Here is a 57,671-nt window from a genome sequence, read left to right as displayed (position 1 = left end):
GAAGCAGAATCAGATGGCTCCTTAATTTTGTTGAATGATTTTTTTATGGTATATAAGAAGCATTTTTCTTGGGATTACATTGTATAAATACAAAATCATTTTAACGAAGAGGAGCTGTTTTCATGTATATAAATAAGAAAGCAGTTCAATTTCTATACTGGGTTATTACAGGTATTTTTGTATTTCTGTTTATTTTTTTACTTGTAAAACTTTTCCCGTTTTATGGAGCTGTCTTCTCCTTTCTTTGGTATTTACTTGCACCTTTTCTCATTGCTTGTCTAATCGCCTATTTATTACATCCAATTGTTTGTAAATTACATGAACTTGGTATGCCTAAAAGTATTGCTATTTTACTAATATATCTAATATTCTTTGGTGGTGGGACATATCTTGTTTACCAGTTCTATCCTACCTTTTTATTGCAGTTACGTGATTTAAATGAACATTTACCTGATTTAGTCAATATGTATGAAACAATCATTTATCAAGTATATGAATCCACATCACTGTTACCTGAAACCGTTCATGAAAAAATAGATCAAGTAATCACCAAAGTTGAAACAGATATTGAGCAATTTATCGGTAAGATTATTGGAGCGATTACGAAGATATTTGATATTATCATCTGGATTACAGTTATTCCTGTTTTAGTTTTTTACTTTTTAAAAGACTATGATCACATAAAGGAATATATGAAACGCTTTATTCCCAACCAGTATTTACCAGAAGGAAGTAAATTAGTACATGCGGTAAATGAAAGTTTAGGTGGATACATTCGTGGTCAACTAATTGTATCCTTTTTCGTTGGATTAGTGACCTATGCAGTGTTTCAAATTCTTGAACTTAAATATGCACTCCTTCTCGGGATTATTATGGGATTAACGAATATCATTCCATATTTTGGTCCGATTATAGGGGCAATTCCTGTAATTGCAATTGCTATTACGGTCTCTGGGAAAATGGTTATTTATGCCTTAATCGCCATTTTTGCTATCCAACTCATTGAAGGGAATTTTTTAGCACCATATATTGTCGGAAAAACAACGGAATTACACCCGGTTGTAATAATTTTTATATTGCTACTTGGAGGTCAATTGGGTGGTGTTATCGGAATGATTTTGGCAGTACCTTTCGTAACCATCATGAAGGTAATTATAAAACATGTTTCAATCATGCGTAGCCATTGACATTTATCTTCATTTTGATTATAATATCACATAATTATAAAATATATTAAATGAAATCGATGACAGTTATGAGTACATAGAATTCAAGTAACAGAGAGGGATTCTCGGTGGCTGGAAAGAATCCTAGCTAATGAGCTATGGAAGCTAAACTAGAGTGCGATTAAATCTCGTCGGTACACACCGTTATCGTGTTCAAGTGATGAATACTGTGAAAGCTGTATTCATAATTAGGGTGGTACCGCGAATAATTCTCGTCCCTGCGTTCTGCAGAGAGGGGATTTTTTTATTATATAGAAAAACCTTAAATGGAGGAAGAAAATGAAAAAATTAACTTCTGCACAAGTGAGACAAATGTTTTTAGATTTTTTTAAAGAAAAAGGGCACCGTATTGAGCCAAGTGTATCTTTAGTTCCTAAAGATGATCCATCCCTATTATGGATCAATAGTGGTGTTGCAACACTAAAGAAATATTTCGATGGACGAGTGATTCCAGAGAATCCTCGAATTGTGAATGCTCAAAAAGCGATCCGAACAAATGATATCGAAAATGTTGGATTTACTGCTAGACACCACACTTTTTTTGAAATGCTTGGAAATTTTTCGATTGGAGATTATTTCAAGAAAGAAGCTATTTTCTGGGCTTGGGAATTTTTAACGAGTCCTGAATGGATTGGCTTTGACCCTGATTTATTATCTGTAACTGTTCATCCAGAAGATGATGAGGCGTATGATATATGGCTACATGATATAAAACTACCAAAAGAGAGAATTATTCGTTTAGAGGAAAACTTCTGGGATATCGGTGAAGGGCCAAGTGGGCCGAATACAGAAATATTCTATGATCGTGGAGAAAGCTATGGCAATAATCCAAATGATCCTGAGCTTTATCCTGGTGGCGAAAACGAACGCTATTTAGAAATATGGAATTTGGTTTTTTCTCAATTTAATCATAACCCTGATCATACATACACTCCATTACCAAAGAAAAATATTGATACAGGAATGGGCTTAGAGAGAATGGTATCCATTATCCAAGATGCACCAAATAACTTTGAAACTGATTTATTTATGCCGATAATTAAGAAGACGGAGCAATTATCCGATGTTAAATATGGGGAAAGTGAAGAAGGGGATACAGCGTTTAAAGTAATTGCTGACCATATTCGTACTGTAGCATTTGCAATTGGTGATGGTGCACTACCTTCTAATGAAGGAAGAGGATATGTACTAAGAAGATTATTAAGAAGGGCTGTTCGTTTTGCAAAAGAAATCGGTATCGAAAAGCCTTTTATGTATCAATTGGTCGCCAATGTCGGTGAAATTATGGAAAAACATTACCCACAAGTTAAAAAACAACAAGATTTTATTGGAAATGTCGTTAAAACAGAAGAAGAACGTTTTCATGAGACATTACATGATGGGCTTGAAATCCTTACAGATATTATAAAAAGAGAAAAGGAAAAAGGTAGCACAGTTTTTCCAGGTACAGAAGTATTTCGCTTGTATGATACATATGGATTTCCAAAAGAATTAACCGAAGAATATGTTGCTGAACATCAATTTACAATTGATGAAGAAGGATTCCAAGTAGAAATGGAAAAACAACGCGAGCGTGCTAGAAGTGCTAGACAAAAAGTAGATTCCATGCACGTGCAAGACGATGTATTAGCAGATGCAAAAGTTGACAGTACATTTATTGGTTATGATACGTATGAAGTAGAAACTGAAATTCAATTGATTTTGAAAGATGCAGAAATGGTGAAGAAAGCAGCAGCAGGTGACCATATATCCGTAATATTAAAAGAGACGCCGTTCTACGCAGAAAGTGGTGGACAAATTGCAGATGAGGGTTCACTCCAGGCAAAAGACGGACTTGGTCTTGTTCAACAAGTGAAAAAATCACCGAATGGCCAACATATCCATGAAGTGGAAGTGAAAAAAGGTAATCTTGAGGTAGGGCAAATAGTTAAAGCAACCATTCAAAGAGACAAACGAAAAGCAATTATTAAAAACCATACTGCCACACATTTACTACATCAAGCACTAAAAGATGTTTTAGGTACACATGTGAATCAGGCAGGTTCATTAGTGGAACCAGAACGCTTACGGTTTGACTTTACGCATTTTGGTGCAGTTAAAGAAAAAGAATTAGAAGAAATTGAACAGATTGTCAATAATAAAGTTTGGGAGTCTTTCCCACTTATAGTTGATTACAAAAAGCTTTCCGAAGCAAAAGAAATGGGAGCAATGGCTTTATTTGGTGAAAAATATGGAGACATTGTTCGCGTTGTTCAAATAGATAATTATAGTATCGAACTTTGCGGTGGTTGTCACGTACAAAACACTTCTGAGATAGGTCTATTTAAAATTGTTTCTGAATCAGGTATTGGTGCAGGTACAAGAAGAATTGAAGCAGTAACAAGTAAAAAGGCTTATGAATATATGAATGAGCAATTACAATTGTTACAAGATACTGCAAGAGCATTAAAAACAAATGTAGAAAAAATACCAAAACGACTTGAAAATCTCTTTTCTGAAATGAAAACCCTGGAAAAAGAAAATGAATCATTACATGCGAAATTAGCAAATTCAGAAGCAACATCTCTTTTAGAAAAAGTAGAACAAATAAACGATGTACACGTATTAGCGGAAAAAGTAAATGTGAAAGATATGAATCAACTACGCCACATGATTGATGATTTAAAACAACAAGTAAATTCAGGAATTATCTTACTAGGAGCGGAACAAAACGGGAAAGTTCAATTAGCTGCAGGTATTTCCAAAGATTTAGTCGATAAAGGCTTTCATGCTGGTAACTTAATTAAAGAAGCAGCTAAAATTTGCGGTGGTGGTGGAGGTGGACGACCTGATATGGCCCAAGCAGGTGGAAAAAACCCACAAAAACTACCAGAGGCATTAAGCTTTGTAAAACAATATGTACAAGAACATGTTCAAGCCTAATATTTGTAAACAAGTATAATTGATATATTCTAAGAGAAAAACATGTTACAATAAAGTATAAGAGTAAAATTGGAATGGGGTGTCATAATGAGTTCGATTGATAAAACAATGCGATTTAATTTTCAAGAAGAACCATTTGATAAAGATATTACAGAGATTTTACTAACTGTCCATGAAGCATTAAAAGAAAAAGGCTATAATCCAACAAATCAAATTGTCGGTTATTTATTATCTGGAGATCCTGCTTATATCCCAAGATATAATGATGCACGTAATCTAATACGTAAAGTAGAACGTGATGAAGTCATTGAAGAACTTGTTAAATTCTATGTAGAACAAAAAAGGCTAAATAAATGAAAATAATGGGACTAGATGTGGGATCAAAAACCATTGGTGTTGCAATAAGTGATGCATTGGGTTGGACAGCCCAAGGATTAAAAACTATTTACTGGGAAGAAAATGACATCCATTCAGCGGATGAAGAATTAAGAGAGATAATAAAAAAGCACGAGATAGGGAAGGTTATTATCGGCCTTCCTAAAAATATGAACGGTACTATCGGAGAACGTGGTGAAGCCTCTGAAAGGTTTGCTGAACATATAAAAGAGACTCACCAATTACCAATCGTTTTATGGGATGAACGGCTAACAACCATGGCAGCTGAAAGGGTATTATTAGCTGCCGATATGAGTCGAAAGAAAAGAAAAAAAGTGATTGACAAGATGGCAGCAACTTTGATCTTGCAAGGCTATCTTGACCAAAAGAATTAGGGGTGAAAATATGGCTCTCGAAGAAAAAGAACGAATCATTATACCAGATGAAAAAGGTGAAGAACATCTATTCGAAGTTCTGTTTACATTTGATGTAGATGATACAAAACAATCCTATATCGCAGTTGTACCAGTAGAGCAAAAAGATGATGAAGAAGTAGAAGTATATGCTTTTCGGTATGAAGAAAAAGGAGAAGAAGATAATGATTTAGCATTATTTCCAATCGAATCAGATCAAGAATGGGAAATAGTTGAAGAAATGTTAAATACATTAGCAAATGAACAAGAATTAAATGAATAGATTTAAGATACAGCTGATACCGATAAAAACGGCATCAGCTGTTTATTACATATGGATAGATATGTCAACCATTTAAAGGAATATATGTAACAGATTTGATAAGTAAACCTCATAATAGGTATAGCATTATATTTTTATTTTTAGTATAATATACCGGATGAGGGGTGTGAATGATGAAAAAGAAAAATAAATCCACTTATCGTGACAATTTAACTGCTCGTGGAAATGAAGCAAAAACGGTTCGCAAGATTGTCTCGATTATTCTAGTGATGATTACTCTAATCCTTTTTATTGGTGGAATATCTGGCTATATATATATCAAATCAGCACTTCAGCCTGTTGACCCAGATAATAAAAAAGACATACATGTGGAGATACCAATGGGTGCATCATCATCAACGATTGGAAAAATATTAGAGGAAAATAATATTATTAAAGATAGTCGCATTTTTAGAATTTATACGAAAGTAAAAAATCAATCCGATTTTCAAGCTGGTGAATATGATTTTACACAAGCAATGACATTTGATGAGATTATTGAATCCTTAAAAGAAGGACGTATTATGAAAAAGGCAATACATCGTGTCACAATCCCAGAAGGAAAATCAATTAACGAAATTGCCAAGATTTATGAAGAAAAATTAGGCATTAAACAAAAGAAATTTTTGGATATTGTAAATGACCCGAAATATATTCAAACTCTTATTGAAAAATACCCTAATCTTCTTTCAGATGAAATTACGAATCCAGATATACGTAGCCCATTAGAAGGATACTTATTTGCAGCAACTTACGATTTCTATGAGGAAGATGTAAAGGTAGAAGCTATTATTGAACAAATGTTGGATAAATCAAAAAAGGTTATTTCTAAATACTTAGATGAAATAAGTGCAAAAGATATGACAGTACACGAAATGTTAACAATGGCTTCTATTGTAGAAAAGGAAGCAAAAAATGCGAAACAACGCAAAAGAATTTCAAGTGTATTTTATAATAGATTAGAAGCTGATATGAAATTACAGACAGACCCAACCGTGTTATATGCAATTGGAAAACATAAGAAAAAGGTACTATATAAAGATTTAGAGATTGAATCACCTTATAACACATATCAAAATAAAGGAATTCCTGTCGGTCCGATTTCTAACTTCTCAGAAAATTCATTGCAAGCAGCAATTGATCCTGAAAAAACGGATTACTTATATTTTTTACATGATGAAGACGGAAATATACATTATGCAGAAACACATGATGAACATATTAAATTGAAGCAAGAGTATATTAAATAGAAATTTTCAATAGGGTAGAGAGGATTTCGTATGGAAGAACAATATTTACAAAGTTTATTAAAAGAAGATGTTCAATGGGTGACAGATATAGAAGAACAAGCAAAACAAATGAAAGTGCCGATTATGGAACCACTTGGGATGCATTTTCTTATGCAACTTATTCGCTTGCATAAACCAAAAAAAATTCTAGAAATAGGATCTGGTATAGCATATTCCACATTACGGATGGTACAAGCCTATCCTACCACAACGGTAACCAGTATTGAACGTGATTTAGATCGATTTAATATAGCAAGAGAAAATGTTGCAAACAATCTCGAGTATAGAAATCACGTAGAACTGATTCATGGAGATGCAACAGATATTTTATTAACTTTACAAGAACAAAAAAAGATGTTTGATATGGTATTTATTGATGCAGCTAAAGGACAATATCAAAGGTTTTTTGAGATGGTAAACCCCCTTGTACCAAAAGCAGGGGTGATTGTATCAGATAATGTATTATTCCGAGGCTATGTTGCAGATGAAACCTTTGATCATCCAAGATATAGAAATATGGTGAAGAAACTCAGGAAATATAACGAGTATATTCACAAACATCCACAATTCACCTCAACAATTACCCCAATAGGGGACGGGGTAGCTATTAGCTATAAAGTGGAATAGACAATGTTTGTAAATGAGGGAAAGGATTTGAAAGAAATGCAATCGAAGCCAGTAGTGATTGGAGTTGCTGGAGGAAGTGGGAGTGGAAAGACATCTGTTACCCGCTCTATTTGCAAGCGTTTCTCAGATAAAACAATCCTGGTTATGGAACAAGACTATTATTATAAAAATCAAAGTCATTTACCATTTGAGAAGCGATTAGAAACAAATTATGATCATCCATTTGCATTTGACAATGATTTATTGATTGAACATATTGAAGCTCTATTATCAGGACAACAAATTGAAAAACCAATCTATGATTACGCGATGCACACTCGTTCCAATCAAGTGATCCCTGTAGAACCAAAAGAAGTTATCATTTTAGAAGGTATTTTAATTTTAGAAGATCCTCGTTTAGTTGATTTAATGGATATTAAAGTTTTTGTTGACACGGATGCAGATCTGCGTATTATCCGACGTATTTTACGTGATATTAATGAGCGTGGACGATCTGTTCAATCTGTGATTGATCAATATATAAATAGTGTTCGACCAATGCATTTACAATTTGTTGAACCAACGAAACGATATGCAGATATCATCATACCAGAAGGAGGCAGAAATCAAGTTGCAATCGATTTACTAGCAACGAAAATTGCTACTATATTAGCAAAAAAAGGATAAAAGTTAGAAAACGGTTGCAAGTTAAGTGAAAATCTGCCATAGTATGTACATGCATAATTTCATAATGAGAAAATTCGAGCGCACTTAAACGTGCTGCTCGTTTTTATACTGTTATGTATACGATTTTTTTAAGTATACATTATAAAGCTTTTCAATATATTGTTGTAAAGATATAAAAAGGAGTGTTGGGAATGTCAACAGATAAAAGCTATTACATGACTGAAGAGGGGAAAGAAAAATTAGAGAAGGAATTACTTCATCTTAAAACGGAGAAAAGACAAGAAGTAGTGGAGCGAATTAAAGTAGCTCGTGATTTTGGAGACCTTTCAGAGAACTCTGAGTATGACGCTGCTAAAGAAGAACAAGCCTTTGTTGAATCACGTATTTCTCAAATTGAGAAAATGATTCGTAATGCTGTTATTATAGAAAATGATAATAATAATTCAAATACAGTATCTCTTGGTAAATCCGTAACATTTATGGAATTACCAGATGGAGATGAAGAAACATATCGTATTGTAGGAAGTGCAGAAGCTGATCCACTAGAAGGAAAAATATCAAATGATTCCCCAATCGCAAAAAGCATTCTTGGAAAAGAAGTTGGGTCAGAAGTAGCTGTAGCAACGCCAGGTGGGGAATTTGAAGTAAAAATTTTAAAAGTTGAATAATGAACATATAAAAAGAGTGGACATGGCTTCACTCTTTTTTGACTTTTGCATGGTTTTGTCAGCGTAAGAGTATAAGATTGAAATAAAAAACTCCATTTGAAAAATAGTAGTTTAGACTACATTAGAAAAGTGATACAATATGAATGTAAGAGTGGAGGGATTGACTTTGAGTGATTTACCTGAAAATAGTAGAGTGGAAAAATATAATAAACGAAGAAAAAATATAAGATTAATTATTATTCTTTCTGTTATTGGTGTTGTTCTGCTTTTTGTATTACTTGGAATTTGGGCTTTTGGGGAAGTATCAAATGAAGACCCATCTAACGCTTCTTCAGAGACATTTGCCAATCAAACGCAAAACACAGAAGAGAAAGATATGAATAAAGATAAGGAAAATGAAAGAAGTTCAAACGAAGAAAAAGATGATGAAACAATGGAATTAGATGAAACAGACGAAAGCAGCATAAAGAAAGAAGCAGTAGAATCCACTGATGAAAATGTCGTGGAAGCATATACTGCAGATTGGAAACCCATTGGCACAAAGCAAGAAGGCCCACATACAATGCAATTTGATAAATCATCCATTGATTGGCAAGAAATGGTCCAAGCAATGGAGTTGGCGACTGGATTACCTGAAGCAGATATGACTATTCACTGGCTTGGTCGTGGTGGGGATCAACAAGCTATTGGCACTATTTCGAATCAAGACAATACTGAAATATACCGTGTATACTTATCATGGATTGATGATCAAGGCTGGAAACCGACAAGAGTAGAAGTACTAAATGAAATAATTATCAATCAATAGTGTAACAGGAGGACAAATTATGACTATCGGAATTATCGGGGCAATGGATGAAGAAGTAGAATTATTGAAGGAACAAATAACAGGTAAGCAGGAAGAAACCATTGCAAACTGTGATTTTATTTACGGAGACCTTAAAGGGAAGACTGTAGTCCTATTAAAATCCGGAATAGGAAAAGTAAATGCTGCAATGGCAACAACGATTATGCATGAACGTTATGCTCCAACATATGTTATTAACACGGGTTCAGCAGGAGGATTTGCAAAACAGCTAGACATTGGAGATATTGTAATCTCAACAGAAGTTGTTCATCACGATGTAGACGTGACAGCATTTGATTATACATATGGGCAAGTTCCAAATATGCCAGCAACTTTCACAGCAGATTCAAAGCTTATTCAAATTACAAAAGAAGTAGCAAAAGAATTAGATGTAGCAGCAGTAGATGGATTAATTGCAACTGGCGACTCCTTCATGGATGATCCAGAACGTGTCGCCTTTGTTCGAGAAAAATTCCCCACGATGATCGCTGCAGAGATGGAAGCAGCAGCAATTGCTCAAGTCTGTTATCAATATGATAAACCATTTGTGGTAATCCGAGCATTATCTGATATTGCTGGGAAAGAATCATCCACATCCTTTGATACCTTTCTAAAAAAGGCTGCAACAAATGCTGCAACATTAATCATGAAGATCGTAAAAGAGTTATAATATAAGGAGCCAAGCAGCCTTACAGGAGCTTGGCTTTTTATATCAATCACATCCATTTAAAAACCTTCATTAAAACCATAAAAAACCATAAGAAATTTACTTTGATCCTACATGACCACTTCCCACTCATCTGTAATAATTTCAGAGAAAAATTTTACAATTAAAAGAATACCATGAAGATAATTCTATATAAGTTAAGAGAAACATTTAAATCGCACGAGTAGAATGGACATCTTGATCATCTAAATATTACAGCAAAAGGTTATGGAGAAACAAACCCAATTGCTTCAAATGATGAAGAGGAAGGAAGAACACATAATCGTAGAGTAGAATTCATTTTTAAAGAAGAATGATAGATATGCAATATGTACAGGTAGAGTTTTTGTGTCTTTGAAAACTGGAATAAGAAATTCACTCAATAATGATAACCCCTTTTATTAAAAAGTTAATAAAAGGGGTTTTAAAAGATGGGACCTAAAAGGGATGTGTTAAAAATTATTTGCTGTTTTGTAGATAATTTTTAAAATGAGAATTATATTTCTCGCTTTTTTCGTTCTTTCCGATAATATTCATGAAACACTTTCATTAATGCCCTTTTCTCTATTCGAGATACATAACTACGGGAAATATTCAAACGTTTGGCAATTTCTTTCTGTGTTAACTCTTTGTTATTGTTTAACCCGTAACGATAAATGATGACTTCTTTCTCTCGCTTATCCAGAATAGAAAAGTACTTAGCCATTTTAGAAAGCTCCATATTTAACTGGATATACTCAATAATATTCTCGTTTTCTGCTTCAAGGATATCAATTAAACTAATTTCATTTCCTTCCTTATCTTGGCCAATCGGATCATGTAATGAAATATCTTTACGGACCTTTTTTAGTGTCCGTAAATGCATTAAGATTTCATTTTCCACACAACGAGCTGCATATGTGGCTAATTTTGTACCTTTTCCTACTGCATAACTTTCGATTCCCTTGATTAAACCAATTGTGCCGATGGAGATGAGATCTTCTGTATCTTCTCCGGTATTGTCAAACTTTTTTACGATATGTGCGACAAGTCGTAAATTATGTTCGATTAATTTGTTTCTAGCTTCATGGCTACCGTCTTGCATTTCTTTTAAATACTTTGCTTCTTCTTCAGGGGATAAGGGCTGAGGGAATGCCTGATTTTTCACATAGGACACAAAAAAGAGCGCTTCTTTAATTAGTAAAGCAAGTGCACTTAAAATAGATGACAACGAGTGACACCTCCGATTACGTATTGGGCTTTTGCCTATATACTTTATCTGTATGTAAGGAGGAGTTGTACCGTGTCTGTCCAATAATAAAAGCGACAAATCAATGTCGCTTTTTAATTAAGCTTTCTGTTTTTTTATTGCTTCTTCCAATTCATCTTTTCTTTCTTTTAGTAATGGTTTGACACCCGCCCGATGTGCAGCTCTTGAAATCATATGACCTGAAACAGGGTTGGTTAGTAAGATAAATACAATGGCAAGGAGTAATTTTCCACTTACTAAAGAATGTTGAATATAGAGAAATATAAATAGACCAATTAATATTCCAGCTAAGCCTAATGTAGATGCTTTTGTTGCTGCGTGGAGTCTTGTGTATATATCAGGAAAACGAACAATTCCAATCGAAGCAGAAACAATAAAGAACGTTCCTACCATTAGGAAGACAATAATAGAAATATTAAATATGATGTTAATCCATGTCTCGGTCAATGATAACACCCTTTTCTAGATATTTTGCGATAGCAACTGTTCCTAAAAATGATAGAATAGCAATTAATAAAATCGCATCATTTAGTTTCGTTGTGACTAATATGACAGAAACAAAAGCAGCAACTGCAACTAGGTTAATACCAATTGCATCAAGGGCTACAGCCCGATCTGCATTCGTTGGACCACTTAGAACACGATATACCAATAGAATTAATGAAATGGAAATTCCAACCAAACATAGGATGGTGACAGAGTCTAAGATATTTTCGGTTAAGATTAAAATATCATTTGTCATCTTGTCACCTCCATAATTGCTTTTTCAAATGTCATTTTTATGGATTGTATCGACTCATCAATATCATCTATGTCCATCGCATGGATGTAGATGATTGAATTATCATTTGAAATCGCAACAGATAACGTACCTGGTGTTAATGTAATTAGATTGGCTAATAAAGTTAATTCCCAATCTGTTTCTAATTCTGTTTGATATGCGAATATTCCAGGTTCAATTTCTGGTTTCGGTGTATATACCAGTTTCACGATGTCGATATTTGATTTAATTAGTTCTTTAATGAACAATAAAATTAATTGAATTACTTTTAATAAACGATCTAAATAAAACCTGCCAGGGATATACCGGTTTAAAAGAAGTAATAGCACGATTCCTAAAATGTAACCAGATATAAAGCTTGTTAATGTATACGTTTCACTTAAAAACATCCACATGACAGCAATGATTAAATTGATAACAATTTGAAAGGCCATATTCAATTACTCCTTTAGAACAGAATCAATATAATTTTGTGGGTTTAATAAATCACTTGAAATCGATTCAATTGTTGGAACGAACCACTCTGCGCCGATTCCCAATATGGTGGAACATGCCAATAGAAAAATAACAGGTGTCACCATGCCAAAGATTGGTTTTTTCTCTAATTTATTATTTGTTTGGCGCTCTCCCCAAAAACCACGAATAAATATTTTCATAACAGAATAAAGAATGAGAAGACTTGTACCTAAAGCAATAATTGCAATGACTACTTCTCCATTTTCAAAGGCTCCTTTTAATAGCTGTATTTTTCCAATAAACCCACTGAATGGTGGAATACCAGCTAATACGAATGCTGCAATAAAAAGAAGCCACCCTAGTAAAGGATAATCGTGAATAAGTCCTTTCATTTTACGTAAATCAGATGTTCCTGCTACATAAGCGATAATACCAACTAGCATAAATAGAGCAGTTTTAATAATCATATCGTGAATCAGATAGTAGATAGAACCACTCATCCCAGATTCATTAAAAAAGCCTATCCCCATCATAATAAATCCAATAGCAGGGATAATATTGTACGCAATAATTAATTTAATATTATTTGTAGCAAGTGCACCAATTACTCCGAATATCATGGAGAGTCCTGCTATCCAAATAAATGCCTCGTGTGTAAGGTCTGGTCTATGGATAAAGATTAGTGAAAACACGCGTATAATGGAATAAATCCCTACTTTTGTTAATAATGCTGCAAATAAAGCAGAGACAACAGGGTTTGGTACAATATAGGATTTCGGCAGCCAATAATAGAGCGGGAATAGGGCTGCTTTTGTTGCAAATACAAAGAATAATAGAATCCCAATGGTTGTTAAAATCCCTTGTTGATCAACTTCTTGAACACGTTCTGCAATTTGAGCCATATTAACGGTCCCGACGACCCCATAGAGAAATGCAATCGCAGTAACAAAGAGAATAGATGAGAAGACATTAATTAATACATATTTTAATGATTCTCTTAATTGAACTTTTTCTCCACCTAAAACAATAAGTGCATAAGAAGCAATTAATAATACTTCAAAAAACACGAATAGGTTAAATAAGTCACCAGTTAAAAATGCTCCACTAACTCCAGAAATGATAAAGAAGAAAAAGGTATAAAAATAATGTTTTTCCTTTGCTTCTGTCAAGGAATGTGGTGCATAGAAAACAGCAGCAACAGCAATAATATTCGTCGTTAATACTAGGACAGCAGCTAATGAATCAGCCACTAGGACAATACCATATGGTGCCACCCATTCCCCAGTTTCTAAAATAATTGTTCCATAATTGATTACTTCTAATGTTAAATAGATAACTACCCCTAAATTTATGAGCATAAAAAGCTTTGCTAGTGTTCTGGATAATGATACTTTCGAATGAACAAAAGCAAGTATGGCTCCTGAGATTAACGGGATAATTATTGGTAAGATAGCTAGATTATTCATTTGGTTTACCCCTCAATTGTTCCATATTATCTGTTTTGTTTTCTTGTGCAGTACGATAGGCCAAGACAAGCATTAAACTAGTTAATCCGAAACTAATAACAATTGATGTTAGAATTAATGCCTGAGGTAAAGGGTCTGTATAGGAGGTTACACCTTCACTTAGAATAGGTGGTTGTCCTCGTTTTAATTTCCCCATCGTTAAAATAAATAAGTGTGCAGCATGTGATATGAGCACTGTCCCAATAATGATTCGAATCATTTGTTTCTGTAAGAGATTATAAACGGCTACCGCGAATATAATACCAGCTAATATTGAAATAATTATCTCCATTTAATCAGCCTCCTCCTTATCTTTCCGAAGTTTGATAAGGGTAAAAACAGCCAGTGCTGCAATTCCTAGTACCGTAATTTCAAATAATGTATCTAATCCACGCATATCAACAAGGATGACGTTTACTACGTTTTTTCCACCGCCAATTGGAAGAGCAGTATCTAAGAAGTAGTCAGATATTGGCTCAAACCAATTTGAACTATGTGCTGAAATACCAACCAATGTCATTAAAGCTCCAAAACCAACAGATATGATTATATTCTTTAGTTTAACAGGGGGTTTTTCGCTTCTTTTTCGCATTTTCGGTAGATGTAAAAAAGCAAGTAAAAACAAAACAACGGATACTGTTTCAATTACTAATTGTGTTAATGCTAAATCTGGTGCTCGATAAATAAGAAACAAGACGGATACACCATAACCAACAACACCAGTTATTAATAATGCTGCTAAATTACTGTTTGAGAAGATCGTTGCAATTGCTGCAATCACGATTAAAACGGCAACTGTCAATTCAATAATCGTTATCTCCGCTAAGTTATCAAAGGAAATTGTAAATCCACCTGTTTGGATCATAACGAAACCTGTTACAACAACGATCGCACCAATAATTAAAGAAATATATGTTCCAAGTGATCCATTCATATATTTATTCGTTATTTTTGTTGAGACGATGTCGATATTCTTTATGATTTGATCATAAACTTTGTTAAAACTAAATCTTCCAGGTAAGATGTCGTAAATTTTTTTCCAAACATTTTTTGTTTTAAACAGAACAAATCCAACCCCAACAACAATTAATGACATGATAAATGGCGTATTCAATCCGTGCCAGAATTTAATATGACCTGCACTACTTAAAGGATTAATTGCTTCTGCTGCATGTGCTAAAAATGTTCCATTAAAAGCATTAGGGAATAAACCGATTCCAATAACACCCAACACAAGAATCATTGGTGGAATCAACATTCCAATTGGTGCTTCCACAGGTGATTTGGCTAATTTCATCGTGTGTTTCTTTCCACCAAATACTCCAAAGAAGAAGTACATGGAATAAACAAATGTAAAGATACTACCTATGACAGCTAAATATGGGATAATTTGCACCATAAATTGAGCAATCCCATTTCCAGACTGTGTTAATTGTAATGTGGAATCAAAGAACATTTCTTTACTGTAAAATCCATTTAAAAATGGTAATGGAATTCCAGCCATTGAAAATGTACCAAACAAGGCGAGTGTTGCTGTAATTGGTAAAAATGTGAAGAGACCACCAAGTTTCCGTATGTCACGGGTACCAGTTTGTACATCAATCACACCTGCTACCATAAACAGACTACCTTTAAATGTTGCATGGTTTAAAATATGGAAAACAGCTGCGAAAATCGCTACTTTTGTTCCGAATCCTAACATCGCCATGATCATTCCAAGTTGACTAATGGTTGAGAAAGCTAAAATCGCTTTCAAATCTGTCTGACGAACAGCCATATAAGAACCCCAACACAATGTAACTATTCCAAAGGTACTTACAATGATAAAGAACCATTCATAACTTGAGAAAATAGGTGAGAGCCGTGCCACTAAATAAATCCCTGCTTTTACCATGGTTGCGGAGTGCAAATATGCACTAACTGGTGTAGGGGCTTCCATTGCGTCTGGTAACCAAATATGAAACGGAAATTGAGCAGATTTTGTAAATGCACCTAATAAGATAAGGATTAGAGCAAGTGGTAAGTAATTACTGTTTAAAATAATATCTGCATGTAGAATCAATTCGCGGATACTTGTTGTTCCAGCAATGACCGATAATAATATGAAACCACCAAACATGCTTAAACCACCGAAAATAGTGATGAGCATCGATTTTTGTGCACCATAGCGAGAACGTTCTTTAAAATGCCAATAACCAATTAAAAGGAACGATGAAATGGAGGTTAACTCCCAGAATGTGTATATGGCAAAGATGTTATCAAATGACACAACACCTAACATGGCAGACATAAACATCAGTAAGTAAACATAAAAATGACCTAATCTTTCTGTTCTGTCCAAATAATAGATGGAATAGGCTACAACAAGTGTCCCAATTCCACTGATTAATAAAATGAAAAGAAGGCTAAGTCCGTCTAAATAAAAATCAAGATTAATTCCTAAAGAAGGAATCCATTGATATGTTTGTTTAATGGGGACAAAGTCTTTCCCAATAAAACGTATAAAATACAAAAAAATACTTAAGGGAATAAAAAGAACAAAAATACCTGTATGTATGCGCTCCTTTAACTTGCTTAATAAAGGAACAAATAAAGCGAATAGTAGTGGAATGAATATTGCGAATATCATGAAGCTGCTGTCCTCCTTAAATAATAAATATTTAGTTATGTATTTGTTGCAATAAAGAAGCTAACCGAAAATAATAAGCATATATTTGAATAAATACACACTAAATTATCTTAACACAATTACAGTACCCAGAAAAATAAAAAACTCTTATCTATTAATAACGATAAGAGGTTCTTCTTGTATCATACCATATTTTTAGTGTTTTTGTATGCACAGAAGCAATGAAAATACATATAGAAGGCTAGCCTGAAATTTTTATTTTATTCGATAAATTTCTCCGATATATTTCTTTTTTAATTAATAAAATAAAATCTGTATCGAGATTTAATTCCTTAGCCTTCTTGTAAGATTCTAGTAGTAGTTCATCCGAAAGCCGCTTCATAATAAATCCCCCTAATTGTCTCACAGCCTAAATGAATAGCTATTAAAATGAACAAGTTTTGATGGACTAATAATAAACTACCATGATTTGATAAATGGCACAAGGTTTGACTTATCTACATTTTCATGTGCATAACTTTATTTTGACTAGAAAGAAATGTTGATTAGACAACAATAATAATGTTGATAAAGTTATCCACAATTCGAAAAATGTTGGGATTTGTCGAACGATTTATTGAATAAAATCAAATGAAAAATTTGTATAGTTAAATCAAGAGATGTATAACTAATAAATGGTAAATACCTAATAGCTTTTCTCTACCATTTTATATCTTTTTTTGGTAATTGTGACATATTACTATATAATATATTTGTTATAGGAAAAAGATGGACAAATTGTTGTTATAATGTAATGAGGTGTATAGGTTGCTGAAGTTATTTTTGCCGAATAACCATGTTAAAAGTATTTTTGAGATTGAACCAAAAGAACTTACTAAAATAGGAATTAAAGGAATTATTACAGACTTAGATAATACATTAGTCGCTTGGGATGTTAGAGAGGCAACACCAGAAGTTTATGAATGGTTTAAAAAAATGAAAGAAGAAGATATAAAAATAACCATCATTTCCAATAATAAAGAAGAGCGAGTAAGATTTTTTTCGGAACCATTAGATACCCCGTATGTTTTTAGTGCGCGAAAGCCATTAACACGAGCATTTAAAAAAGCAGCGCAAAATATGGGACTATCGAATGAAGAAGTAGTAGTGATTGGTGATCAATTATTAACAGATGTACTTGGTGGTAATGCTGCAGGGTTTTATACGATACTCGTTGTTCCAATTGTTGAAACAGATGCAAAGGTGACAAAATTTAACCGTCGTATAGAAAGAATGATATTAAATAAAATGCGTAAGAAAGGAATGATTACATGGGAGGAATAGCATCTGAAAATGATCAGTTGGCTTGCCAGGGATGTGGAGTTGAAATTCAAACAGAAGATCCGCAAAAACAAGGCTATACTCCAAAATCTACGCTTGCAAAAGAAGATATCCTATGCAAGCGTTGTTTTCGTTTAAAACATTATAATGAAATACAAGACGTAGAAATAACAGATGATGATTTCTTAAAAATGTTAACAAGCATACAAGAAAAAGAGGGGTTAATCGTACATATTGTTGACATCTTTGATGTGAGTGGCAGTCTGTTTTCTAGTTTACCTAGAATCGTTGGAAACAACCCAATCATTCTTGTAGGAAACAAAATAGACTTATTACCGAAATCTACAAATAAGAATCGCTTACTACAATGGCTACGCTCTTCTGCTAAAGAGGTAGGTTTATCTGTAAAAGATGTTTCTTTAATATCTTCTACAAGAGGTCATGGAATGGAAGAATTAGTTGATAAAATAGAGACCTTGCGAAAAGGTAAAGATGTTTATATTGTTGGTGCAACAAATGTTGGGAAGTCTACTTTTATTAACCGGCTCATTAAACAGTCAACTGGAATCGATAATGTTATTACTACTTCTTATTTTCCAGGGACAACTTTAGGTTTTATTGAAATTCCATTAGATGATTCATCAGCAATGGTTGATACTCCTGGGATTATAAATAGACAACAAATCTCTCATTATGTGTCTAAGAAAGATTTAAAAATCATCCACCCAACGAAAGAAATCAAGCCAGCAGTTTATCAACTGAATGCTAAGCAGACATTGTTTTTTGGTGGTTTAGCAAGATTTGACTTTATTAAAGGTGAAAAACAATCATTTGTTTGTTATTTTTCAAATCATTTAATAATCCATCGTACAAAACTGGAAAATGCAGATCAGTTGTATGATAACCATGTGGGGGAAATGCTCGCACCTCCAAACGAAGAAAGCTTAGAAATACTTCCGAAGCTCGTTAAAAATACTTTTCGAATTTCTGCCGAAAGACCAACAGATATCGTTATTCCCGGATTAGGTTGGATAAGTACATCAGGAAAAGATGTAACAGTAGAAGTACACGCTCCTCAAGGTATTGCAGTAAGCTTACGGAAATCTCTCATTTAATAAAGGAAAGGTGAAGAAATATGTTTTATCAATTGGGTTTAATTGGTTATCCTGTAGAACATTCATTATCACCTTGGATTCACCAATCTTTTCTTAAAAATGCTCATCTACAGGGGCGATATGATTTAATAGAAGTACATCCTGAAAAATCATTAGGAGATATACTTATTGAATTAAAAGAGCAGCACTATACAGGGTTTAATGTCACTGTCCCATACAAACAAAAAATCATGCCCTATTTGGATAAAATAGATACTAGTGCAGAACATATAGGTGCCGTAAACACAGTGATTTATCGTGATGGAAACTGGATAGGATATAATACAGATGGGTTTGGCTTTGTTCGTGCTCTAGAATATAGGTATCCAGAAGTAATTGAAAAAACAAATATACAAGTATTGCTCATTGGTGCGGGAGGAGCGGCAAGAGGAATTTATGCAGCTTTACAAATGAAAGATGTGGAACGAATTGATATTGCTAACCGTACAAGAACAAATGCTCTTAAAATTGCAAAACAGGACCAAACAAAAGTCAAAACAGATATTTATTCTTTAGAAGAAAGTGAGAAAAGGCTTAATCAATATGACATTATTATCCAAACAACCGATGTTGGGATGAAACCGAAACAACATAAGTCAATTATATCGCTTCAAAATTTAGAACAACCAAATATTATTTGTGATATTGTATATCAACCAATTTCAACCAACTTTTTAAAAAATGCGAAACAAAGAGGTGCAAAGATTCTTCAAGGTCACTTAATGCTTCTCTTTCAAGCACAGAGGGCATTTGAAATTTGGACAAATCAGGCGGTTTCTATCGGTAAAATGGATGAACAACTAAAACAATTATTGGAAGGAAGATAATATGTTAACAGGTAAACAAAAACGTTTTTTACGATCAAAAGCACATCATATTAAGCCAATTTTTCAGGTTGGAAAAATGGGTGTTAATGACAATATTATTGAACAAATAAACGATGCACTAGAAAAGCGTGAATTGTTAAAGGTAAGTATTTTACAAAATTGCTTCGAAGAAAAAGATGACGTTGCTAAGCAATTAGCAGAGGGAACAGGGGCGGAAATTGTTCAAATAATAGGAAATAATATCATTTTATATAAAGAATCAGTTGATAATAAGAAAATAGAACTTCCATAATGGAGATAAAATAAACATACGTTTATTATAAAAAGGTTTTTAAATTTTAGTTGTAAAGGAAGAAGTAGATGAAACGCATAGGGATTTTAGGGGGGACATTTGATCCACCACATATCGGCCATTTAATCATTGCTCAGGAAGTTAGGCAAAGTCTTAATTTAGATGAAATATGGTTTATTCCATCTTCGGAGCCCCCGCATAAACAATCGGCAAGTGCTAGTGCGATTGATCGCTTAACAATGGTGGAAAAGGCCATTTCAGATGAACCTTTATTTCTTTTAAATACAATTGAAATAGAACGGAAAGGAAAATCCTATACATATGATACGATTATACAGTTGATTAAGATGAATCCGGATATGGAATTTTTCTTTATCATCGGAGCAGATATGGTTGAATATTTGCCTAAATGGTATAAAATTGATGAATTATGTCAATTAGTTACATTCGTAGGTGTGAATCGTCCTGGATTTACCTTGGATACTCCCTATCCAATTGTAATGGTTGATGTACCATTCATTGAAATATCTTCATCTATGCTTCGAAAGCGTATAGCACAGAATAAGTCAATTAAATATTTTGTGAATCGACAGGTCCAAGCTTATATAGAGGAGGGGGCTTTATATGAATAGAAATGATGCATTGGAAGTATTGGAAGCACATTTACCGAAAAAACGTTATGATCACTCAATTCGAGTAACAAATACTGCGATTCAATTAGCAGGAAGATATGGGGTTGCTAAAGAGCAAACAGAGATGGCTGCTATATTTCATGATTATGCAAAATTTCGTTCAAAAGATGAATTAAAAAGATGGATTACCCATACTCATTTACCAAAGGACCTTCTTTTTTATCATCATCAATTATGGCATGGTCCAGTTGGAGCAATTTTAATAGAGCGGGAACAAGGGATTAAAGATCCAGCTATTCAAGCTGCTATTCATTGTCATACAACTGGTAAGAAGGACATGTCACCATTAGAACTTATTTTATATGTTGCAGATTATATCGAACCCGGCAGAAGTTTTCCGGGGTTGGATGAAGTAAGGGAAATGGCTAATAAAGATTTAGTTAAAACAGCTTGGATGATTTCTCGAAATACCATTCATTATTTAATGGAAAAAAATCAACCTATATATCCAGACACTTTTCATGCATATAATGATTTAACGAAAAAAATAAGTGGAGGTAATTCATAGTATGGAAACAAAGGAAATACTAAATCTTGTTACAGAGGCATGTGATGATAAACGCGCGGAAAATATCGTTGCTTTGAATATGGAGGGTATATCTTTAATTGCGGATTATTTCGTTATTTGTGAAGGAAGTAATGAAAGACAAGTCCAAGCAATTGCAAAAGGGATCCAGAGCACATTAGAAGAACATGATTTAGAAGTAAACCGTATAGAAGGTATGGATCATGCAAGATGGGTATTAGTCGATTTAGGGGACATTGTTTGTCATGTTTTTCATAAAGATGAACGGGATTATTATAATTTAGAAAGATTATGGGGAGATGCCCCGTATGTGTCATTACAAATTGGAAGTGAAGAGTAAACCAATTAGATGCCATGTTTACTAAATTTAAGAAATAAAGTTATTCATAAATATTTTTATCCAAAAGTGGATTTTCGCTAATTGAATAAAGGAGTTTTTTAATATTTGTATGAAAAAGATCGGAATTACTCATAATTCCGATCTTTTTCTAGTAAATGCATATTTGTGTATCTGGATTGTACACGATATAATAGTATCAATTTCTTCGTATATTCTACTTTCACTTTAAAAGGATGTGATCCCCTTTGTTTCATCGATTTAAAAAATATGGAGCTGTAATAGCAATCGGTTCTTTTTTTCTATTTTACTTTTTCTTTATGAAAGATAATCCAAAAGATGAAGCGAATCTTACCCCGAATTCATTTCCTGAAGCTAGTAATCAGACAGAGGAAAAAAATGAGCAATCAAAGAGCCTAGAGAAGATTATTGTTGATATTAAAGGGAATGTCGTAAAACCAGGAATATATGAGATGGCCCATGATGCTCGAGTCCATGAAGCCATCGATCTTGCAGGTGGATTTAATGAAAAGGCTGAACAGACAGCAATCAACCTTGCCCAAAAAATACAAGATGAAATGGTGATCTATGTTCCGGCTCAGGGAGAAGTAGAGCAAAGCCAAGTAAACCTTTCTGATTCTGATTCCAATCAATCCAAAATACGAATCAATTCTGCAACAGCAGATGAAATTGAATCGTTAAATGGAATCGGTCCGTCAAAGGCACAAGCAATTATTGATTACCGAGAAGAAAATGGCCTTTTTCAATCAGTAGAGGATTTATTAGAAGTTCCAGGGATAGGGGAAAAGACACTAGAAAACTTAAAGGAAGATATTCAGGTTCCTTGAACATTCAAAGAAATATAGCAAAAAGGGAGAGATTAAAATGGCAAGAATACCTTGGAATCAATATTTTATGGCCCAAAGCCATTTATTATCTTTACGGAGCACATGTACAAGATTAATGGTTGGTGCGACCATTGTTCGTGATAAACGGATTATTGCAGGAGGATACAATGGGAGTGTCTCTGGAAGTGTTCATTGTATTGATGAAGGTTGTTATATTGTTGATGGGCATTGTGTCCGGACAATCCATGCAGAAGCAAATGCATTATTACAATGTGCAAAATTTGGAGTCAGAACGGAAGGCGCCCATATTTATGTGACCCACTTTCCATGTCTACAATGTACCAAACAAATTATTCAAGCTGGTATTAAAACAGTGTATTATGCAACTGACTACCGGAATAATGAATATGCGATTCAGCTTTTTCAAGAAGCAGGAGTTAAAGTGGATAAAGTTCCATTAGAGGAATTCAATATTGATCCAAATTATAAAGTGAAACAAGAATATGTATCTAAGCTTCTTAAAACAGTAGGATCACATGTTTCAAATGATGAGTTAGCTCATTTGAAGGAGGAAGCTAAACAAATATTTAAAGGTGATATGAATGAATAGGTGATGTGTGTCATGAAAGGTTATTGGCATATTCCGGCAATATCTGTTGTAGTGGCTTTTTTGACTATTTATTTTAGCACATGCTTGATATTATTTGGCTTTATTGGATGGATTTTATGGATGTATGTAGGAAAAAGATTAAGTATAGAAGTATTATTCGCATCCTTAATCTTTTTCTTCTTCTTTTTTAATTATATTCCCTCAGTCACTTTTTCTGTTATGGATTATCCCTCACAACAAGTGGAACGGACCGGAAAAGTGGTCAGTTCTATTAAAAAAACACCAAAAAAAATAGAGCTACTTCTCCTTGATTTTCAAACAAAGGAAACAATTCTTGTTCAATATTTCCTTGAAAACAATCATGAATCACTAACAAATATATCTCTCCAAAGAGGTGCAACATGCCGTGTGAAAGGAAAGATGCAATCACCTGAACGAAGTACAAATCCAGGGCAATTTGATTATGCATTGTATTTAGCAAAACAGAATATAACAGCGGAAATGACGATAGCATCATTAGATGACTGTATATGTTCAGGTAGTTCCTCTCTTAGTAAAATAGATTCATTAAGAGAGAATATGCAAAGAACACTTATAGAAACATATGAACATATAACATATGCATGGATGAATGGATTGATTTTCGGAGATGACTCTTTGATTTCAGAGGAGAATATCGAGTTATTTAGGCGCTGGAATTTATCCCATTTATTAGCAATCTCTGGTTTACATGTAGGTTTAATCATAACAATTTTATATTTTTTGCTTGTAAAGACAGGAATTGTAACAAAAGAAAAAGCACAATTATTGATTATGTTATTCTTACCAATTTATGCGCTAATTGCTGGCGGAGAACCATCTGTACTAAGAGCAAGTGTGATGGCATTACTTGTTATGATATTCTTAAAAATGAAGATAAAAATGGGAATTACAGATGTTATTAGCCTTGTTTTTATTCTGTTTGTATTATTGGATAAATATATTATTTATCATGTAGGCTTCCAATTATCGTTTCTTGTATCATTTGGTTTAATCATATCTAAGCGATGGCTTCTTTTACATCCGTCCTTTATTTTAACCCTGTTGAAAATTAGCTTTATCTCCCAAATGGTTATCTTACCAGTCCAATTTGCGTATTTTATGCAATTTCATCCACTTTCGATTCTATTAAATGTGTTGATTGTTCCTTATTTTTCATTTTTCGTTATACCTTGCTTATTTCTCCTCCTTATACTTGCCCCTATTCCATTTTTCCGAGAGTTTGTAGAAGCTTTATTTCTACAGAGTCATTCCATAGTCCTGAGAATGATAAATAAATTAGATGAATTCATGTACTTTCCGTGGATCAATGGTTCACTGCCTAATTGGTTTGTTTTTATCTATTATGGTCTATTAATAGGTTTGATGCTGTATATGGAGCGAGAAAAAGTAAAAGAAGCTTTTTCCTTTGGTATAGCCTTAACTGTTTCCATCATGTGCATACTTATACAGCCATATCTATCTTCCTATGGAACGCTGACAATGCTGGATATTGGCCAAGGGGATTCTTTTTTAATGGAATTGCCTTTTAGAAAGGGCGTGATTTTCTATGATGTAGGTTCTACATTTTCTTTTGAGGATATGCAACCAACAGAGCAGGTGTACAAGCAAGTTATTAAGCCAGCCCTTCACTCGAAAGGGGTTCAAAAAATCGATGCAGTATTTTTGTCTCATGAAGATATCGATCATATTGGAAGTATTGATTTTCTTGTCAAAGAATTCGAAGTGGATGAAATCATAGTAAGCGAATTTTATAAAGTTCCAGTGAAACAAGAGCAATTTTGGAAAGAACAAGGTACGATAATTAGATATGTACGACATAATGAAGTTATTTCCATTTCAGGTCATCCATTTAAAGTGCTTTCCCCATTACGAAAGACAGATTCCGATAATGAAAATTCTTTAGTGTTGTATTCGGAGTTTGGTAATATGTCATGGTTATTTACTGGCGATATTGGAAAACAGACAGAAAAGGCAATCATACAACAGTATAAGGGATTCGAAGTGGATATTTTAAGGGTAGGGCACCATGGGAGTAAAACTTCTACAGACAGTATATTTATTGAGCAAATAGAACCTACATACGCTCTTATTTCAGCAGGGAGGAAGAACCGTTATGGACATCCAGCTCCAGAGGTTTTAGATGTTTTAAAAAAGCATCAACTTCAAATTTTGCGGACGGATAAAGATGGAGCAATTATTTTTCGTTATCAAGCTGATTCTGATAAAAAAGGTCATTTTCAAAAGTTTATTCCCTAATAAAAAAGAGACTGTCACATCAGTCTCTTCATTCATTAATATGAATGGTTTCCTATGTAGCTTTACAACTTATGAGTACAGTACGCTAATAAAAACTCCGATACCAAAAATTAACAAGAAGTACAATAGTGAAAAAGTAAAGCCTTTGATGGAATCAGCAACGTCTAAATTTTTTGACTGTGGATCTTTTTCAAATTCATTCATAGCTACCCCTCCTGTATACTTTTATCGCAGATTAACTAGCTGTAAAATCTCCTTTTCAAGAATTCAAAAGAATCAAGAATTATAATTGGAGGATCAACAGCCAGTAAAGACCTAATTTGTTCAAGGGCCTCTAGGTCATCCCCTTGTAGTGCTAACAATCAATGAAGAAAACCCCGCTGCTTGAAGTTTCACTTTATAGTATAGATGAAATTTAGAAAAAAATCCACTGAAATTATACTGTGGTGAAGCTTTTTCACGAAAATGTCTTATTTGGAAAATAAAGTCCAATGTTAGTAAGAGTTGTCATCAATATTTTTTTACTGTCAGGTAAAGATATAACTACACTCGTTAGGACACAGTTTCTAGGCCTGTTGTTTTAACGTTTACAATAGATAGGGGAGGGATTTATATGAATCCCTCTCATTTATTTCTTGCTAATGGCAATACTTCAGCGTACCATAATATTAAAGTTCAATTATGGAGTGAAATTCGATGGCTTCAACTTTTTTAGACTTAAGTCGTCAACTAAATAAAAAAGACATTCCTCGAGTTAGTTTAGTATATGGGGAAGAAGCATTTTTTATTCAAAGTTTAAAAGATTTATTTAAAAAACAAGTGATGACAGAAACTGAAAATATCAGTACATATGATTTAAGCGAGACTTCTATTCAAGATGTCATTGCTGATGCAGAAACATATCCATTCTTTGGAGAACAAAAATTGATATTTGCAACAAATCCGGTCTTTTTTAAATCGAAAACAAAAAAGCTTCCTTTTGAGCATGATTTGTCGGTGTTGGAACGATATGTAAAATCACCGCCAGATTATTCCATTCTTGTTTTTATTGCTGAATATGAAAAAATTGATAACCGAAAGACAATTAGTAAATTATTTAAGAAACACGCAGTCATTGCTGCTTGTCATCCCATTAAAGAGTATGAGACAGAAAAATGGGTGAAATCAATTGCAAACAGCTTGCATGTAACGATTGATAAAGAGGCGATTGATGCGCTCGACCCTGAACTAATGAAGAATTTACAGTTGCTTCAAAGTGAATTCAAAAAACTTGCTCTTTATGTCGGAGAAGGTGGGAATATTACAAGGGATATTGTGGAAAAGTTAATTGCACATACTCCACAAAGCTCTTCATTACGTTTGGTTGATACAGTTATCGCGGGGGATTTATATAAGGCGATGTCCATTTATAAAGATTTAATGAAATTAAATGAAGATCAAATCGCACTTATCGGTTTATTGGCTTTTCAATTTCGGATGATTTTTCGGGTGAAATTACTTAAACAAAAGGGTTATGCACAAACACAGATTCAAAGAAACATCGGAGCCCATCCATATGTGATTAAAATTGCTTTACAAAGAGAAAGACAATTTAGTATCAAACAATTGAAATATATGATTAATCGCTTAGCAGATACAGATGAAATAATGAAACAGGGGAAGATGGATAAGAATATCGCATTTGAACTTCTTTTATATGATTTGATCAAAGCATCTTAACGAAAAACGATCCTTTTGAGGATCGTTTTTATTTTATATATTAGCTATTTTATTTGCTAAGCGTTTCTTTTGGCGCTTTCCTTTGTTTTGATGAATAATTCCCTTTTGAATCGCTTTATCGATTTTCCTACTAGCTTCTCGGAATGAAGTAGCCGCTATGTCGGAGTTATTTTCTTGAACGGCCTTTTCTACCTGTTTAATCATTGATTTCATGTCTGATTTATTCTTTTGATTTTGTATCCGTTTCTTTTCCGTTGTTTTTACTCGTTTAATCGCTGATTTTATATTAGCCATTTTCCATCTACCTCCTAAGCATATATTGCCCATATTTGAAGAATTTAACAGGCTGAATTTTCTAATAACAGCTATATGTTAATTCTGCATGAATAGGAAAGAAATTGCAAACGATAAAGGTATAAAAGTTCTTGAAAGGATGTTAATGATGGCAGATAACCAAATAAATTATAGTGTGCGTACAGATTTAGCTGTTGAAGCAAAAGATATGTACGTAGAAAAGGAACAGGAGAAGAAGCCAAATATCAAAGGGGTGGAAATTCAAAATCACGAAGAAAAAGGTATTCGTGTTTCCTATGTAAAAATTGATGAAGAAGGAGCAGAGCGATTAGGAAAGAAAGCGGGGAACTATATCACCATTTATGCGGATGGTGTGAAAAATCAAGATACAAAAAGCCAAGAAAATGCAGCAGGGGTACTCGCTTCCGAATTAGAAAAATTATTAGAACTAAACCATGTACCAGAAAATGGAAGAGGACTTATCGTTGGTCTTGGCAATTGGAATGTTACTCCTGATGCATTAGGCCCGATGACAACGGAAAAGATTTTAGTGACAAGTCATTTATTTCAATTAGAGTATGAGATGGTATCAGTTGGCTATCGTTCTGTAGGAGCAGTTACACCAGGGGTAATGGGGGTAACAGGTATTGAAACAAGTGAAATAATTGTTGGAGTTATTGAGCAATTTAAGCCTGATTTCGTTATTGCAATCGATGCACTTGCATCTCGTTCTATTGAGAGAATTAATGAAACGATTCAATTATCAGATTCGGGGATTCATCCAGGTTCAGGTGTTGGAAATAAACGTAAGGAGTTGAGCAAGGAGACACTAGGTGTTCCAGTTATTGCAATAGGGGTTCCAACAGTTGTTGATGCTGTTACGATTACGAATGATACAATTGATTTTTTATTAAAGCACTTGGGAAATGAATGGAATAATAAAGATCGTCCATTTCAAGCACTTGTTCCAGGTGGATTTTCATTTGGTAAAAAGAAATTAGAAGAAAAGGATATGCCTAGTTTAGAACAACGAAAAACGTTTTTAGGGATGGTAGGGACATTATCAGAAGAAGAAAAAAGAGCATTAATTAAAGAAGTTCTTACACCTATGGGACATAATATGATTGTAACACCAAAGGAAGTAGATGGATTTATGAAGGATATGGCACACTTGCTCGCTTCCGGTATTAATGCAGCATTACATGAAAAAGTCGATATTGATAATTTTTCATCTTATACAAGATAAATGAAAAATCTTAAAGGACTCTTAAAAGGGTCCTTTTTTAAATGTCCTTTTTTCTATTAAAAATCCACATTTGGTTCTATCTATTCGGTTATTCTCATAGAGTAAACTAGAGGAATAAGAATGATTGATGAGGTGATTCGTTGTTGAAAAACAGTAGAAAAAATAAAAACTATCAACCAATTACACAATTGATAAGAAAAAGCAGTCTTTATTTTATTACAGTATTTATAATTTTTATTTGTATAGGAATATTAACAACTGTATCACCTGCATACCGTTTTTCTTCACACATATTAACGAATTGGACAAGCAAGGTGGAGAGTTCTACGTTTATTTATTTATTGGGTATGGAAAATAAGGCTTTTAAAGAAGCGTATCCAAAAGATAAACCAATGCCAAATCTATCAACTACATTTTTTGAACTGATAACAAGTATTAAACCGAATGATGCAAGAAGTTTATTAAGAAATGAAATACCGGGTTTTTCCATTTATGATCAACAAATATTAATTGCGGGAGAAGGGACGGATTTTACTAACTTACCAATTGAATCTTCTCCTCCATTAGAGGATGTTCTAGAAGATCGTGAAGCAATTATGGATGAGGAAATGGATGAAGGTGTAAATGAACAACCAGACATAGAGGGAAGGCCATCAACAGGCAAAAGAAATGTTGTTTTTATTTATAATACACATAATCGAGAATCGTTTTTACCATCATTACCAGGTGTAACAGACCCTGATTCAGCACATCATCATGAAGTAAATGTAACAAAGATTAGTGAACGTATAGTGAAATCATTGAAAAAACAGGGAATTGGAGCGGTAGCTGATAAAACAGACCATATGCAAGTTCTTAATGAAAGAGGTTGGAAATATCCACAGTCTTACAAAGCTTCTAGAGAAGTTGTAGCAAATGTATTAGAAGAAAATAAAGACTATAAATATGTATTTGATATACATCGCGACTCCTTAGGAAGGGATAAAACGACGAAAAAAATTAATGGTAAATCATATGCTAAAGTCATGTTTGTGGTTGGTGCTGAACATGAAAAACATGAAAAAAACTTAAAATTTGCTTCCGAATTACATTATATACTAGAAGAAAAGTATCCTGGATTAAGTAGAGGGGTTTATCCGAAAAAAGGAAAAGGAACAAATGGTGTGTTTAATCAAGATCTCTCAGAACAAGCAATTTTAATTGAATTTGGTGGAGTGGAAAACAATTGGGATGAGTTAAATCGAACAGCAGATGCTTTGGCAGAAGTATTTAGTGAATTCTATTGGGATGCCGAAAAAGTTAGTAAGGAGAAAAAGGAGGGGAAATAATGGGAAGAATGTTGACAATTACACTATTTTTGATTATTTTTTTCTTAATTGGTGTGATCCTTGGAATAGGAAGAGAAGGAATAGCTTTGAAAGATAACAGCAATCAAATGGAAATGGTGGAAGAGGTAAACGAGGAAATAGATGAATTGGAATTATACCGATTGGAAGATGAAGAACGAAGTGAACATTTCACCCAAAAAATAGCCTCTTTTTTAGGAAACATTGTAACGGGATTTTATGAAGTCGTTATCCAAGTAATTTATCAAATTTCATTATTATTGTTTTAGGATAGGTTTAAAATGGCTTGTCCTTGAACCCATCATATGCTATTGTTATAATTTAATCTAGTGATTTATGTCAATTATGCGTTCTTCATAAATTTAATTATGAAGGATTAGATGAATATTATCTCTCATTTGCCCCTTCGTTATATAATTATGTTTTACAAATAAAAATAGAAAGTTACGCATAAAGGACATGTAGGAGTGAACAACATAAATGGCTAAAAAACAAGAAAATGTACGAAATTTTTCAATTATCGCACATATTGACCATGGAAAGTCAACATTAGCAGATCGAATTTTAGAAAATACAAAAGCATTAACAAAACGTGAAATGAAAGAGCAATTCCTTGATGCGATGGACCTGGAGCGTGAAAGAGGTATCACGATTAAATTAAATGCTGTACAACTTGAGTATCAAAGTAAAGATAATGAAGAATATACATTTCATTTAATCGATACTCCGGGTCATGTTGACTTTACATATGAAGTTTCTAGAAGTTTGGCTGCCTGTGAAGGGGCTATTCTTGTTGTTGATGCGGCCCAAGGAATTGAAGCACAAACATTAGCGAATGTTTATTTAGCACTTGATAATGACTTGGAAATCATACCGGTCATTAATAAAATTGATTTACCGAATGCAGACCCGGACCGAGTGAAACAAGAACTACAAGAAGTGATAGGTATTGATCCGGATGAAGTTATCTTGGCTTCTGCAAAAGCAAATATTGGAATAGAAGATATTTTAGAACGAGTTGTTGAAGCAATTCCACCACCTAGTGGAGATAAAGACAATCCCTTACAAGCGCTTATATTTGACTCGTTATTTGACTCCTATCGCGGTGTCATTGCATATGTTTGTGTTATGGAAGGTTCTATAACAGTTGGGGATAAGATAAAAATGATGGCAACTGGAAAGGAATTTGAAGTAAATGAAGTAGGGGTATTTAAACCAAAACCAACCATTGTTGATAGTTTGCAAGTTGGGGATGTTGGATACTTAACAGCATCCATAAAAAATGTCGCTGACACACATGTGGGGGATACGATTACACATGTTGAAAATCCTGCATCAGAACCATTACCTGGTTATCGCAAACTTAATCCAATGGTCTTTTGTGGATTGTATCCAATCGATACAAATGATTATAATGATTTACGTGAAGCATTGGAACGTTTAGAATTAAATGATTCTGCTCTTCAATATGAAGCAGAGACATCACAGGCATTAGGATTTGGTTTTCGATGTGGTTTTTTAGGCTTACTTCATATGGAAATTGTTCAAGAACGTATTGAGCGTGAATTTAATATTGATTTAATTACAACCGCGCCAAGTGTTATTTATGAGGTAGAGAAAACAGATGGTGAAGTAATTAGGGTAGATAATCCTTCTGAGATGCCAGATCCACAACTCATTGAAGAAGTACGAGAGCCGTTTGTAAAGGCGACTATTATGGTTCCAAATAACTATGTTGGTCCTGTTATGGAAATTTCTCAGAAAAAACGTGGGCAATTTTTAAATATGGAATACCTCGATGATATTCGGGTAAATGTTATTTACAAAATTCCACTATCAGAAATCGTATATGACTTTTTTGATCAATTGAAATCACAATCAAAAGGATATGCCTCCTTTGATTATGAGTTAATTGGTTACCAACCATCTAATTTGGTGAAAATGGATATCCTCTTAAATGGAGAACAAGTTGATGCGTTGTCATTTATTGTTCATAAAGATTTTGCTTATGAAAGAGGAAAACAAATTGTTGAGAAATTACGCGAATTAATTCCGAGACAGCATTTCGAAGTTCCCGTCCAAGCGGCGATTGGAAATAAAATAATTGCTCGTTCTACCATAAAAGCTATTCGTAAAAACGTGTTAGCAAAATGTTATGGTGGGGATATTTCACGTAAACGAAAATTATTAGAAAAACAAAAAGAAGGAAAAAAACGAATGAAAATGGTCGGCTCAGTAGAGATACCACAAGAAGCATTCATGTCTGTATTAAAAATGGATGATCAATAAAGAGAAGAGGAGAAATTTTATGTGTTAAACACACCTTGAAATTTTTCCTCTTCTTGTTCATGAAGGAGGGAAAAAATGATTCAATCAGCATATATTCATATTCCATTTTGCCATCATATTTGTCATTACTGTGATTTCACGAAGTTTTTTTATAATGAAACATTGGCAACAGATTATTTGCAAGCCTTAAAGAAGGAAATACAGACGAAAGTACCTGGTAGGGATAATGAAGTGAAAACCATTTTTATTGGTGGAGGAACACCAACCGCATTAAATATTTCACAATTACAAATGCTATTAGAAATAATTCATCATACGTTTGATGTAGAATCCTGTGAAGAGTTTTCGATTGAAGCAAATCCAGGTGATTTCGATAAAGAGAAAATAAAATTATTGAAAGAATATGGAGTAAATCGGGTCTCACTCGGCGTGCAAGTATTTGATAATGAAATGTTGAAATCACTAGGCAGAGCACACCAGGTAAAGGATGTATATCGTACGGTTAGTGATTTGCAACAGGATGATTTCACTAATATTAGTATTGATTTAATTTATGCATTACCACATCAAACAGCTGAGCATTTTCAAAAAACGGTTGAAGAAGCTTTATCATTTCAACTGCCCCATTATTCGGCTTATTCTTTACAAGTTGAACCGAAGACAATTTTTTATAATCGCCTTAGAAAAGGGGAACTACATCGCCCGGAACAAGAGGAAGAAGTGAAGATGTATGCTGTTTTACGTGAATTAATGGCTGTAAATGATTTAAACCATTACGAGATAAGTAATTTTTCTAAACCTGGTTTTGAAAGCAAACATAATCTGACATATTGGAATAATGATTACTATTATGGGTTTGGTGCTGGGGCATCTGGTTATATACCAGGTAAACGGATGATAAACATTCGTCCATTACCAGCATATATCAAACAAGCAGAACTTGATGGGAATCCAACCTTGAAAATAGACAAAATTACTTTAAAAGAAAGAATAGAGGAAGAATTATTCCTAGGATTGCGAAAACAAAAAGGAATTAGTGACACTACTTTTATAGAAAAATTCGGGTTTTCATATCATCATATTTATGGCGAGCAAATTGATTCTCTAAAGACAAAAAAATGGGTTGTAGAGGAAGAAAGACATTTACGGTTAACGGAACAAGGTTTATTATTTGGCAATGACGTATTTGAACAATTCTTAATTGATGGGGATATAATTCAAGTTGATTGACAAAAAAAATAGGATTTGGTAATTTATTAGTAGCATTAGCACTCGATGACCTGGAGTGCTAACAGGGGTGAACATCATGCTAACAGAGCGACAGTTATTGATATTAAAGGTTATTATTGATGAATTCATTAAGTCTGCAAATCCTGTTGGTTCACGTGCAATAGCTAAGAAAGACCAAATAAATTATAGTGCTGCAACAATCCGAAATGAAATGGCTGATTTAGAAGAAATGGGATATTTAGAAAAAACACATACTTCATCTGGAAGAATTCCCTCTGAAAAAGGGTATCGTTATTATGTGGACCATATTATTGCTCCAACTATAAAAAGAAGTGAGATAAATATCTTAAATAAAATCTTAGAAAATGGTTATTTCGAAGTTGAACAAGTTGTTCAAAAAGCAGCAGAAGTTTTATCTAGACTAACGAATTATACATCGATTATTTTAGGACCAGCAATTTATGAAGCAAAACTAAAACAGATACAAATATTACCTTTATCTCAACATACAGCAGTGTCTATTTTGGTTACAGATACTGGTCATGTCGAACATCGTTCTTTTTCAATACCATTTGATATAAAACCTTCCGATTTGGAAAAAATGGTGAATATATTGAATGATCGCTTATATGGTGTTCCACTCATTTATTTACATGAAAAACTTCATCATGAAGTTGTTCATTTATTAAGGAAATATGTGAATGATTTTGAAAAAGCATATGCATATTTAGATATGATGTTTTTCCAAGAACAACCAGTAAAAGTGTATGTTGGAGGAAAGTCAAATATTTTATTACAGCCTGAATTTAGGGATGTCAATAAATTGCATTCCTTCTATACGATGATGGAAGATGAGAATGAAGTAATTAAACTCTTTCAACGCCACGAAGAAGGGATTCAAGTTAGAATTGGTAAAGAGAATAAAGCAGATGTGATTAAAGATTTTAGTTTAATCACAGCAACATATCATACTGGTGGCGACCAAACAGGAACAATTGCTTTACTTGGTCCAACTCGAATGGAATATCGTAAAGTGATTTCATTACTTAATGCTTTTTCATTTGAAATGACAGAGGCTTTGTATTTATGGTATAAAGGTGACTGATAAAGTAGAAATTGTAGTGGTACTGTACACTACAACTTTATTTTGCCATTTTTTTATATAAACAGACATGTTGGAGGTGGGAGAAATGACGGAAAAGGATAAAGAAACACAAATAGAAGAGAATGTTGAAAATGAAACTACAAATGAAGAACAAGAAATAGAAGAAAAAGTCGATGAAATTAATCAAGTGGAAGAACTAAAGAAAGAACTAAATATAATAACTGAAGAAAAAGACAAACTCTATGACCGTCTAATACGTATCCAAGCAGAATTCGATAATTTCAAAAAACGTACACAAAAAGAAAAAGTGGCAGAAAGAAAGTATAAATCCGAAGACCTTGCTACAGAATTATTACCTGCATTAGATAATTTTGAAAGAGCACTTCACATAGAAGATGTAAATGATGAAATTAAAGGATTCCTTGATGGAATGTCTATGATCTACAGACAACTTATCGATGTTCTAGAAGGGCAGGAAATTACAAAAATTGAAACAGTAGGTAAGAAATTTGATCCAAATCTTCATCACGCAGTTATGCAAGTAGAAGATGATACAGTTGATTCAGATGTCATTGTGGAAGAATTACAAAAGGGCTATATGTTAGCCGATAGAGTTATTCGTCCAGCAATGGTAAAAGTAAACAAATAATATATGCAATTTATACTTAACTTGCAAGGAGGAAATCAGGAATGAGTAAAATAATTGGTATTGACTTAGGAACAACAAATTCATGTGTTGCAGTAATGGAAGGTGGGGAAGCGGTTGTTATCCCTAACCCAGAGGGAAATCGAACAACACCATCTGTTGTTGCGTTCAAAGATGGAGAAAGACAAGTCGGTGAAGTAGCAAAACGTCAGGCAATCACAAACCCAAACACAGTACAATCCATTAAGCGTCATATGGGTACGGATTATAAGGAAACAATTGATGGAAAAGACTACACACCACAAGAAATCTCTGCAATTACATTACAACACCTAAAATCTTATGCAGAAGACTACATTGGTGAAAAGGTAGAAAAAGCAGTTATTACGGTACCAGCTTATTTTAATGACTCTCAACGTCAAGCTACACGTGATGCTGGAGTGATTGCTGGGTTAGAAGTTGAACGTATTATTAACGAGCCAACTGCAGCAGCACTTGCATATGGGATTGATAAAAGTGATCAAGACCATACAATCTTAGTATTTGACCTTGGTGGAGGTACGTTTGATGTATCTATTTTAGATATTGGTGATGGAACATTTGAAGTTATTGCTACTGCTGGAGATAATAAATTAGGTGGCGATGATTTTGATGAAGTAATTATTGACCATCTTGTACAAGAATTTAAAAAAGAGAATGGTATTGATTTATCCAAAGATAAAATGGCCATGCAACGTTTGAAAGATTCTGCAGAAAAAGCAAAAAGAGATTTATCAGGTGTTTCACAAACACAAATTTCACTTCCGTTTATTACAGCTGGAGAAGCAGGCCCGTTACATTTAGAAATGTCATTGACTCGTGCTAAATTTGAAGAGTTATCTGCTCATTTAGTTGACCGTACAATGGTACCAACGAAAAAGGCTTTACAAGATGCTGGACTTTCACCAAATGAAATTAATAAAGTAATTTTAGTAGGTGGATCTACACGTATCCCAGCTGTTCAAGAAGCAATCGAAAGAGAGATCGGTAAAGAACCATCAAAAGGAGTTAATCCTGATGAGGTAGTTGCGCTTGGAGCGGCTATTCAAGGTGGAGTTTTACAAGGTGATGTAAAAGACGTTCTTTTATTAGACGTTACACCATTATCTCTAGGTATTGAAACAATGGGTGGTGTTTCTACAAAATTAATTGAACGTAATACAACAATTCCGACAAGCCATTCCCAAGTTTTCTCAACTGCAGCAGATAATCAAACAGCAGTAGATATTCATGTATTACAAGGGGAACGTGAGATGGCTCAAGATAATAAAACACTTGGACGTTTCCAGTTAACAGATATTCCACCAGCACCAAGAGGTGTTCCACAAATCGAAGTTTCTTTCGATATTGATGCGAATGGTATTGTAAACGTTCGTGCAAAAGACCTTGGTACAAATAAAGAACAGTCTATCACAATTAAATCTTCATCAGGTCTATCAGATGAAGAAGTGGATAAAATGGTTAAAGAAGCAGAAGAAAATGCAGAGGAAGATAAGAAACGTCGTGAAGAAGTAGATCTTCGTAATGAAGCAGATCAGCTAATCTTCACAACAGATAAAACATTAAAAGATCTTGGTGAAAAAGTTTCTGAAGAAGATAAAAACAAAGCAGAAACCGCTAAAGATGAATTGAAAAAAGCTCTAGAAGGAACAGATTTAGAAGATATTAAAACGAAAAAATCAGCTCTAGAAGAGCAGGTTCAGCAACTTTCCGTTAAATTATATGAGCAAATGAATCAACAAAATCAAGCTCAACAAGGAAATGCCGAACAACAAGCAGACGATAATGTTGTTGATGCAGAATATAGTGAAGTGGATGATGAAGAAGACAAAAAATAAGTTCCACAAGAAAAAAGTCAAAGTCGGGAATTCCTTGACTTTGACTTTTTTACTGTAAGAAACAATTAACCATATAAATGACAAATGAAGGATTTGTCAATCGTCTATAAAGAGTGATAAGATAAAAATTATGTATACATGTTCGAGGAGAGTGATTAACAAGTGAGTAAGCGTGATTATTATGATGTGCTTGGTGTAGGTAAAGATGCATCAAAGCAAGACATAAAAAAGGCATATCGTAAACTAGCTAGAAAGTATCACCCGGATATAAGTAAGGAAGAAAATGCAACAGAGAAGTTTAAGGAAGTAAAAGAAGCATATGAAGTATTAAATGATGATCAAAAACGAGCTCAATATGATCAATTTGGCCATGAGGGTCCACAAGGTTTTGGTGGTTTCGGTGGGGCTCAAGACTTTGGTGGCTTTGGAGATATATTTGATATGTTTTTCGGCGGTGGTGGCCGAAGACGTGATCCAAATGCACCGCAGCAAGGTGCAGATCTACAATACACCATTGTATTAGAATTTGAAGAAGCTATTTTTGGAAAGGAAACAGAAATCCGAATCCCATCTGATGAAACATGTCAAAATTGTCATGGATCTGGTGCAAAACCAGGAACAAAACCAAAAACATGTTCAACTTGTCATGGGGCCGGGCAAATGAATACAGAACAAAATACACCGTTTGGAAAAATAGTCAATCGCCGTGTCTGTCATACATGTAATGGTACAGGAAAAGAAATTCCACAAAAATGCCAGACATGTAAAGGGACAGGAAAAGTGAAAAAACATAAAAAAATCCAAATTTCTATTCCAGCTGGTATTGATACAGGTCAGCAAATTAGGGTGAGTGGTAAAGGTGAAGCGGGAGTTAATGGTGGTCCACCCGGAGATTTATTTGTTGTTGTTCAAGTAAAAGAACACGAATTCTTTGAACGTGATGGGGACAATATCTATTGTGAAATGCCTCTAACCTTCACACAAGCAGCACTAGGGGATGAAATTGAGGTTCCTACTGTCTATGGAAAAGTAAAATTAAAAATTCCAGCTGGTACACAAACAGGAAAAATCTTCCGTTTGAAAGGCAAAGGAGCGCCAAATGTCCGTGGATATGGAGAAGGAGATCAGCATGTTAGATTTAAAGTGGTGACACCTACAAAATTAACAGATCGTCAAAAAGAATTGTTGCGAGAATTCAATGAACTAGGTGGCCATGGAACAACAGAAGAAAATGATGATGATTCCATTTTTAAGAGATTTAAGAAGGCATTTAAAGGAGAATAGAAAGGGCGCTGATTGCCATTAAATGGACTGAGGTTTGTATTCATACAACAAATGAAGCAATAGAACCTATTTCAAATATATTCAACGAATTCGGAGCCAGTGGTGTAGTCATTGAAAATCCTCTTGATTTACAAATTGAGAAGAAATCACAATTTGGGGAAATATACGCATTAGATGCCTCGAACTATCCCGAAGATGGTGTCTATATAAAGGCATACTTTTCTATTGTTGAAGGAAGAAATGGTAAGACTGCGTTAGATCAAATGAAGCAACGTATTGATGAACTTCCATCATTCAACATCGATATTGGGCCATCAAAAATTTATTTACAGGAAGTGGCTGAAGAAGATTGGGCAACATCTTGGAAACAATTCTATAAGGTAGAAAAAGTATCAGAAACAATCACAATAGTACCCTCCTGGGAAGATTACCAACCTAAATTAAAAGGTGAAAAAGTAATCAAGCTTGATCCGGGAATGGCATTTGGTACAGGTACACATCCTACGACAAAACTAAGTATTCAAACCTTAGAAAATTACTTGAATCCTGAAGATGTTGTCCTAGATGTTGGAAGTGGTTCTGGCGTGTTGAGCATTGCTTCTATATTATTGGGAGCAAAGGAAGTGCATGCATATGATCTTGACATTGTAGCAGTGAAAAGTTCTTTATCTAATGTAAAATTAAATCAATTGGAAAATAAAATTCATGTACAACAAAATGATTTATTAAGAGGAATTAATAGAAAAGTAGATGTTATTGTTTCAAATATATTAGCAGAAATTATTATTCAATTTGTTGCAGATGCTTGGAATAATTTAAAAGATGACGGTCTTTTTATTACATCTGGTATTATTCAAGAAAAAAAACAACTTGTCCTTGATAAATTACAAGAACAAGGGTTTCGTATAGAGTCCATCCGGGAAATGGATGACTGGGTTTCGATTGTAGCTAAAAAATGATTAGAAGGTGACAAACTTGCAAAGATATTTTATCCCAGAACAAGACTGGAACGAAGACAATGTAATAGTGAAAGGTCAAGATGCACACCATCTTACACGTGTGATGCGTAAGAATATTGGTGATCATATCATTTGTAATCATACGAAAGGCAAGGCGGCCATCTGTGAAATAGATAAAATCGAAAAAGAAGTCGTTCAACTACATGTTGTTGAGTGGTTAGAGGAAAATGTAGAATTACCAATTTCTGTTACCATTGCACAAGGATTACCAAAAGGGGATAAGCTAGAGCTTGTTTTACAAAAAGGAACAGAGCTTGGTGCATCTGCATTTATACCTTTTCAAAGTAAACGTTCTGTTGTGAATTGGGATAAAAGGAAAAGTGAAAAGAAAATACAACGATTTAAAAAAATAGTGAAAGAAGCAAGTGAACAATGTCATCGCAATCAAATACCCGATGTTTTTCATCCCATGTCGATGAAACAGCTTATTGAAGAAAGTAAATCTGCCGATGTAAAAATATATGCATATGAGGAAGAAGCAAGACTTGAAAAATTTCAATCCTTTAGTACAATAGTTAAGAAACTAAAAAAAGGACAAAATATGTTAGTCGTGATAGGTCCAGAGGGAGGATTTGCTAGAGAAGAAGCAGAGTTGTTCAATAAAAATGGTTTTATTCCCGTTCGTTTAGGTCCAAGAATATTACGGACAGAAACGGCAGCTTTGTATGCTTTAGCAAGTGTTTCCTATCAATTTGAGGAATTGGGGTGTCTTTAATGCCAACAGTGGCTTTTCATACACTAGGATGTAAGGTGAATCATTACGAAACAGAAGGTATTTGGCAAATGTTCATGCAAAATGGTTATGAGCGAGTCGAGTTTGATTCCATGGCAGATATTTATGTTATAAACACATGTACTGTAACAAATACAGGTGACAAAAAGAGTAGACAAGTCATTCGCCGTGCTGTTCGTAAAAACCCAGAATCGGTAATATGTGTAACAGGTTGTTATGCACAGACTTCACCAGGAGAAATTCTTGAAATTCCTGGAGTAGATGTCGTTGTAGGAACACAAGACCGAAAAAATATGATTTCCTATATTGAAGAACATCGAAAAACTAGATTACCAATTAATGCTGTTTCAAATATTATGAAAAACCGTGTATTCGAAGAAATGGATGTCCCAGAATTTACTGACCGGACACGTGCATCTTTAAAAATACAAGAGGGTTGTAATAACTTCTGTACGTTTTGTATTATCCCGTGGTCACGTGGTCTATTACGCTCTAGAAAACCAGAGAGCGTTATTAACCAGGCTCAGAATCTGGTTGATGCAGGTTATAAAGAAATTGTTTTAACAGGAATCCATACAGCAGGTTATGGAGAAGATATGCCAGATTATAACTTTGCAAAGCTTCTTCGGGATTTAGAACAAAATGTGGAAGGTTTGAAGCGAATTCGCATATCATCTATTGAAGCAAGTCAAATAACGGATGAAGTCATCCAAGTTCTTGACGAATCAAAGAAAATCGTCCGTCATTTACACATTCCACTTCAGTCTGGTTCAGATGGAGTACTCAAAAGAATGCGTAGAAAATACTCTACAGAATTCTACTATCAAAAAATTAAAAAAATCAGTAAAGCTTTACCAGACCTTGCTATTACATCTGATGTGATTGTTGGTTTTCCTGGTGAAACAGAGAAAGAATTTATGGAAACATATGAGTTTGTTAAAAAAATAGGTTATTCAGAATTACATGTGTTTCCTTATTCAAGAAGAACAGGAACACCTGCTGCAAGAATGGATGATCAAATCGATAAAGCAGTTAAAGAAGAACGAGTCCATCGTTTAATAGAATTATCTAATGAGCTTGCAAAACAATATGCTTCCCATTATGAAAATGAAGTATTAGAAGTTATTCCAGAAGAAAAAGTGCATGATGAAGAACATCCTGACTTACTTCTAGGCTATACAGATAATTATATGAAAGTCCAATTTAAAGGTACACCAGATTTAATTGGGCAAATTGTTCGTGTGAAAATAACAAAACCTGGATATCCAATCAATGAAGGTGTATTTGTAAAAGTGATGGAAGATGCAACACATGCGAATATAAAAATAAAAGCTACTGCAAACGAGTAATTTTGTTCATATGCTTTTTAGATGTCTTTTTTTTAAAGACATCTTTTTTAAATAAATATTTTATTGTTCGATAAGGGTCATGTTATAATCATATTGAAAAATATTACAAAAGGCGGATGAAAAATGTCACATATTTCAACATATATTGATCACACATTACTTAAGCCAAATGCAACAAAAGCCCAAATAGCTAAACTAGTAGAAGAGGCAAAAGAATATAATTTTAAATCGGTTTGTATCAATCCTTACTGGGTTTCTTTTTGCCATGAGCAATTAAAAGAGACAGAAGTAGATGTTTGCACAGTAATTGGATTTCCATTAGGTGCTACATCAACAGCTACAAAAGTATTTGAAACAAAGCAAGCGATAAATGACGGAGCAAATGAAGTTGATATGGTGATTAATGTCGGTGCATTAAAATCGAAAGAGGACTCAGTTGTTAGAAAAGATATTGAGGAAGTTGTTCAGGCTGCAAAAGGATATGCTCTAGTAAAAGTAATTATTGAGACATCTTTATTGGAAGAAGAAGAGAAAATCCGTGCTTGTGAACTAGCGAAGGAAGCTGGTGCAGATTTTGTAAAAACATCTACAGGATTTTCTGGTGGTGGTGCTACAGTGGAAGATGTTAAATTAATGCGTCAAACTGTAGGAGAAAAAATGGGTGTAAAAGCATCTGGTGGTGTTCGTGATAGAAAATCGGCTGTAACAATGATTGAAGCAGGTGCTACTAGAATCGGAGCAAGTTCAGGGATCACGATTGTAGAAGGAAAATAATTATTCAGTAAAGATAACAAGATAAGTTGTTGACCTTATGCAAACCATATATTATAATGACAAAAGGCATGTTGTTTAGTTTACAGTGCCATAAGAATTTGTTTTATGCTTCGGAGGGAGGGATATTAGCATGTCAAACACAACTCGTATTCGTAAAAATGAGTCTCTTGAAGATGCTCTTCGTCGCTTTAAACGCAATGTATCTAAAAGTGGTACATTATCAGAATATCGTAAGCGTGAATATTATGAAAAACCAAGCGTACGACGCAAAAAGAAATCTGAAGCTGCTCGTAAAAAGCGTAAATACTAGAGAAGGTGCAATAATATGTCAATACTTGCTAAATTGAATGATGATATGAAGCAAGCGATGAAAGCGAAAGATAAAGAAAGACTTAGTGTTATTAGAATGGTGAAATCTTCACTACAAAATGAAATGATTAAACTTGGAAATAACGAATTGTCAGCAGACGAAGAACTAACAATTTTATCAAGAGAGTCTAAGCAAAGAAAAGATTCCCTCCAAGAATTTAAAACTGCGAAGCGTGAAGATCTTGTTAAAAAAATTGAAACAGAACTCAATATTTTACAAGAATATATGCCAAAACAATTAACAGAAGCTGAGTTAGAGCTTTTAGTCGAACAAACAATTCAAGAAGTACATGCATCTTCGAAAAAAGATATGGGTAAAGTAATGGCCGCCCTGATTCCTAAAACAAAAGGGAAGGCAGATGGCGCATTAGTTAGCAAAATAGTACAACAAAAATTAACATGACCCAAATAAAAGATTCCTTACAACATGTGTAAGGAATCTTTTTTAGCATTTGGTTTTCATCCTTTTTCATTTCTTGTCTACATCACTCTACCATTTTATTGTGATTTCATGTATGATTTAAATAACTCTTTATAAAAGAATGAAACATTTCCTATCATTCAATCGTATATAATAGTAGGAGCTTGGGAGGTGATGCCTTGAATAAAAAAAATTCTGTATACATATGGATTGTTTTTGCAATGTTCGCATTATTATTAACGCCCCAACAGTTTGCATTAGCAAATAAAAGTAACGGGGGTGGTAAACTCGTTTATGTTGTTCCGGTTGAAAAGGAAGTTGAACGAGGTTTAGAGTCATTTATGGAACGTGTTTCAAAAGAGGCAGTTGAAGAAGGAGCACATCATATTATTTTTGAAATTGATACACCAGGTGGGCGTGTCGATGCAGCTGGACATATTGCGACATTATTACAAGATTTGGAAATAGAAACAACATCATTTATTATTAATGATGCACTATCTGCTGGATCTTATATTGCTTTAAATACAGATAATATTTATATGAAACCACATGCGACGATGGGAGCAAGTGGTGTTATTACAGGAGATGGAAATGCTGCAGATAAAAAAGCACAATCAGCTTGGATTGCAAAAATGGGAGAAGCAGCAGAATCAAAAGGAAGAGATCCATTATATGCAATTGCAATGGCCGACAAAGAAATTGATCTTCCTGAATATAGTGCGAAAAAGGGTGATTTTTTAACATTAGGAGCTAAGAATGCACTAGAAGTGAATTATGCAGAAGGAATTGTCCAAAATAGGACAGAATTATTACATGAGCTTGGATTATCAAATGCAACGATTGTTGAAACAGAACCGACATTGGCAGAAGAAGTTGCAAGGTTTTTAACAAATCCTGTTGTCGTACCTATTTTATTATCCATTGCAAGCCTTGGCCTTGTGGTTGAATTATATTCTCCTGGTTTTGGAGTACCTGGTACAATGGGATTAATTGCACTTGTTCTATTCTTTTATGGGCATGTTGTTGCAGGTTTAGCAGGCTTGGAAGCAGTCATATTATTAATCACAGGAATTGCTTTAATTATTGCTGAATTTTTTGTTGCTGGAGGAATTGTTGGTTTACTTGGAGTAGGTGCAGTTATTGGATCGTTATTTTTGTCTGGTGCAAGTGTAACACACATGGCATTTAGTATCGGAATTGCCTTTCTTGTTGCCATTATAGCTTCCATTATTCTATTTAAAAGTATTGGAATGGAAAAAGGACTTTTTCGGCATATTATCTTAAAAGATAGTACAAAAACAGAATTAGGCTATGTTGCACATACCAATCGATTGGAATTGATTGGTTTAGAAGGGAAGACATTAACCGCTTTACGCCCATCTGGAGTAGCAGTGTTTCAAGACGAACATTTGGATGTTATATCAGAAGGGACATTTATAGATAAAGATAAACCAGTGAAAATCGTAAAAATTGAAGGCATTCGTGTTGTTGTTAGAGAAAAAGGATGAGGGTTATTCAGAGTCGCCTGTTATTATGCTAAAATTAGGTAAGACTTTAGGATATATAATAAAAATGATTATTTAGGAGGAAGATAATATGGATATTCAAGGTTTATTACCTATTATCATTGTCGCAGTTATTTTAATTGCGGTTGCTATTTTATTTACATTTATTCCAGTTATGCTGTGGATTAGTGCATTAGCTGCTGGTGTTAAGGTTGGAATATTTACACTTGTTGGTATGCGATTACGTCGAGTAATTCCAAATCGTGTGATCAATCCATTGATCAAAGCGCATAAGGCAGGTCTTACCGTTACAACAAATCAGTTAGAGAGTCATTATTTAGCAGGTGGTCATGTAGACAGGGTCGTTAATGCATTAATTGCTGCACATCGTGCGAATATGGAATTAACTTTTGAACGTGCAGCAGCAATTGACCTAGCTGGTCGAAATGTGTTAGAAGCTGTACAGATGAGTGTTAATCCTAAGGTAATTGAAACACCTTTTATTGCAGGGATTGCGATGGATGGAATAGAGGTAAAAGCATTAGCTCGTATTACGGTTCGTGCAAATATTGATCGTTTAGTTGGTGGTGCTGGTGAAGAAACGGTTATTGCTCGTGTCGGTGAAGGTGTTGTAAGTACCATTGGTAGTTCTGATTCACATAAGCAAGTATTAGAAAACCCTGATACAATCTCACATACTGTATTAGCAAAAGGGTTGGATGCTGGAACTGCATTTGAAATTTTGTCCATTGATATTGCAGATGTAGATATAGGTAAAAACATTGGTGCGATTTTACAAACAGACCAAGCAGAAGCAGATAAAAATATTGCACAAGCAAAAGCAGAAGAACGTCGTGCGATGGCTGTTGCTCGTGAACAAGAAATGGTTGCTCGTGTTCAAGAGATGCGTGCACATGTTGTTGAAGCGGAAGCTGATGTTCCTAAAGCACTTGCGGAAGCGTTACGTTCTGGGAAAATGGGTGTTATGGATTATATGAATTACCAAAACATTGATGCAGATACAGATATGCGTGGTGCAATTGGAAAACTTTCCAAAGAGTCAGATGAATCAAATGAAAAAAAAGATAAATAATCAGGCATTTAATTAGGGAGGAGAGGTATAATGGGAGAATTCATAGAAGCATTAATTAGTAATCCATTCCTTGTTATCCTGATTATCGGCGGGGTCTTGAAGTTTTTATTTGGTGATTCAGAACAAGGCGAAAAGCAAAAAAATCCGACCACTGTAAGACCAAAAAAACATCCACTTGGAAAACTGGATCCTAAGCCTGAAGCTAAGCCAAAACCAAAAACTGTTCCTGTTTTTGCTGAACAACAGGAAAATGAAGCTCCATTAAACAATGAAATAGATTTGGAGCAGTTGGATGATTTATCTATTGAAGAACAACAGCAACTTCAATTAGAACAGTATGCTAAGAAAATGAATACAGATGTAGATATTTCATATGATAAATTGGAAGATTTAGAGATAGGAAATATCGAACAATTATTTAAGGAAAGAAAACAACAGGCAAACCAACAAAAAGAGTTTAAGAAACAAATGAAAGGACAATTAACAAAAAAAGGTCTAGTAGAAGGGATTATTATGTCAGAGGTCTTAGGGCCACCAAGAGCATTTAAACGATATAAACCAATCCCGGAAAGACGGAAACAATTATAGAAAAAAGGATCATTTACCTTATAAAGTAAATGATCCTTTTTTGTTCTTATTTTACCTTTAGATACATAAATATAAATGATGAGAGGGGGAGACCATTTGAAGAAAGTGCAACAGCGTTTCCGGCGATTACTTGTAGATTATTTTTCACTACCTTCTGATACAGTATTAGAGTTGCCACGTATAACTATGCTTGGTGATGTTCATGTATATGTTGAAAACCATAAGGGAATTGCAGTGTTTACAGATAAACAACTACGATTAAAAATTACAAATGGATTTGTCCAAATCAATGGCTCTTCTTTTAAGCTGAAAATGATGTTACCTGAGGAAGTTTTGTTAGAAGGGAATATTTCAGATATAAAATTTATTCCTCATGAATAATATTAAAGATATTTGAAAGGTTGAGGGGAAGAGATGAAACAATTACAAATGTTATATTTTACAGGCTATTTAACTATATTAGTGTCGGGGAAAATGCCTGAACGTTTTTTTCAAAAATGTACGATGCAAGGTATCCCAATATGGAATGTTGTTAAAAAAGGGGAAGAGACTTGTTTAGGTACGATAAAAAAGCAACATTTATCATATATAAAAGAACTGCAAGCGCAAACAAATTACACAATTGAAATTGTTCAACAAAGAGGATTACCATTCTTATGGAAGCGTTTATTACAACGAAAACCATTATTTATTGCAATGATTATAACTGTTATGTTTATTTTTATATTATCCAATATTATTTGGAAAGTAGAAATGAATGGATTTCCGAAAGACTTAGAAGAGAAAATTACGAAGGCGTTAAAAAATCAGGGTGTTCATCCTGGGGCATGGATGTTTCGTATCGATACCCCCAGTTCTATTCAACAAAAGTTGTTAAATGATGTACCTGAACTTTTATGGGTTGGCGTTGAAAGAAAAGGGACAAGCTTTCATTTGGAAGGGGTAGAAAAATTAATCGTTAAGGAAGAAGATTCTTTAGAGCCACAAGATTTAATTGCGGAAAAAACTGGTGTTATTGAAAAGATGTTCATATCAAAAGGTGTTCCCAAAGTTGCAATTCATGATTATGTTACGAAAGGTAAACTCCTAGTTTCTGGAAATTTATCTGATTCAAATGAGAATGAAAATGAAAAGGATGACAAGGATAAAAAGGATATCCTAGTTCCCGCACAAGGTGAAATAATCGCTAAAACATGGTATAAGGTAAATGTAACTATTCCGTTAAAGGGTAATTATGAACAATTGACGGGAAAACAGAAACAGAAGTATTATTTAGAATGGTCTAAATTAAACCTGCCCATTTGGAATCTAAAATCCCCCAAATATGAAGAAATGGATGTAGAAAAGGTGGAACATCCTGTATACTTTTTAAAATGGAAGCTACCATTTTCTATCACAGAACACATCTATAGCGAGAAGAAAAAACATACTTTAAATCGTAATAAAGAAGAGGCAATACAAATCGGAAAAGAACAAGCTGAAAAAGAATTACAAATTCAATTAGGACCTAAAGCAAAAATATTATCAGAAAAAATTTTGCATGAAATTATGGAGCATGATAAAGTTATATTAACCTTATACATATCCGTCGAAGAAGATATTGCACAAGCTCGATCTATCACACAAAAGTCTAAGGAAAAAGAGTAATGTATACTTAAACTAAATGATTGTACTAAGGAGATTGATTATGTCGGAAAACCTTCATACTATAGAAATCACATTAACCAATTCGGATGAAGCATTGGGATTATTTGGCAACCATGATAAATATTTAAAACGCCTAGAATCCCTTCTAGATATTTCCATTGTTTCAAGGGGTGAGCAAGTAAGAGTTTCGGGGAATGAACAGCAAATACAACTTGTACAACAAATTATACAAGCTTTATTAGTGATTATTCGGAAGGGAATTTCAATAACAGAAAGAGATATTGTATATGCGGTTGATCTAGCAAAAAAAGGGAAAATTAATCAATTTGAAACATTGTTTGAGGATGAAATAACGAAAAATGCCAAAGGGAAATCTGTCCGTGTTAAAACATTAGGACAAAAAGAATATATACAAGCAATGCATGCAAAGGACCTTGTATTTGGCATTGGTCCTGCCGGTACTGGAAAAACGTATTTGGCGGTTGTCATGGCGGTTCTAGCTTTGAAACAAGGTAAAGTGAAGCGAATTATTCTAACAAGACCCGCAGTGGAAGCGGGAGAAAGCCTTGGTTTTTTACCCGGAGATTTACAGGAGAAAGTAGATCCTTATTTACGACCATTATATGATGCTTTACATGATGTTTTAGGACTAGAACAGACGATGCGCTTAATTGAACGGGGGATTATTGAAATTGCCCCCCTTGCATATATGCGGGGAAGGACACTTGATGATGCCTTTGCTATTTTAGATGAGGCTCAAAATACAACACCAGAACAAATGAAAATGTTTTTAACTAGACTTGGTTTTGGATCAAAAATGGTCATAACAGGTGATCTTACCCAAATTGATTTACCAAAAGGAGTCCGTTCAGGTCTTCGTGTTGCTAATGAGGTTCTTGCAGGTATTAAAGCTATTTCTTTTATCCACCTAACAGAGGCAGATGTGGTAAGACATCCATTAGTACAAGAGATTATTACGGCATACGACACGCACCAATGATATGTAATAGAACATCCTTTTTTAAATCTAGTTCCTCTTAAATACAAAGAAATGAGGTGATTTGTTTTGCAGAATTTCTTTCAAAAAATAGTACAATCCATAAAAAAAACAAAATGGATTCCAATTGTGATTTCTGGTTTTGTTTTAGGTATATTTTTACTGTTTATTACTTTAAACAATGTTTATACCAAAACATACGATATTAAACGTTTTAATACGGCAAAAGAAACGATTCGTTCCCCAATTACAATTGAAAATGAACAAGAAACAGAGCGAAAAACACGAGAAGCTGTGCAATCTGTAAAAGACCGCTTTGATATTTCAAAGGAAATTACAAATCAACGGATCCAATTTATTGAGGAAATATTCGAAGCAATCAATACAATTGAGAAGACAGAAGCGAAAAAGAAGAATGATGAGGCATCTTTAACTCATCAGGAAAAATTACAACAATTGAAGCAAATTCTTTCTCCTGAAATTACGGAGCAAATAAATGATAGTGTGTTTGCATATTTATTAGAGCTAGATGAAAAAGAAAGAAATAAAGGAAAAAAGGAACTGACTGAATCAGTAAAACAAATTCTATCAAATGGCGTACGTATGGAAAATATAGAACGGGCAACATCTGAAGCAATATCAAGTATAAAATATACCGATTTGGAAGAAGACTTCAAAAAACACCTTCAAAAGTTAGCTGAATTTTCAATAGTAGAAAATTCATTTTTTGATTATGATAAAACAATGGAAGCTCAGAAGAGTGCTGCAAGCAATGTAGATCCAGTGGTGATTCGAGCAGGGGAAATCATTGTTCGTGAAGGACAAACGATTACAAATGAAATTTATGAAGAATTAAAACTTGTTGGATTACTAAATAAAGAGCGAAACTTTTATCCAGTAATTAGTCTGTTAATCTTTATTGCAATGATTTTATCTATTATCACTTATGAATTGTTTGTATTAGATAAAAAGCAAGGAATAGACAGAGGGATTATCTTATCTGTTTTATTTATCTCGATATTAGTCATTTCCTTAATGAAAGTGATTAGTTTATATACGACAACAACAAATCAGCTTTTTTATACGGTACCTGTTGCGACAGGTGTGTTATTAGTTAAGTTGTTAATCAATGAACGATTGGCTATTGTACTAGCATCTTTATATGCAATATTAGGAACTATTATTTTTAATGGAGAAATTCCAGGTTCTTTAAACATGGAAGCAGGAATATACTTTTTCTTTTCACAAATGGCTGCGATTATTTTTCTTGTAAATGTGAAAGATCGATTAACCATTATGAAATCTGGTATAGGGATGTCTATAGTTAATATTGTTACTGTACTATTATTTCTATTCCTATCCTTTGAAAAATATTCCATAAAAGATTTGTTTTTACAATCTGGCTTTGGTGTCTTATCTGCTTTCCTTTCTGCAGTACTAGCAATTGGATTATTACCATTTTTTGAAACTAGCTTAGGAATTTTATCAGATATTAAGCTATTACAGCTTTCAAGCCCAAACCATCCATTATTAAAGAAATTATTAACAGAAGCACCTGGTACGTATCATCATTCCGTCATGGTTGCCAATTTAAGTGAAACAGCCTGTGAAGCAATTGGTGTAAATGGATTACTTGCACGTGTTGGGGCATATTATCATGATATCGGAAAAACAGTCCGTCCACATTATTTTATTGAAAATCAGTTAGCAATCCGAAATCCACATGATTTTATAGAACCAAGGCAAAGTGCACAGATCATTATGGCCCATCCATATGATGGGGTAGAAATGCTTAAAAAGCATAAAATGCCAAAGGAAATAATAGCAATTGCACAGCAACATCATGGAACAACATTATTGAAGTATTTTTATTACAAGGAAAAAGAAACAGATGAGCATGTAACCGAATCGGAATTTCGCTATCCAGGACCAAAACCACAAACAAAAGAAACGGCCATTGTTTCTATTTGTGATTCTGTGGAAGCAGCAACCCGTTCTTTAAAGGAACCAACAAAGGAAAAAATCGAGGAAGTTGTATCATCCATTATCAAAGATCGATTAACAGATGGTCAATTTGATGAATGCGCCCTTACATTTATGGAACTAAAAATAGCCCAACAAACAATTTGTGACACATTGAAAGGGATTTTCCACTCACGAATTCAATATCCAGAAAAGGAGGAAGTGTAATGCGAATTGACTGTAATGACTTAACAGAGACATTAGAGGACTCACACCTTCAGTTAGTAAAGGATCTATTACTATTTACAGCAACGAAAGAGAAAATTCCTGACAAAGCAGAGGTGTCTCTAAGTTTTGTAACCAATAAAGAAATACAAAAAATAAATGCCACATACCGTGGAATAGACCAACCAACAGATGTTATTTCCTTTGCTTTGGAAGAAGAGGCGGAGGGGGAGTTGTCTGTAAATGATGCGGATCTTCCATTAATATTAGGCGACATTATTATCTCAATTGAAAAGGCAGAAGAACAAAGAGAAGCATATGGTCATACGTTTGAAAGAGAACTTGGGTTTCTTGCAGTACATGGACTTTTACATTTATTGGGATATGATCATATGAATGAGGATGATGAAAAGATTATGTTTGGAAAACAAGAGGAAATCTTAGGAGCATTTGATCTTGAAAGATAAACGACTTCCGATTGGATTTCGTTATGCAATAGCTGGGATTATCTATGCTATAAAAAACGAGCGAAACTTTCGCATTCATCTGTTAGCAACTGTTGTGGTAATCATGTTTAGTTTGATTTGTCACTTAGAATTATTTGAATGGATTGCCATCATTTTTGTTATTGGGTTTGTTCTTGTATCTGAACTGTTTAATACGGCAGTAGAGCTTATTATTGATTATATAAAACCGGAAATTCACCCAGTAGCGAAAGCTATCAAAGACCTTGCAGCCGGAGCAGTATTAATCACTTCTATTGTTGCTGTTATAATTGGTTTAATTATTTTTTTGCCCTATATTTTACAACTGTTTTTATAAAAGGAGATTTCTACATTGAAGTCTCTTTTTTATTGTTAAAGATGATGGTAAAATTTCACTTATGAATAATGAATGTATTTACAATAGCAAAAAAGTATACAAAAATGATACCTAGTTTTTTCTGATAATTTGTCTGATTTTACAATGTTATTATAATCTTTGTCGAAAGCATGAAAAACATTTTATTTTATAGTATGATATGAACTAACATGAAGATGAATGAAATACAAAAAATAACATTTTCGTTTTCTTAGACAATCTTGTAAAACTTTGGAGGGTAACATGAAAAACGAATATAAATCAGGATTTATTTCTATTATTGGCAGACCAAATGTAGGAAAATCTACATTCTTAAATTATGTTATTGGACAGAAAATTGCTATTATGAGTGATAAACCACAAACAACAAGAAATAAAATACAAGGTGTTCTTACGAGGGAAGATGCACAATTTGTTTTTATTGATACACCTGGAATCCATAAGCCCAAACATCGATTAGGTGACTTTATGGTGAAACTATCTGAAAATACATTAAACGAAGTGGATGTCATCCTTTTTATGATTAATGTAGAAGAGGGTTATGGTAAAGGGGATCAATATATATTAGATTTATTACAATCGGTTAAAAAACCAATTTTCCTATTATTGAATAAAGTTGATTTAATTCATCAAGACGATATATTACCACTGATTGATTTCTACAGACAAAAATGCGACTTTGCTGAAATTGTCCCAATCTCAGCATTAAAAGGGGATAATGTTTCAGAATTACTTAACTTAATTGGTAATTATTTACCAAAAGGGCCGCAATATTATCCAGCTGACCAAGTCACAGATCATCCAGAAAGATTCATTATAAGTGAATTTATCCGAGAAAAAGCATTGCAACTGACAAAGGAAGAGGTTCCTCATTCTATCGCTGTTGTGATTGATTCAATTGAAAAAAGAAAGTCAAATGCTATTTATATTCAAGCATCCATTATTACAGAAAGAGCATCACAAAAAGGGATTATTATTGGGAAACAAGGAAAAATGTTGAAGGAAATTGGTATGAAAGCAAGAAAAGATATTGAAGCATTGTTAGGGACAAAAGTCTTTTTAGATTTATGGGTTAAGGTGAAAAAAGATTGGCGAAATAAACCGAGCCGTTTGCAAGAATTTGGATTTAATGAAAATGAATACTAATCTTGGTAAATTTTATTAAACATGGTTTCTTTAGCTCAGGTTATTCTAATAGTGAAGTGATATAAAAGTTATTATTCAAGTATAAGGAAGGGGATTTTCTTATGATTGACATAACTTGGAATTTATTTAGTAAGACAGGAGATATTGAAACATATTTACTTTTGAAGCAAATAGAAGAAGATTCATTGCAAAGAGATGATGTGGAGACATATACAGAGATAGAAAAAAATGAATAGCGTATTTTAGATGATGAGAAGGTGAAAATGTGTGCTCGAAAAAATGGAAGGAATCATTTTAAAGACACAAGATTTTAAAGAGACACATAAAATTGTTACGATTTTTAGTAAAAGAATTGGTAAATTTTCTGCGATTGCACGTGGTGCTAAAAAACCAAAGAGTAGAATGGCTGCTGTTACGCAGCCATTCATTTATGGTGACTTCTTGGTTTACTTAGGTACAGGTTTAGGAACTGTGCAACAGGGAGAAATTCAATATTCTTTTCGAGCCATACGAGAAGATATATTCAAAACGGCATATACAGCCTATATTACAGAATTGACAGATAAAATATTAGACGAAAAAAAACCAAATAATGTGCTGTTCAATGAGTTATATCAAACCATGCAATGGATTGCAGAGCATGAAGATGTAGATATTCCAATCATGATGTATGAATTAAAACTCTTTGAATTGGGTGGTTTTGGTCCTGTATTAGATGGGTGTGCGAATTGTTCGAGTAATCAGTTTCCGTTCTTTTTTTCTATTCAGGAAGGTGGATTACTCTGTACGAACTGTATGGGCTTAGACCAAAATGCGATTTCTTTACCAAATAAACTAGCAAAACTATTGCATCTATTTATTAACATACGTTTGGAACGTGTAGGAAATATATCTGTAAAAAAGGAAAATAAGCTTTTGCTTAGGAATATATTAGATGCATATTATGATACTTATGGTGGTTACTATTTAAAGTCAAAACGTTTTTTACAACAAATGAAACGTTTAAACTAAGGCTTTTTATTGACATAGTGACTTTTTAAAGATATGATTTTACATATATGTAAATAAGCTTGCTGTGAAGGAGAAAAGTACTTATCGAAATTTTATTAAAGCGAGTTCAGGATCGTGCGAGCTGAGCAATAAAACGATAACGAAGGCACTCTGGAGCAAAAGCGTGTAAGTGGCTCATCATTATTTTGAGCAAATAGGGTGGAACCGCGGAATAAACCGTCCCTATGTCTACTAATGACATAGGGACGGTTTTGTTGTAATTTTTTGAAAAGTGGAGGTTGAATGAATGAATATTCAAGAAATGATCTTGCGTCTTCAGGAGTATTGGTCAAAGGAAAATTGTGCACTTGTACAGGCTTATGATGTAGAGAAAGGAGCAGGAACAATGTCTCCAATGACACTGCTTCGAAGTCTTGGGCCAGAACCTTGGAGAGCGGCATATGTAGAACCATCAAGAAGACCAGCAGATGGAAGGTATGGCGAAAATCCAAATCGTCTCTATCAACATCACCAATTCCAAGTCGTAATTAAACCGTCTCCATACAATATTCAGGACTTATATCTAGATTCTTTGCGAACAATTGGAATTAATCCACTAGAACATGATATTCGTTTTGTTGAAGATAACTGGGAAAATCCAACATTAGGAGCTGCGGGGCTTGGTTGGGAAGTATGGTTAGATGGAATGGAGATAACTCAGTTTACTTATTTTCAGCAGATTGGTGGGCTTGAAGCTAATCCCGTAACAGTTGAATTGACTTACGGTATTGAACGTTTAGCATCATATATACAAGATAAAGAAAATGTTTTTGATTTAGAATGGACAGAAGGATTAACCGTCAATGATATATTCTTGCAACCCGAATTTGAACATTCTACATATACGTTTGAAAAATCTGATACAGAAATGTTGTTTCAATTATTTTCAATGTATGAAAAAGAAGCAAAAAGAATCATGGAAGAGGGCTTAATTTTCCCTGCTTATGATTACGTATTGAAATGTTCACACACCTTTAATTTATTGGATGCCAGAGGAGTAATTTCAGTTACAGAAAGAACGGGATATATTTCTAGAGTAAGAAATTTAGCAAGAAAAATTGCGAAATCCTATGTTGCAAAAAGAGAAGAACTTGGCTTTCCAATGCTAGAAAGAGAGGGGAAATAAATGAGCAAGGATGTTTTGTTTGAAATCGGTTTAGAAGAATTACCTGCACGGTTCATTGATAATGCAGAAAGGCAATTACAGGAACAGACCGTTTCTTGGCTACAGAATGAACGAATTGCCTTTGAATCTTTACAAACATTTTCAACCCCGAGAAGGCTTGCGATTTTACTAACAAATGTTGCTGAAGAACAAGAAACAATGGAAGAAGAAGTAAGAGGTCCAGCATTAAAAATTGCGAAGGATGAACAAGGTAGCTGGACAAAAGCAGCAATTGGTTTTACGAAAGGTCAAGGAAAGACTACTGATGATATCTATACAAAAGATATAAAAGGGACAACTTATATTTTCGTTTCAAAGCGTACAATTGGAAAGAAAACATTTGATTTGTTATCTTCTTTTAAAGAAATTATATTAAACATTCCATTTCCGCAAAATATGCGTTGGGGTAGTGAAACAATTCGCTACGCAAGACCAATCCGTTGGTTGGTGGCGCTTTTTGATAATGAAATCATTCCTTTTGAAATCGCTCAAGTGAAAACAGGTAACATGACAGAAGGCCACCGATTTTTAGGAAAACCGGTTGTTATTGAACAGCCTAAGGATTATGAACTATTATTAGAAAAAGAGTATGTTATAGCAAATCCAAAGAAACGTGAACAATTGATTGAACAAGCAATTCATGATTTAGAAAATGAGAAACAAATACATGTCCCAATGGAATCAAGCTTACTGCAAGAGGTACGAAATCTTGTGGAATATCCAACTGCTTTTATGGGTTCATTTGAACAGGAATTTTTAGAATTACCTGAGGAAGTCCTGATTATTTCCATGAAAGAGCATCAAAGATATTTTCCTGTTCGATCGACTGATGGGAAATTGTTGCCACATTTTATCAGTGTTCGTAATGGAAATGATGTCCACCTAGACACTGTTAGAAAAGGAAACGAAAAAGTATTAAGAGCACGATTGTCAGATGGACGTTTCTTTTATGAAGAAGATCGAAAGCGAGATTTACAATACTATCAAGATAAGTTACAATATGTTGTCTTCCAGGAAAAACTTGGTACCCTAAAAGATAAAATAGAACGAGTTACATTTATAGCAAAAATGATTGCAAAAGAAGTGCATCTAACAGAAGAACAGATCGAAAAAATCGAAAGAGCGGCTACATTAAGTAAATTTGATCTTATGACAGATATGGTAAATGAATTTACAGAATTACAAGGGATTATGGGCGAGAAATATGCACTACTTGCTAATGAACCAAATGAGGTAGCACAAGCTATTAGAGAGCAGTATTTACCTGATCATGCTGATGGTGTGTTACCGCAATCTTCCATTGGTTCTATCGTGAGCATTGCTGATAAGTTAGATACGATTGTTGGATGTATTCATGTTGGTTTAAAACCAACCGGTTCTCAAGATCCATATGGATTAAGAAGACAAGCGATTGGAATTTTAAGGGTATTAGGAAATGAAAAATGGGATATTTCAATGGAAAGTTTAATTGCTATACCAATTGAACATTATATGGAAAAAGACATCATAGGCATGAATAAAGAGGAATTAAGAACAACCACAATGGAGTTTATGAAACAACGAATGACTTATATTTTGAAACAATTATCTATAGAAACAGACGTGATTCATGCCGTAATCGACCAAGAAATAGGGATATTAACATACACGAAAGAAAAAGCTATATTATTATCATCTAAAAGAAATGATATGACATTTAAAACTATTCAAGAATCCCTTGTACGAGTCATGAATTTAGCTGGAAAATCAGAGGTGGGTGTTGTAGATCCTACTTTATTACAAACACCATCTGAACAAGAACTATATGAACAGTACCAAATTGTGAAAAATGAATTCCAACAACATAACAATAATCAAGATGCGGTATCTGCATTAAATGCTCTAAGTAAATTAGCACAACCAATTGAATCATTTTTTGACCATAATATGGTGATGGATAAAGATGAACAACTAAAAAACAACCGATTAGCTCTTTTGTATGTAATTTCTACTTTAATTCAATCATTTGCAAATTTATCTATGATTGAATGGAAACAGCATTTTTAAATTTCTCCCCCACCGATGGGGGAGATTACTATATATGTTTACGAAGAGTATTTATTACGTTATATTTTCAATTTATAACACTCATACACATTAAATT

61 protein-coding genes and 1 other annotated feature are annotated in these 57,671 nt (G+C 33.9%); of the genes, 51 read left to right on the top strand and 10 right to left on the bottom strand.

Annotation, left to right across the window (positions count from 1 at the left end; all coding sequences use genetic code 11):
• Window positions 1–122: 122 nt before the first annotated feature.
• The 11 genes from FHP05_RS03300 to mtnN all read left to right on the top strand — a co-directional run bounded on the left by FHP05_RS03300 (window position 123) and on the right by mtnN (window position 10,025).
• Entirely contained in the window at window positions 123–1,187 is a 1,065-nt protein-coding gene (locus tag FHP05_RS03300; protein WP_147665795.1) for an AI-2E family transporter, read from the top strand.
• 50 nt (window positions 1,188–1,237) lie between these two features.
• Window positions 1,238–1,449, top strand: a binding site (T-box leader).
• A gap of 56 nt (window positions 1,450–1,505) precedes the next feature.
• The gene (alaS, locus tag FHP05_RS03295) at window positions 1,506–4,148 is read left to right on the top strand and encodes an alanine--tRNA ligase (RefSeq protein ID WP_147665794.1); all 2,643 of its coding nucleotides are present in this window, start codon (window positions 1,506–1,508) and stop codon (window positions 4,146–4,148) included.
• Window positions 4,149–4,235: 87 nt separating this feature from the next.
• The gene (locus FHP05_RS03290) at window positions 4,236–4,505 is read left to right on the top strand and encodes an IreB family regulatory phosphoprotein (protein WP_147665793.1); all 270 of its coding nucleotides are present in this window, start codon (window positions 4,236–4,238) and stop codon (window positions 4,503–4,505) included.
• The gene (gene ruvX, locus FHP05_RS03285; protein ID WP_147665792.1) at window positions 4,502–4,918 is read left to right on the top strand and encodes a Holliday junction resolvase RuvX; all 417 of its coding nucleotides are present in this window, start codon (window positions 4,502–4,504) and stop codon (window positions 4,916–4,918) included. The genes FHP05_RS03290 and ruvX overlap by 4 nt, the downstream gene beginning before the upstream one ends.
• 10 nt (window positions 4,919–4,928) lie before the next feature.
• On the top strand, window positions 4,929–5,219 hold the full coding sequence (locus FHP05_RS03280; RefSeq protein ID WP_147665791.1) for a DUF1292 domain-containing protein: 291 nt from the start codon (window positions 4,929–4,931) through the stop codon (window positions 5,217–5,219).
• 173 nt (window positions 5,220–5,392) lie between these two features.
• On the top strand, window positions 5,393–6,508 hold the full coding sequence (mltG, locus tag FHP05_RS03275; protein WP_330998066.1) for an endolytic transglycosylase MltG: 1,116 nt from the start codon (window positions 5,393–5,395) through the stop codon (window positions 6,506–6,508).
• Window positions 6,509–6,538: 30 nt separating this feature from the next.
• The gene (locus FHP05_RS03270) at window positions 6,539–7,174 is read left to right on the top strand and encodes an O-methyltransferase (protein WP_147665789.1); all 636 of its coding nucleotides are present in this window, start codon (window positions 6,539–6,541) and stop codon (window positions 7,172–7,174) included.
• A 36-nt stretch (window positions 7,175–7,210) separates the two neighbouring features.
• Window positions 7,211–7,840 (top strand): uridine kinase, encoded by a 630-nt coding sequence (gene udk / locus FHP05_RS03265; protein WP_147665861.1) that lies wholly within the window; start codon window positions 7,211–7,213, stop codon window positions 7,838–7,840.
• Window positions 7,841–8,031: 191 nt separating this feature from the next.
• On the top strand, window positions 8,032–8,508 hold the full coding sequence (greA, locus tag FHP05_RS03260) for a transcription elongation factor GreA (protein WP_147665788.1): 477 nt from the start codon (window positions 8,032–8,034) through the stop codon (window positions 8,506–8,508).
• Window positions 8,509–8,674: 166 nt separating this feature from the next.
• Window positions 8,675–9,316 (top strand): YrrS family protein, encoded by a 642-nt coding sequence (locus tag FHP05_RS03255; protein WP_191126213.1) that lies wholly within the window; start codon window positions 8,675–8,677, stop codon window positions 9,314–9,316.
• Between the two features lie 19 nt (window positions 9,317–9,335).
• Window positions 9,336–10,025 (top strand): 5'-methylthioadenosine/S-adenosylhomocysteine nucleosidase, encoded by a 690-nt coding sequence (gene mtnN, locus FHP05_RS03250; protein WP_147665786.1) that lies wholly within the window; start codon window positions 9,336–9,338, stop codon window positions 10,023–10,025.
• 532 nt (window positions 10,026–10,557) lie between these two features.
• On the opposite strand, the gene sigK is transcribed toward mtnN, so the two are convergent.
• From sigK to FHP05_RS03210, 8 genes are all read right to left on the bottom strand, one after another.
• Window positions 10,558–11,271: an RNA polymerase sporulation sigma factor SigK gene (sigK, locus tag FHP05_RS03245; protein ID WP_147665785.1), complete on the bottom strand. Its 714-nt coding sequence runs from the start codon at window positions 11,269–11,271 to the stop codon at window positions 10,558–10,560.
• A 117-nt stretch (window positions 11,272–11,388) separates the two neighbouring features.
• Entirely contained in the window at window positions 11,389–11,757 is a 369-nt protein-coding gene (gene mnhG / locus FHP05_RS03240; protein WP_147665784.1) for a monovalent cation/H(+) antiporter subunit G, read from the bottom strand.
• Window positions 11,738–12,052 carry a Na(+)/H(+) antiporter subunit F1 gene (locus tag FHP05_RS03235; RefSeq protein ID WP_147665783.1) on the bottom strand — a complete coding sequence of 105 codons (315 nt, stop codon included), beginning with the start codon at window positions 12,050–12,052 and terminating at the stop codon, window positions 11,738–11,740. Before FHP05_RS03235 ends, mnhG begins: the two co-directional genes overlap by 20 nt.
• Entirely contained in the window at window positions 12,049–12,525 is a 477-nt protein-coding gene (locus tag FHP05_RS03230) for a Na+/H+ antiporter subunit E (RefSeq protein WP_147665782.1), read from the bottom strand. The genes FHP05_RS03235 and FHP05_RS03230 overlap by 4 nt, the downstream gene beginning before the upstream one ends.
• A gap of 6 nt (window positions 12,526–12,531) precedes the next feature.
• Window positions 12,532–14,013 (bottom strand): Na+/H+ antiporter subunit D, encoded by a 1,482-nt coding sequence (locus FHP05_RS03225; RefSeq protein WP_147665781.1) that lies wholly within the window; start codon window positions 14,011–14,013, stop codon window positions 12,532–12,534.
• Window positions 14,006–14,344 (bottom strand): Na(+)/H(+) antiporter subunit C, encoded by a 339-nt coding sequence (locus tag FHP05_RS03220; RefSeq protein ID WP_147665780.1) that lies wholly within the window; start codon window positions 14,342–14,344, stop codon window positions 14,006–14,008. The genes FHP05_RS03225 and FHP05_RS03220 overlap by 8 nt, the downstream gene beginning before the upstream one ends.
• Window positions 14,345–16,681, bottom strand: a complete 2,337-nt coding sequence (locus tag FHP05_RS03215) for a Na+/H+ antiporter subunit A (protein ID WP_147665779.1) — start codon at window positions 16,679–16,681, stop codon at window positions 14,345–14,347.
• 241 nt (window positions 16,682–16,922) lie between these two features.
• On the bottom strand, window positions 16,923–17,063 hold the full coding sequence (locus FHP05_RS03210; RefSeq protein WP_147665778.1) for a sporulation histidine kinase inhibitor Sda: 141 nt from the start codon (window positions 17,061–17,063) through the stop codon (window positions 16,923–16,925).
• A gap of 425 nt (window positions 17,064–17,488) precedes the next feature.
• Between FHP05_RS03210 and FHP05_RS03205 the strand changes: the two genes are divergently transcribed.
• From FHP05_RS03205 to FHP05_RS03160, 10 genes are all read left to right on the top strand, one after another.
• The gene (locus FHP05_RS03205) at window positions 17,489–18,004 is read left to right on the top strand and encodes a YqeG family HAD IIIA-type phosphatase (protein WP_147665777.1); all 516 of its coding nucleotides are present in this window, start codon (window positions 17,489–17,491) and stop codon (window positions 18,002–18,004) included.
• Window positions 17,992–19,116, top strand: coding sequence for a ribosome biogenesis GTPase YqeH (gene yqeH / locus FHP05_RS03200; RefSeq protein ID WP_147665776.1), 1,125 nt, complete (start codon window positions 17,992–17,994; stop codon window positions 19,114–19,116). The genes FHP05_RS03205 and yqeH overlap by 13 nt, the downstream gene beginning before the upstream one ends.
• 20 nt (window positions 19,117–19,136) lie before the next feature.
• A complete protein-coding gene (gene aroE, locus FHP05_RS03195) occupies window positions 19,137–19,982 on the top strand; it encodes a shikimate dehydrogenase (RefSeq protein WP_147665775.1) in 846 nt (281 codons plus the stop codon).
• A gap of 1 nt (window position 19,983) precedes the next feature.
• On the top strand, window positions 19,984–20,274 hold the full coding sequence (yhbY, locus tag FHP05_RS03190) for a ribosome assembly RNA-binding protein YhbY (RefSeq protein ID WP_147665774.1): 291 nt from the start codon (window positions 19,984–19,986) through the stop codon (window positions 20,272–20,274).
• A 68-nt stretch (window positions 20,275–20,342) separates the two neighbouring features.
• Window positions 20,343–20,906 (top strand): nicotinate-nucleotide adenylyltransferase, encoded by a 564-nt coding sequence (locus FHP05_RS03185; protein ID WP_147665773.1) that lies wholly within the window; start codon window positions 20,343–20,345, stop codon window positions 20,904–20,906.
• On the top strand, window positions 20,899–21,474 hold the full coding sequence (yqeK, locus tag FHP05_RS03180) for a bis(5'-nucleosyl)-tetraphosphatase (symmetrical) YqeK (RefSeq protein ID WP_147665772.1): 576 nt from the start codon (window positions 20,899–20,901) through the stop codon (window positions 21,472–21,474). Before FHP05_RS03185 ends, yqeK begins: the two co-directional genes overlap by 8 nt.
• Window position 21,475: 1 nt before the next feature.
• Window positions 21,476–21,832 (top strand): ribosome silencing factor, encoded by a 357-nt coding sequence (gene rsfS / locus FHP05_RS03175; protein WP_147665771.1) that lies wholly within the window; start codon window positions 21,476–21,478, stop codon window positions 21,830–21,832.
• 245 nt (window positions 21,833–22,077) lie between these two features.
• Window positions 22,078–22,677: a helix-hairpin-helix domain-containing protein gene (locus FHP05_RS03170; protein WP_147665770.1), complete on the top strand. Its 600-nt coding sequence runs from the start codon at window positions 22,078–22,080 to the stop codon at window positions 22,675–22,677.
• Between the two features lie 37 nt (window positions 22,678–22,714).
• Window positions 22,715–23,287 (top strand): ComE operon protein 2, encoded by a 573-nt coding sequence (locus FHP05_RS03165; protein ID WP_147665769.1) that lies wholly within the window; start codon window positions 22,715–22,717, stop codon window positions 23,285–23,287.
• Between the two features lie 12 nt (window positions 23,288–23,299).
• Window positions 23,300–25,585 carry a DNA internalization-related competence protein ComEC/Rec2 gene (locus FHP05_RS03160; protein ID WP_191126212.1) on the top strand — a complete coding sequence of 762 codons (2,286 nt, stop codon included), beginning with the start codon at window positions 23,300–23,302 and terminating at the stop codon, window positions 25,583–25,585.
• Window positions 25,586–25,654: 69 nt separating this feature from the next.
• On the opposite strand, the gene FHP05_RS03155 is transcribed toward FHP05_RS03160, so the two are convergent.
• Complete coding sequence (locus FHP05_RS03155) at window positions 25,655–25,789, bottom strand: YqzM family protein (RefSeq protein WP_147665767.1); 135 nt, start codon at window positions 25,787–25,789, stop codon at window positions 25,655–25,657.
• Window positions 25,790–26,281: 492 nt separating this feature from the next.
• Between FHP05_RS03155 and holA the strand changes: the two genes are divergently transcribed.
• Window positions 26,282–27,304: a DNA polymerase III subunit delta gene (gene holA, locus FHP05_RS03150; RefSeq protein ID WP_147665766.1), complete on the top strand. Its 1,023-nt coding sequence runs from the start codon at window positions 26,282–26,284 to the stop codon at window positions 27,302–27,304.
• Window positions 27,305–27,337: 33 nt separating this feature from the next.
• Here holA and rpsT read toward each other — a convergent pair whose 3' ends face one another.
• Entirely contained in the window at window positions 27,338–27,598 is a 261-nt protein-coding gene (rpsT, locus tag FHP05_RS03145) for a 30S ribosomal protein S20 (RefSeq protein WP_147665765.1), read from the bottom strand.
• A 148-nt stretch (window positions 27,599–27,746) separates the two neighbouring features.
• Here rpsT and gpr point away from each other — a divergent pair, with 148 nt between their 5' ends.
• From gpr to glyS, 29 genes are all read left to right on the top strand, one after another.
• Window positions 27,747–28,844: a GPR endopeptidase gene (gene gpr / locus FHP05_RS03140; protein WP_147665764.1), complete on the top strand. Its 1,098-nt coding sequence runs from the start codon at window positions 27,747–27,749 to the stop codon at window positions 28,842–28,844.
• Window positions 28,845–28,987: 143 nt separating this feature from the next.
• Window positions 28,988–30,172, top strand: coding sequence for a stage II sporulation protein P (gene spoIIP / locus FHP05_RS03135; protein ID WP_330998065.1), 1,185 nt, complete (start codon window positions 28,988–28,990; stop codon window positions 30,170–30,172).
• A complete protein-coding gene (locus FHP05_RS03130) occupies window positions 30,172–30,459 on the top strand; it encodes a hypothetical protein (protein WP_147665762.1) in 288 nt (95 codons plus the stop codon). The genes spoIIP and FHP05_RS03130 overlap by 1 nt, the downstream gene beginning before the upstream one ends.
• Before the next feature lie 211 nt (window positions 30,460–30,670).
• A complete protein-coding gene (gene lepA / locus FHP05_RS03125) occupies window positions 30,671–32,479 on the top strand; it encodes a translation elongation factor 4 (RefSeq protein WP_147665761.1) in 1,809 nt (602 codons plus the stop codon).
• A 75-nt stretch (window positions 32,480–32,554) separates the two neighbouring features.
• Window positions 32,555–33,709, top strand: a complete 1,155-nt coding sequence (gene hemW, locus FHP05_RS03120; RefSeq protein ID WP_147665760.1) for a radical SAM family heme chaperone HemW — start codon at window positions 32,555–32,557, stop codon at window positions 33,707–33,709.
• Window positions 33,710–33,785: 76 nt separating this feature from the next.
• Window positions 33,786–34,814, top strand: a complete 1,029-nt coding sequence (gene hrcA / locus FHP05_RS03115; protein WP_147665759.1) for a heat-inducible transcriptional repressor HrcA — start codon at window positions 33,786–33,788, stop codon at window positions 34,812–34,814.
• An 85-nt stretch (window positions 34,815–34,899) separates the two neighbouring features.
• A complete protein-coding gene (gene grpE / locus FHP05_RS03110) occupies window positions 34,900–35,463 on the top strand; it encodes a nucleotide exchange factor GrpE (RefSeq protein WP_147665758.1) in 564 nt (187 codons plus the stop codon).
• 41 nt (window positions 35,464–35,504) lie between these two features.
• Window positions 35,505–37,337 (top strand): molecular chaperone DnaK, encoded by a 1,833-nt coding sequence (gene dnaK, locus FHP05_RS03105; protein ID WP_147665757.1) that lies wholly within the window; start codon window positions 35,505–35,507, stop codon window positions 37,335–37,337.
• A gap of 162 nt (window positions 37,338–37,499) precedes the next feature.
• Window positions 37,500–38,621: a molecular chaperone DnaJ gene (dnaJ, locus tag FHP05_RS03100; RefSeq protein WP_147665756.1), complete on the top strand. Its 1,122-nt coding sequence runs from the start codon at window positions 37,500–37,502 to the stop codon at window positions 38,619–38,621.
• Window positions 38,618–39,580 carry a 50S ribosomal protein L11 methyltransferase gene (prmA, locus tag FHP05_RS03095; RefSeq protein WP_330998072.1) on the top strand — a complete coding sequence of 321 codons (963 nt, stop codon included), beginning with the start codon at window positions 38,618–38,620 and terminating at the stop codon, window positions 39,578–39,580. Before dnaJ ends, prmA begins: the two co-directional genes overlap by 4 nt.
• Window positions 39,581–39,596: 16 nt before the next feature.
• Window positions 39,597–40,355: a 16S rRNA (uracil(1498)-N(3))-methyltransferase gene (locus FHP05_RS03090; protein WP_147665754.1), complete on the top strand. Its 759-nt coding sequence runs from the start codon at window positions 39,597–39,599 to the stop codon at window positions 40,353–40,355.
• A complete protein-coding gene (gene mtaB, locus FHP05_RS03085; protein WP_147665753.1) occupies window positions 40,355–41,722 on the top strand; it encodes a tRNA (N(6)-L-threonylcarbamoyladenosine(37)-C(2))-methylthiotransferase MtaB in 1,368 nt (455 codons plus the stop codon). Before FHP05_RS03090 ends, mtaB begins: the two co-directional genes overlap by 1 nt.
• Before the next feature lie 123 nt (window positions 41,723–41,845).
• Window positions 41,846–42,496: a deoxyribose-phosphate aldolase gene (gene deoC / locus FHP05_RS03080; protein ID WP_147665752.1), complete on the top strand. Its 651-nt coding sequence runs from the start codon at window positions 41,846–41,848 to the stop codon at window positions 42,494–42,496.
• Between the two features lie 130 nt (window positions 42,497–42,626).
• Window positions 42,627–42,806, top strand: coding sequence for a 30S ribosomal protein S21 (rpsU, locus tag FHP05_RS03075; RefSeq protein ID WP_147665751.1), 180 nt, complete (start codon window positions 42,627–42,629; stop codon window positions 42,804–42,806).
• A gap of 15 nt (window positions 42,807–42,821) precedes the next feature.
• Window positions 42,822–43,268: a GatB/YqeY domain-containing protein gene (locus tag FHP05_RS03070; RefSeq protein WP_147665750.1), complete on the top strand. Its 447-nt coding sequence runs from the start codon at window positions 42,822–42,824 to the stop codon at window positions 43,266–43,268.
• 239 nt (window positions 43,269–43,507) lie between these two features.
• The gene (locus tag FHP05_RS03065; protein ID WP_147665860.1) at window positions 43,508–44,797 is read left to right on the top strand and encodes an NfeD family protein; all 1,290 of its coding nucleotides are present in this window, start codon (window positions 43,508–43,510) and stop codon (window positions 44,795–44,797) included.
• Between the two features lie 88 nt (window positions 44,798–44,885).
• Window positions 44,886–45,887 carry a flotillin-like protein FloA gene (floA, locus tag FHP05_RS03060; protein ID WP_147665749.1) on the top strand — a complete coding sequence of 334 codons (1,002 nt, stop codon included), beginning with the start codon at window positions 44,886–44,888 and terminating at the stop codon, window positions 45,885–45,887.
• 30 nt (window positions 45,888–45,917) lie between these two features.
• Window positions 45,918–46,475 carry a hypothetical protein gene (locus FHP05_RS03055; RefSeq protein WP_147665748.1) on the top strand — a complete coding sequence of 186 codons (558 nt, stop codon included), beginning with the start codon at window positions 45,918–45,920 and terminating at the stop codon, window positions 46,473–46,475.
• A 105-nt stretch (window positions 46,476–46,580) separates the two neighbouring features.
• Window positions 46,581–46,856, top strand: a complete 276-nt coding sequence (gene yqfC, locus FHP05_RS03050) for a sporulation protein YqfC (RefSeq protein ID WP_330998071.1) — start codon at window positions 46,581–46,583, stop codon at window positions 46,854–46,856.
• A 33-nt stretch (window positions 46,857–46,889) separates the two neighbouring features.
• Window positions 46,890–48,122, top strand: a complete 1,233-nt coding sequence (gene yqfD / locus FHP05_RS03045; RefSeq protein WP_147665746.1) for a sporulation protein YqfD — start codon at window positions 46,890–46,892, stop codon at window positions 48,120–48,122.
• A gap of 40 nt (window positions 48,123–48,162) precedes the next feature.
• Window positions 48,163–49,122, top strand: coding sequence for a PhoH family protein (locus FHP05_RS03040; protein ID WP_147665745.1), 960 nt, complete (start codon window positions 48,163–48,165; stop codon window positions 49,120–49,122).
• A gap of 66 nt (window positions 49,123–49,188) precedes the next feature.
• Window positions 49,189–51,309 carry an HD family phosphohydrolase gene (locus tag FHP05_RS03035; RefSeq protein ID WP_147665744.1) on the top strand — a complete coding sequence of 707 codons (2,121 nt, stop codon included), beginning with the start codon at window positions 49,189–49,191 and terminating at the stop codon, window positions 51,307–51,309.
• Window positions 51,309–51,773, top strand: a complete 465-nt coding sequence (gene ybeY, locus FHP05_RS03030; RefSeq protein WP_147665743.1) for an rRNA maturation RNase YbeY — start codon at window positions 51,309–51,311, stop codon at window positions 51,771–51,773. The genes FHP05_RS03035 and ybeY overlap by 1 nt, the downstream gene beginning before the upstream one ends.
• Entirely contained in the window at window positions 51,763–52,128 is a 366-nt protein-coding gene (locus tag FHP05_RS03025) for a diacylglycerol kinase family protein (protein WP_147665742.1), read from the top strand. Before ybeY ends, FHP05_RS03025 begins: the two co-directional genes overlap by 11 nt.
• Before the next feature lie 282 nt (window positions 52,129–52,410).
• Window positions 52,411–53,313, top strand: a complete 903-nt coding sequence (gene era / locus FHP05_RS03020) for a GTPase Era (RefSeq protein ID WP_147665741.1) — start codon at window positions 52,411–52,413, stop codon at window positions 53,311–53,313.
• Window positions 53,314–53,414: 101 nt separating this feature from the next.
• Window positions 53,415–53,549, top strand: coding sequence for a YqzL family protein (locus FHP05_RS03015; protein ID WP_147665740.1), 135 nt, complete (start codon window positions 53,415–53,417; stop codon window positions 53,547–53,549).
• A gap of 31 nt (window positions 53,550–53,580) precedes the next feature.
• Entirely contained in the window at window positions 53,581–54,324 is a 744-nt protein-coding gene (recO, locus tag FHP05_RS03010) for a DNA repair protein RecO (RefSeq protein ID WP_147665739.1), read from the top strand.
• 286 nt (window positions 54,325–54,610) lie between these two features.
• Window positions 54,611–55,489 carry a glycine--tRNA ligase subunit alpha gene (gene glyQ / locus FHP05_RS03005; RefSeq protein WP_147665738.1) on the top strand — a complete coding sequence of 293 codons (879 nt, stop codon included), beginning with the start codon at window positions 54,611–54,613 and terminating at the stop codon, window positions 55,487–55,489.
• Window positions 55,490–57,574 (top strand): glycine--tRNA ligase subunit beta, encoded by a 2,085-nt coding sequence (glyS, locus tag FHP05_RS03000; RefSeq protein WP_147665737.1) that lies wholly within the window; start codon window positions 55,490–55,492, stop codon window positions 57,572–57,574.
• The last annotated feature ends 97 nt before the right edge of the window (window positions 57,575–57,671 follow it).

The sequence above is a fragment of the Cerasibacillus terrae genome (assembly GCF_008039555.1).
Lineage (GTDB): Bacteria > Bacillota > Bacilli > Bacillales > Amphibacillaceae > Cerasibacillus > Cerasibacillus terrae.
This window is presented reverse-complemented; position numbering and strand designations above follow the sequence as displayed.

Bases quoted from the DNA above. Each gene is read 5' to 3' on its own strand.
- FHP05_RS03015 (WP_147665740.1), top strand. From the start codon at position 53,415: ATGATTGACATAACTTGGAATTTATTTAGTAAGACAGGAGATATTGAA.
- FHP05_RS03040 (WP_147665745.1), top strand. From the start codon at position 48,163: ATGTCGGAAAACCTTCATACTATAGAAATCACATTAACCAATTCGGAT.
- FHP05_RS03055 (WP_147665748.1), top strand. From the start codon at position 45,918: ATGGGAGAATTCATAGAAGCATTAATTAGTAATCCATTCCTTGTTATC.
- grpE (WP_147665758.1), top strand. From the start codon at position 34,900: ATGACGGAAAAGGATAAAGAAACACAAATAGAAGAGAATGTTGAAAAT.
- FHP05_RS03070 (WP_147665750.1), top strand. From the start codon at position 42,822: ATGTCAATACTTGCTAAATTGAATGATGATATGAAGCAAGCGATGAAA.
- rpsT (WP_147665765.1), bottom strand. From the start codon at position 27,598: ATGGCTAATATAAAATCAGCGATTAAACGAGTAAAAACAACGGAAAAG.
- hrcA (WP_147665759.1), top strand. From the start codon at position 33,786: ATGCTAACAGAGCGACAGTTATTGATATTAAAGGTTATTATTGATGAA.
- FHP05_RS03065 (WP_147665860.1), top strand. From the start codon at position 43,508: ATGTTCGCATTATTATTAACGCCCCAACAGTTTGCATTAGCAAATAAA.
- holA (WP_147665766.1), top strand. From the start codon at position 26,282: ATGGCTTCAACTTTTTTAGACTTAAGTCGTCAACTAAATAAAAAAGAC.
- rsfS (WP_147665771.1), top strand. From the start codon at position 21,476: ATGGAAACAAAGGAAATACTAAATCTTGTTACAGAGGCATGTGATGAT.
- yqeK (WP_147665772.1), top strand. From the start codon at position 20,899: ATGAATAGAAATGATGCATTGGAAGTATTGGAAGCACATTTACCGAAA.
- dnaK (WP_147665757.1), top strand. From the start codon at position 35,505: ATGAGTAAAATAATTGGTATTGACTTAGGAACAACAAATTCATGTGTT.
- deoC (WP_147665752.1), top strand. From the start codon at position 41,846: ATGTCACATATTTCAACATATATTGATCACACATTACTTAAGCCAAAT.
- mltG (WP_330998066.1), top strand. From the start codon at position 5,393: ATGAAAAAGAAAAATAAATCCACTTATCGTGACAATTTAACTGCTCGT.
- gpr (WP_147665764.1), top strand. From the start codon at position 27,747: ATGGCAGATAACCAAATAAATTATAGTGTGCGTACAGATTTAGCTGTT.
- ybeY (WP_147665743.1), top strand. From the start codon at position 51,309: ATGCGAATTGACTGTAATGACTTAACAGAGACATTAGAGGACTCACAC.
- glyS (WP_147665737.1), top strand. From the start codon at position 55,490: ATGAGCAAGGATGTTTTGTTTGAAATCGGTTTAGAAGAATTACCTGCA.
- FHP05_RS03220 (WP_147665780.1), bottom strand. From the start codon at position 14,344: ATGGAGATAATTATTTCAATATTAGCTGGTATTATATTCGCGGTAGCC.
- ruvX (WP_147665792.1), top strand. From the start codon at position 4,502: ATGAAAATAATGGGACTAGATGTGGGATCAAAAACCATTGGTGTTGCA.
- FHP05_RS03155 (WP_147665767.1), bottom strand. From the start codon at position 25,789: ATGAATGAATTTGAAAAAGATCCACAGTCAAAAAATTTAGACGTTGCT.
- glyQ (WP_147665738.1), top strand. From the start codon at position 54,611: ATGAATATTCAAGAAATGATCTTGCGTCTTCAGGAGTATTGGTCAAAG.
- mtnN (WP_147665786.1), top strand. From the start codon at position 9,336: ATGACTATCGGAATTATCGGGGCAATGGATGAAGAAGTAGAATTATTG.
- hemW (WP_147665760.1), top strand. From the start codon at position 32,555: ATGATTCAATCAGCATATATTCATATTCCATTTTGCCATCATATTTGT.
- yqeH (WP_147665776.1), top strand. From the start codon at position 17,992: ATGGGAGGAATAGCATCTGAAAATGATCAGTTGGCTTGCCAGGGATGT.
- rpsU (WP_147665751.1), top strand. From the start codon at position 42,627: ATGTCAAACACAACTCGTATTCGTAAAAATGAGTCTCTTGAAGATGCT.
- FHP05_RS03300 (WP_147665795.1), top strand. From the start codon at position 123: ATGTATATAAATAAGAAAGCAGTTCAATTTCTATACTGGGTTATTACA.
- FHP05_RS03280 (WP_147665791.1), top strand. From the start codon at position 4,929: ATGGCTCTCGAAGAAAAAGAACGAATCATTATACCAGATGAAAAAGGT.
- FHP05_RS03130 (WP_147665762.1), top strand. From the start codon at position 30,172: ATGGGAAGAATGTTGACAATTACACTATTTTTGATTATTTTTTTCTTA.
- FHP05_RS03270 (WP_147665789.1), top strand. From the start codon at position 6,539: ATGGAAGAACAATATTTACAAAGTTTATTAAAAGAAGATGTTCAATGG.
- FHP05_RS03235 (WP_147665783.1), bottom strand. From the start codon at position 12,052: ATGACAAATGATATTTTAATCTTAACCGAAAATATCTTAGACTCTGTC.
- floA (WP_147665749.1), top strand. From the start codon at position 44,886: ATGGATATTCAAGGTTTATTACCTATTATCATTGTCGCAGTTATTTTA.
- yqfD (WP_147665746.1), top strand. From the start codon at position 46,890: ATGAAACAATTACAAATGTTATATTTTACAGGCTATTTAACTATATTA.
- FHP05_RS03160 (WP_191126212.1), top strand. From the start codon at position 23,300: ATGAAAGGTTATTGGCATATTCCGGCAATATCTGTTGTAGTGGCTTTT.
- greA (WP_147665788.1), top strand. From the start codon at position 8,032: ATGTCAACAGATAAAAGCTATTACATGACTGAAGAGGGGAAAGAAAAA.
- udk (WP_147665861.1), top strand. From the start codon at position 7,211: ATGCAATCGAAGCCAGTAGTGATTGGAGTTGCTGGAGGAAGTGGGAGT.
- FHP05_RS03210 (WP_147665778.1), bottom strand. From the start codon at position 17,063: ATGAAGCGGCTTTCGGATGAACTACTACTAGAATCTTACAAGAAGGCT.
- FHP05_RS03225 (WP_147665781.1), bottom strand. From the start codon at position 14,013: ATGAATAATCTAGCTATCTTACCAATAATTATCCCGTTAATCTCAGGA.
- alaS (WP_147665794.1), top strand. From the start codon at position 1,506: ATGAAAAAATTAACTTCTGCACAAGTGAGACAAATGTTTTTAGATTTT.
- aroE (WP_147665775.1), top strand. From the start codon at position 19,137: ATGTTTTATCAATTGGGTTTAATTGGTTATCCTGTAGAACATTCATTA.
- era (WP_147665741.1), top strand. From the start codon at position 52,411: ATGAAAAACGAATATAAATCAGGATTTATTTCTATTATTGGCAGACCA.
- FHP05_RS03290 (WP_147665793.1), top strand. From the start codon at position 4,236: ATGAGTTCGATTGATAAAACAATGCGATTTAATTTTCAAGAAGAACCA.
- yhbY (WP_147665774.1), top strand. From the start codon at position 19,984: ATGTTAACAGGTAAACAAAAACGTTTTTTACGATCAAAAGCACATCAT.
- FHP05_RS03165 (WP_147665769.1), top strand. From the start codon at position 22,715: ATGGCAAGAATACCTTGGAATCAATATTTTATGGCCCAAAGCCATTTA.
- FHP05_RS03230 (WP_147665782.1), bottom strand. From the start codon at position 12,525: ATGGCCTTTCAAATTGTTATCAATTTAATCATTGCTGTCATGTGGATG.
- FHP05_RS03185 (WP_147665773.1), top strand. From the start codon at position 20,343: ATGAAACGCATAGGGATTTTAGGGGGGACATTTGATCCACCACATATC.
- FHP05_RS03215 (WP_147665779.1), bottom strand. From the start codon at position 16,681: ATGATATTCGCAATATTCATTCCACTACTATTCGCTTTATTTGTTCCT.
- mtaB (WP_147665753.1), top strand. From the start codon at position 40,355: ATGCCAACAGTGGCTTTTCATACACTAGGATGTAAGGTGAATCATTAC.
- lepA (WP_147665761.1), top strand. From the start codon at position 30,671: ATGGCTAAAAAACAAGAAAATGTACGAAATTTTTCAATTATCGCACAT.